Annotated in this window: 54 protein-coding genes and 1 pseudogene (1 of these 55 only partly in view); 29 read left to right on the top strand and 26 right to left on the bottom strand. The window is 61.7% G+C overall.

Features of this window, described 5'->3' with window-relative positions; translation table 11 throughout:
- Positions 1 to 62: 62 nt before the first annotated feature.
- Positions 63 to 2,984: an excinuclease ABC subunit UvrA gene (gene uvrA / locus AC1DOG_RS03705; protein ID WP_477926861.1), complete on the top strand. Its 2,922-nt coding sequence runs from the start codon at positions 63 to 65 to the stop codon at positions 2,982 to 2,984.
- Between the two features lie 7 nt (positions 2,985 to 2,991).
- Here uvrA and AC1DOG_RS03700 read toward each other — a convergent pair whose 3' ends face one another.
- Complete coding sequence (locus tag AC1DOG_RS03700) at positions 2,992 to 3,378, bottom strand: type II toxin-antitoxin system VapC family toxin (RefSeq protein WP_477926860.1); 387 nt, start codon at positions 3,376 to 3,378, stop codon at positions 2,992 to 2,994.
- Positions 3,375 to 3,632, bottom strand: a complete 258-nt coding sequence (locus tag AC1DOG_RS03695; protein ID WP_477926859.1) for a type II toxin-antitoxin system Phd/YefM family antitoxin — start codon at positions 3,630 to 3,632, stop codon at positions 3,375 to 3,377. The genes AC1DOG_RS03700 and AC1DOG_RS03695 overlap by 4 nt, the downstream gene beginning before the upstream one ends.
- 86 nt (positions 3,633 to 3,718) lie before the next feature.
- Here AC1DOG_RS03695 and AC1DOG_RS03690 point away from each other — a divergent pair, with 86 nt between their 5' ends.
- Complete coding sequence (locus AC1DOG_RS03690; protein ID WP_477926891.1) at positions 3,719 to 4,525, top strand: DUF72 domain-containing protein; 807 nt, start codon at positions 3,719 to 3,721, stop codon at positions 4,523 to 4,525.
- 32 nt (positions 4,526 to 4,557) lie between these two features.
- On the opposite strand, the gene AC1DOG_RS03685 is transcribed toward AC1DOG_RS03690, so the two are convergent.
- Positions 4,558 to 6,033, bottom strand: coding sequence for an NAD(P)H-hydrate dehydratase (locus tag AC1DOG_RS03685; protein WP_477926858.1), 1,476 nt, complete (start codon positions 6,031 to 6,033; stop codon positions 4,558 to 4,560).
- Positions 6,034 to 6,375: 342 nt separating this feature from the next.
- On the opposite strand from AC1DOG_RS03685, the gene AC1DOG_RS03680 reads away from it, so the two are divergent.
- The 3 genes from AC1DOG_RS03680 to hspQ all read left to right on the top strand — a co-directional run bounded on the left by AC1DOG_RS03680 (position 6,376) and on the right by hspQ (position 8,660).
- Entirely contained in the window at positions 6,376 to 6,714 is a 339-nt protein-coding gene (locus AC1DOG_RS03680) for a P-II family nitrogen regulator (protein ID WP_018900556.1), read from the top strand.
- A 56-nt stretch (positions 6,715 to 6,770) separates the two neighbouring features.
- Positions 6,771 to 8,180 carry a type I glutamate--ammonia ligase gene (gene glnA, locus AC1DOG_RS03675; RefSeq protein WP_018900557.1) on the top strand — a complete coding sequence of 470 codons (1,410 nt, stop codon included), beginning with the start codon at positions 6,771 to 6,773 and terminating at the stop codon, positions 8,178 to 8,180.
- 150 nt (positions 8,181 to 8,330) lie between these two features.
- Positions 8,331 to 8,660: a heat shock protein HspQ gene (gene hspQ / locus AC1DOG_RS03670; protein WP_018900558.1), complete on the top strand. Its 330-nt coding sequence runs from the start codon at positions 8,331 to 8,333 to the stop codon at positions 8,658 to 8,660.
- Between the two features lie 126 nt (positions 8,661 to 8,786).
- On the opposite strand, the gene AC1DOG_RS03665 is transcribed toward hspQ, so the two are convergent.
- On the bottom strand, positions 8,787 to 9,440 hold the full coding sequence (locus AC1DOG_RS03665) for an invasion associated locus B family protein (RefSeq protein WP_111563521.1): 654 nt from the start codon (positions 9,438 to 9,440) through the stop codon (positions 8,787 to 8,789).
- A gap of 268 nt (positions 9,441 to 9,708) precedes the next feature.
- Here AC1DOG_RS03665 and AC1DOG_RS03660 point away from each other — a divergent pair, with 268 nt between their 5' ends.
- A complete protein-coding gene (locus AC1DOG_RS03660; RefSeq protein ID WP_477926857.1) occupies positions 9,709 to 11,514 on the top strand; it encodes an extracellular solute-binding protein in 1,806 nt (601 codons plus the stop codon).
- Positions 11,515 to 11,616: 102 nt separating this feature from the next.
- The gene (locus tag AC1DOG_RS03655; RefSeq protein ID WP_477926856.1) at positions 11,617 to 12,288 is read left to right on the top strand and encodes a DsbA family oxidoreductase; all 672 of its coding nucleotides are present in this window, start codon (positions 11,617 to 11,619) and stop codon (positions 12,286 to 12,288) included.
- A gap of 70 nt (positions 12,289 to 12,358) precedes the next feature.
- On the opposite strand, the gene mfd is transcribed toward AC1DOG_RS03655, so the two are convergent.
- Both mfd and AC1DOG_RS03645 read right to left on the bottom strand, forming a co-directional pair.
- Positions 12,359 to 15,862: a transcription-repair coupling factor gene (mfd, locus tag AC1DOG_RS03650; protein ID WP_477926855.1), complete on the bottom strand. Its 3,504-nt coding sequence runs from the start codon at positions 15,860 to 15,862 to the stop codon at positions 12,359 to 12,361.
- Positions 15,862 to 16,176 carry an FAD assembly factor SdhE gene (locus AC1DOG_RS03645; protein WP_112980577.1) on the bottom strand — a complete coding sequence of 105 codons (315 nt, stop codon included), beginning with the start codon at positions 16,174 to 16,176 and terminating at the stop codon, positions 15,862 to 15,864. The genes mfd and AC1DOG_RS03645 overlap by 1 nt, the downstream gene beginning before the upstream one ends.
- Before the next feature lie 91 nt (positions 16,177 to 16,267).
- On the opposite strand from AC1DOG_RS03645, the gene recG reads away from it, so the two are divergent.
- The gene (recG, locus tag AC1DOG_RS03640) at positions 16,268 to 18,373 is read left to right on the top strand and encodes an ATP-dependent DNA helicase RecG (RefSeq protein WP_477926854.1); all 2,106 of its coding nucleotides are present in this window, start codon (positions 16,268 to 16,270) and stop codon (positions 18,371 to 18,373) included.
- Between the two features lie 70 nt (positions 18,374 to 18,443).
- On the opposite strand, the gene AC1DOG_RS03635 is transcribed toward recG, so the two are convergent.
- A complete protein-coding gene (locus tag AC1DOG_RS03635; protein WP_477926853.1) occupies positions 18,444 to 20,315 on the bottom strand; it encodes a L,D-transpeptidase family protein in 1,872 nt (623 codons plus the stop codon).
- Positions 20,316 to 20,718: 403 nt separating this feature from the next.
- Between AC1DOG_RS03635 and fumC the strand changes: the two genes are divergently transcribed.
- Positions 20,719 to 22,110, top strand: coding sequence for a class II fumarate hydratase (gene fumC / locus AC1DOG_RS03630; protein ID WP_477926852.1), 1,392 nt, complete (start codon positions 20,719 to 20,721; stop codon positions 22,108 to 22,110).
- A gap of 170 nt (positions 22,111 to 22,280) precedes the next feature.
- Entirely contained in the window at positions 22,281 to 23,888 is a 1,608-nt protein-coding gene (locus AC1DOG_RS03625) for a fumarate hydratase (protein WP_477926851.1), read from the top strand.
- A 4-nt stretch (positions 23,889 to 23,892) separates the two neighbouring features.
- Here the strand turns inward: AC1DOG_RS03625 and AC1DOG_RS03620 are convergent, their stop codons facing one another.
- A complete protein-coding gene (locus tag AC1DOG_RS03620) occupies positions 23,893 to 24,126 on the bottom strand; it encodes a hypothetical protein (protein ID WP_477926850.1) in 234 nt (77 codons plus the stop codon).
- 332 nt (positions 24,127 to 24,458) lie between these two features.
- Between AC1DOG_RS03620 and AC1DOG_RS03615 the strand changes: the two genes are divergently transcribed.
- Positions 24,459 to 25,526 carry a GGDEF domain-containing protein gene (locus AC1DOG_RS03615; RefSeq protein WP_018900569.1) on the top strand — a complete coding sequence of 356 codons (1,068 nt, stop codon included), beginning with the start codon at positions 24,459 to 24,461 and terminating at the stop codon, positions 25,524 to 25,526.
- Between the two features lie 31 nt (positions 25,527 to 25,557).
- Here the strand turns inward: AC1DOG_RS03615 and AC1DOG_RS03610 are convergent, their stop codons facing one another.
- Positions 25,558 to 26,169 carry a pyridoxamine 5'-phosphate oxidase family protein gene (locus AC1DOG_RS03610; RefSeq protein ID WP_113011230.1) on the bottom strand — a complete coding sequence of 204 codons (612 nt, stop codon included), beginning with the start codon at positions 26,167 to 26,169 and terminating at the stop codon, positions 25,558 to 25,560.
- A 99-nt stretch (positions 26,170 to 26,268) separates the two neighbouring features.
- Positions 26,269 to 26,643: a gamma-butyrobetaine hydroxylase family protein gene (locus tag AC1DOG_RS03605; RefSeq protein WP_113199950.1), complete on the bottom strand. Its 375-nt coding sequence runs from the start codon at positions 26,641 to 26,643 to the stop codon at positions 26,269 to 26,271.
- Between the two features lie 194 nt (positions 26,644 to 26,837).
- Here AC1DOG_RS03605 and moaA point away from each other — a divergent pair, with 194 nt between their 5' ends.
- The 4 genes from moaA (at position 26,838) to mobB (ending at position 30,044) form a co-directional block, all read left to right on the top strand.
- Positions 26,838 to 27,824 (top strand): GTP 3',8-cyclase MoaA, encoded by a 987-nt coding sequence (gene moaA, locus AC1DOG_RS03600; RefSeq protein ID WP_477926890.1) that lies wholly within the window; start codon positions 26,838 to 26,840, stop codon positions 27,822 to 27,824.
- A gap of 134 nt (positions 27,825 to 27,958) precedes the next feature.
- A complete protein-coding gene (locus AC1DOG_RS03595) occupies positions 27,959 to 28,867 on the top strand; it encodes a DMT family transporter (RefSeq protein WP_477926849.1) in 909 nt (302 codons plus the stop codon).
- The gene (gene mobA, locus AC1DOG_RS03590; RefSeq protein ID WP_477926848.1) at positions 28,867 to 29,526 is read left to right on the top strand and encodes a molybdenum cofactor guanylyltransferase MobA; all 660 of its coding nucleotides are present in this window, start codon (positions 28,867 to 28,869) and stop codon (positions 29,524 to 29,526) included. Before AC1DOG_RS03595 ends, mobA begins: the two co-directional genes overlap by 1 nt.
- Positions 29,523 to 30,044 carry a molybdopterin-guanine dinucleotide biosynthesis protein B gene (gene mobB, locus AC1DOG_RS03585; protein WP_477926847.1) on the top strand — a complete coding sequence of 174 codons (522 nt, stop codon included), beginning with the start codon at positions 29,523 to 29,525 and terminating at the stop codon, positions 30,042 to 30,044. The genes mobA and mobB overlap by 4 nt, the downstream gene beginning before the upstream one ends.
- A 70-nt stretch (positions 30,045 to 30,114) precedes the next feature.
- Here the strand turns inward: mobB and AC1DOG_RS03580 are convergent, their stop codons facing one another.
- Complete coding sequence (locus tag AC1DOG_RS03580) at positions 30,115 to 32,349, bottom strand: OmpA family protein (RefSeq protein WP_477926846.1); 2,235 nt, start codon at positions 32,347 to 32,349, stop codon at positions 30,115 to 30,117.
- Between the two features lie 318 nt (positions 32,350 to 32,667).
- Here AC1DOG_RS03580 and AC1DOG_RS03575 point away from each other — a divergent pair, with 318 nt between their 5' ends.
- From AC1DOG_RS03575 to AC1DOG_RS03550, 6 genes are all read left to right on the top strand, one after another.
- Entirely contained in the window at positions 32,668 to 33,444 is a 777-nt protein-coding gene (locus AC1DOG_RS03575) for a transporter substrate-binding domain-containing protein (protein WP_477926845.1), read from the top strand.
- Positions 33,445 to 33,552: 108 nt separating this feature from the next.
- Positions 33,553 to 34,356, top strand: coding sequence for an ABC transporter permease (locus tag AC1DOG_RS03570; RefSeq protein WP_112941662.1), 804 nt, complete (start codon positions 33,553 to 33,555; stop codon positions 34,354 to 34,356).
- The gene (locus AC1DOG_RS03565; RefSeq protein WP_477926844.1) at positions 34,353 to 35,183 is read left to right on the top strand and encodes an ABC transporter permease; all 831 of its coding nucleotides are present in this window, start codon (positions 34,353 to 34,355) and stop codon (positions 35,181 to 35,183) included. Before AC1DOG_RS03570 ends, AC1DOG_RS03565 begins: the two co-directional genes overlap by 4 nt.
- Positions 35,184 to 35,341: 158 nt before the next feature.
- Positions 35,342 to 35,608, top strand: coding sequence for an usg protein (locus AC1DOG_RS03560; RefSeq protein WP_018900581.1), 267 nt, complete (start codon positions 35,342 to 35,344; stop codon positions 35,606 to 35,608).
- An 82-nt stretch (positions 35,609 to 35,690) separates the two neighbouring features.
- Positions 35,691 to 36,506 (top strand): class I SAM-dependent methyltransferase, encoded by an 816-nt coding sequence (locus AC1DOG_RS03555; RefSeq protein ID WP_477926843.1) that lies wholly within the window; start codon positions 35,691 to 35,693, stop codon positions 36,504 to 36,506.
- 95 nt (positions 36,507 to 36,601) lie between these two features.
- Positions 36,602 to 37,288: a glutathione S-transferase family protein gene (locus AC1DOG_RS03550; RefSeq protein WP_477926842.1), complete on the top strand. Its 687-nt coding sequence runs from the start codon at positions 36,602 to 36,604 to the stop codon at positions 37,286 to 37,288.
- 17 nt (positions 37,289 to 37,305) lie between these two features.
- On the opposite strand, the gene AC1DOG_RS03545 is transcribed toward AC1DOG_RS03550, so the two are convergent.
- From AC1DOG_RS03545 to AC1DOG_RS03530, 4 genes are all read right to left on the bottom strand, one after another.
- Positions 37,306 to 38,124 carry an ATP-binding cassette domain-containing protein gene (locus tag AC1DOG_RS03545; RefSeq protein WP_477926841.1) on the bottom strand — a complete coding sequence of 273 codons (819 nt, stop codon included), beginning with the start codon at positions 38,122 to 38,124 and terminating at the stop codon, positions 37,306 to 37,308.
- Positions 38,125 to 38,134: 10 nt separating this feature from the next.
- Positions 38,135 to 38,983 carry an ABC transporter permease subunit gene (locus tag AC1DOG_RS03540; RefSeq protein ID WP_477926840.1) on the bottom strand — a complete coding sequence of 283 codons (849 nt, stop codon included), beginning with the start codon at positions 38,981 to 38,983 and terminating at the stop codon, positions 38,135 to 38,137.
- Positions 38,984 to 39,085: 102 nt separating this feature from the next.
- Positions 39,086 to 40,261 (bottom strand): FMNH2-dependent alkanesulfonate monooxygenase, encoded by a 1,176-nt coding sequence (gene ssuD / locus AC1DOG_RS03535; protein ID WP_113199939.1) that lies wholly within the window; start codon positions 40,259 to 40,261, stop codon positions 39,086 to 39,088.
- Positions 40,262 to 40,288: 27 nt separating this feature from the next.
- Entirely contained in the window at positions 40,289 to 41,251 is a 963-nt protein-coding gene (locus AC1DOG_RS03530; protein ID WP_477926839.1) for an aliphatic sulfonate ABC transporter substrate-binding protein, read from the bottom strand.
- A gap of 259 nt (positions 41,252 to 41,510) precedes the next feature.
- Here AC1DOG_RS03530 and AC1DOG_RS03525 point away from each other — a divergent pair, with 259 nt between their 5' ends.
- Together AC1DOG_RS03525 and AC1DOG_RS03520 are read left to right on the top strand one after the other, a co-directional pair.
- Positions 41,511 to 42,380: an NAD(P)-dependent oxidoreductase gene (locus AC1DOG_RS03525; protein WP_477926838.1), complete on the top strand. Its 870-nt coding sequence runs from the start codon at positions 41,511 to 41,513 to the stop codon at positions 42,378 to 42,380.
- A pseudogene (locus AC1DOG_RS03520) lies at positions 42,377 to 42,997 on the top strand (DNA alkylation repair protein); the annotation flags it as partial. The gene AC1DOG_RS03525 and the pseudogene AC1DOG_RS03520, both read left to right, overlap by 4 nt.
- 89 nt (positions 42,998 to 43,086) lie before the next feature.
- Here the strand turns inward: AC1DOG_RS03520 and AC1DOG_RS03515 are convergent.
- The 3 genes from AC1DOG_RS03515 to AC1DOG_RS03505 form a co-directional block, all read right to left on the bottom strand.
- Entirely contained in the window at positions 43,087 to 43,575 is a 489-nt protein-coding gene (locus tag AC1DOG_RS03515; RefSeq protein WP_477926837.1) for an Lrp/AsnC family transcriptional regulator, read from the bottom strand.
- Between the two features lie 66 nt (positions 43,576 to 43,641).
- Entirely contained in the window at positions 43,642 to 44,277 is a 636-nt protein-coding gene (locus AC1DOG_RS03510) for a uracil-DNA glycosylase family protein (protein ID WP_477926836.1), read from the bottom strand.
- Positions 44,271 to 44,810 (bottom strand): thermonuclease family protein, encoded by a 540-nt coding sequence (locus AC1DOG_RS03505; protein ID WP_477926835.1) that lies wholly within the window; start codon positions 44,808 to 44,810, stop codon positions 44,271 to 44,273. Before AC1DOG_RS03505 ends, AC1DOG_RS03510 begins: the two co-directional genes overlap by 7 nt.
- A gap of 105 nt (positions 44,811 to 44,915) precedes the next feature.
- Between AC1DOG_RS03505 and AC1DOG_RS03500 the strand changes: the two genes are divergently transcribed.
- Positions 44,916 to 46,451: a sensor histidine kinase gene (locus AC1DOG_RS03500; RefSeq protein ID WP_477926834.1), complete on the top strand. Its 1,536-nt coding sequence runs from the start codon at positions 44,916 to 44,918 to the stop codon at positions 46,449 to 46,451.
- A 3-nt stretch (positions 46,452 to 46,454) separates the two neighbouring features.
- Here the strand turns inward: AC1DOG_RS03500 and AC1DOG_RS03495 are convergent, their stop codons facing one another.
- The 3 genes from AC1DOG_RS03495 to cobT form a co-directional block, all read right to left on the bottom strand.
- Positions 46,455 to 47,516 carry a hypothetical protein gene (locus AC1DOG_RS03495; protein ID WP_477926833.1) on the bottom strand — a complete coding sequence of 354 codons (1,062 nt, stop codon included), beginning with the start codon at positions 47,514 to 47,516 and terminating at the stop codon, positions 46,455 to 46,457.
- A gap of 105 nt (positions 47,517 to 47,621) precedes the next feature.
- Positions 47,622 to 48,002, bottom strand: coding sequence for a diacylglycerol kinase (locus tag AC1DOG_RS03490; protein ID WP_018900596.1), 381 nt, complete (start codon positions 48,000 to 48,002; stop codon positions 47,622 to 47,624).
- A gap of 148 nt (positions 48,003 to 48,150) precedes the next feature.
- Positions 48,151 to 49,173, bottom strand: coding sequence for a nicotinate-nucleotide--dimethylbenzimidazole phosphoribosyltransferase (gene cobT / locus AC1DOG_RS03485; RefSeq protein ID WP_112941679.1), 1,023 nt, complete (start codon positions 49,171 to 49,173; stop codon positions 48,151 to 48,153).
- 138 nt (positions 49,174 to 49,311) lie between these two features.
- Between cobT and AC1DOG_RS03480 the strand changes: the two genes are divergently transcribed.
- Genes AC1DOG_RS03480 through AC1DOG_RS03470 form a run of 3 tightly spaced genes read left to right on the top strand, consistent with a single transcriptional unit; the run spans position 49,312 to position 51,021 of the window.
- Positions 49,312 to 50,094 (top strand): adenosylcobinamide-GDP ribazoletransferase, encoded by a 783-nt coding sequence (locus AC1DOG_RS03480; protein WP_477926832.1) that lies wholly within the window; start codon positions 49,312 to 49,314, stop codon positions 50,092 to 50,094.
- 19 nt (positions 50,095 to 50,113) lie between these two features.
- Complete coding sequence (locus tag AC1DOG_RS03475; RefSeq protein WP_113199929.1) at positions 50,114 to 50,323, top strand: DUF1289 domain-containing protein; 210 nt, start codon at positions 50,114 to 50,116, stop codon at positions 50,321 to 50,323.
- Entirely contained in the window at positions 50,320 to 51,021 is a 702-nt protein-coding gene (locus tag AC1DOG_RS03470; protein WP_018900600.1) for a TIGR02281 family clan AA aspartic protease, read from the top strand. Before AC1DOG_RS03475 ends, AC1DOG_RS03470 begins: the two co-directional genes overlap by 4 nt.
- Positions 51,022 to 51,031: 10 nt before the next feature.
- Here the strand turns inward: AC1DOG_RS03470 and AC1DOG_RS03465 are convergent, their stop codons facing one another.
- From AC1DOG_RS03465 to AC1DOG_RS03455, 3 genes are read right to left on the bottom strand one after another with little or no spacing between them, the layout of a single operon-like run.
- Positions 51,032 to 51,901: a HAMP domain-containing sensor histidine kinase gene (locus AC1DOG_RS03465; protein ID WP_477926831.1), complete on the bottom strand. Its 870-nt coding sequence runs from the start codon at positions 51,899 to 51,901 to the stop codon at positions 51,032 to 51,034.
- A gap of 26 nt (positions 51,902 to 51,927) precedes the next feature.
- The gene (locus tag AC1DOG_RS03460; protein WP_477926830.1) at positions 51,928 to 52,374 is read right to left on the bottom strand and encodes a hypothetical protein; all 447 of its coding nucleotides are present in this window, start codon (positions 52,372 to 52,374) and stop codon (positions 51,928 to 51,930) included.
- Positions 52,375 to 52,378: 4 nt separating this feature from the next.
- Positions 52,379 to 53,056 (bottom strand): winged helix-turn-helix domain-containing protein, encoded by a 678-nt coding sequence (locus AC1DOG_RS03455; RefSeq protein ID WP_112941684.1) that lies wholly within the window; start codon positions 53,054 to 53,056, stop codon positions 52,379 to 52,381.
- A 205-nt stretch (positions 53,057 to 53,261) separates the two neighbouring features.
- Between AC1DOG_RS03455 and AC1DOG_RS03450 the strand changes: the two genes are divergently transcribed.
- A complete protein-coding gene (locus AC1DOG_RS03450) occupies positions 53,262 to 53,528 on the top strand; it encodes a hypothetical protein (protein WP_047512316.1) in 267 nt (88 codons plus the stop codon).
- A 16-nt stretch (positions 53,529 to 53,544) separates the two neighbouring features.
- Positions 53,545 to 54,348 carry a COG4705 family protein gene (locus AC1DOG_RS03445; protein WP_477926829.1) on the top strand — a complete coding sequence of 268 codons (804 nt, stop codon included), beginning with the start codon at positions 53,545 to 53,547 and terminating at the stop codon, positions 54,346 to 54,348.
- Between the two features lie 7 nt (positions 54,349 to 54,355).
- Here the strand turns inward: AC1DOG_RS03445 and AC1DOG_RS03440 are convergent, their stop codons facing one another.
- Positions 54,356 to 55,117, bottom strand: a complete 762-nt coding sequence (locus AC1DOG_RS03440) for an ABC transporter permease (protein WP_018900601.1) — start codon at positions 55,115 to 55,117, stop codon at positions 54,356 to 54,358.
- On the bottom strand, positions 55,114 to 55,391 hold the 3' end of the coding sequence (locus AC1DOG_RS03435) for an ABC transporter ATP-binding protein (RefSeq protein WP_477926828.1). 649 nt of this gene lie beyond the right edge of the window; only the last 278 of its 927 coding nucleotides appear in the window; the start codon falls outside the window, past its right edge — the gene reads right to left on this strand; the stop codon is at positions 55,114 to 55,116. Before AC1DOG_RS03435 ends, AC1DOG_RS03440 begins: the two co-directional genes overlap by 4 nt.

Raw genomic sequence — 55,391 nt, 5'->3', positions numbered from 1 at the left:
CCTCGACTCGCCCGCCGGCATCACTAAATAAGGGGCTTGTTCCAGCACAGAAGCAGAAGACGATGAGCGAACTGAAGACGATTTCAATCCGTGGCGCGCGCGAGCACAATCTGAAGGGCATCGACCTCGATCTGCCGCGCAACAAGCTGATCGTCATGACCGGCCTGTCGGGATCGGGCAAATCCTCGCTCGCCTTCGACACCATCTATGCCGAAGGCCAGCGCCGCTACGTCGAGAGCCTGTCGGCCTATGCCCGCCAGTTCCTCGAGATGATGCAGAAGCCCGATGTCGACCAGATCGACGGCCTCTCGCCGGCGATCTCCATCGAGCAGAAGACGACCTCGCGTAACCCGCGCTCGACGGTTGGCACCGTCACCGAGATCTACGACTACATGCGCCTGCTCTTCGCGCGCGTCGGCGTTCCCTATTCGCCGGCCACCGGCCTGCCGATCGAGAGCCAGACCGTCAGCCAGATGGTCGACCGCATCCTCGCCTTCGAGGAAGGCACGCGTCTCTTCATCCTCGCGCCGCTCGTGCGCGGCCGCAAGGGCGAGTATAAGAAGGAACTCGCGGAGCTCATGAAGAAGGGCTTCCAGCGCGTCAAGATCGACGGCCAGTTCTATGAGATCGCCGATGCGCCCGCCCTCGACAAGAAATACAAGCACGACATCGATATCGTCGTCGACCGCGTCGTCGTGCGCTCCGATGTCTCGGCGCGTTTGGCCGACAGCCTTGAGACCTCGCTGAAGCTTGCCGACGGCCTCGCCATCGCCGAATTCGCCGACAAGCCATTGCCGGTGGAAGAAACCGCCGCCGGCGGCTCGGCCAACAAGTCGCTCAACGAAACACATGAGCGCGTGCTGTTTTCGGAAAAGTTCGCCTGCCCGGTCTCCGGCTTCACGATTTCGGAGATCGAGCCACGCCTCTTCTCCTTCAACAATCCGGCCGGCGCTTGCCCGACCTGCGACGGCCTCGGCGCCCAGCAGAAGATCGACGCCAACCTGATCGTGCCGGAGCCTGAGCGCACGCTGCGAGACGGCGCCATCGCCCCATGGGCCAAGTCGTCCTCGCCCTATTACAACCAGACGCTGGAAGCGCTCGGCAAGCATTTCGGCTTCAAGCTCGGCGCCCGCTGGAACGACCTCTCCGCCAAGGCACAGGACGTGATCCTCAACGGCACCGAGGAGAAGATCGAGTTTCACTACGTCGACGGCGCCCGCTCCTACACGACGCACAAGAATTTCGAAGGCATCATCACCAACCTCGAGCGCCGCTGGAAGGAAACCGACAGCGCCTGGGCGCGCGAGGAGATCGAGCGCTACATGTCGGCCGCCCCCTGCCCGTCCTGCAACGGCTTCCGCCTGAAGCCGGAAGCGCTGGCCGTGAAGGTCAACAAGCTGCACATCGGCCAGGTCACGGATATGTCGATCCGCATCGCCCGCGACTGGTTCGAAACGCTGCCCGACAGCTTCAACGCAAAACAGAATGAGATCGCCGTCCGCATCCTGAAAGAGATCAGGGACCGCCTGCGCTTCCTGAACGACGTCGGCCTCGAATATCTGAGCCTCTCGCGCAACTCCGGCACGCTCTCGGGTGGCGAAAGCCAGCGCATTCGCTTGGCCTCGCAGATCGGCTCCGGTCTCACCGGTGTTCTCTACGTGCTCGACGAGCCGTCGATCGGCCTGCACCAGCGTGACAATGCGCGCCTGCTCGAAACCCTGAAGCACCTGCGTGACATCGGCAACACCGTCATCGTCGTCGAGCACGACGAGGACGCCATCTTGCAGGCTGACGACGTTGTCGATATCGGCCCGGCCGCCGGCATTCATGGCGGTCAGGTCATCGCCCACGGCACGCCGCAGGATATCATGGCCAACCCGAAGTCACTGACCGGTAAATACCTGTCGGGGGAACTTGGCGTGACCGTGCCGGAAGAGCGCCGCAAGGTGAAGAAGGGCAAGGAAATCAAGGTCGTCGGCGCCCGCGGCAACAACCTGAAGAACGTCACGGCATCGATCCCGCTCGGCGTCTTCACGGCAGTCACGGGTGTCTCCGGCGGCGGCAAGTCCACATTCCTGATCGAGACGCTCTACAAGTCCGCCGCCCGCCGTGTCATGGGCGCGCGCGAAATCCCGGCGGATCACGACCGCATCGACGGCTTCGAGCATATCGACAAGGTCATCGACATCGACCAGTCGCCGATCGGCCGCACCCCGCGCTCCAACCCGGCCACCTATACCGGCGCCTTCACCCCGATCCGCGACTGGTTCGCCGGCCTGCCGGAAGCCAAGGCGCGCGGCTATCAACCGGGCCGCTTCTCCTTCAACGTCAAGGGCGGCCGCTGCGAGGCCTGCCAGGGCGACGGCGTCATCAAGATCGAGATGCACTTCCTGCCTGATGTCTACGTCACCTGCGACGTCTGCCACGGCAAGCGGTACAACCGTGAAACGCTCGACGTCACCTTCAAGCAGAAGTCGATCGCCGACGTGCTGGACATGACCGTCGAGGAAGGCGTCGAGTTCTTCGCCGCCGTCCCCGCCGTGCGCGACAAGCTGCAGGCGCTCTTCGACGTCGGCCTCGGCTACATCAAGGTCGGCCAGCAGGCGAATACGCTGTCGGGCGGCGAGGCCCAGCGCGTCAAGCTCGCCAAGGAACTCTCGAAGCGCTCGACCGGCCGCACGCTCTACATTCTCGACGAGCCGACGACCGGCCTGCACTTCCATGACGTGGCGAAGCTGCTCGAAATGCTGCACGAACTGGTCAACCAGGGCAACTCGGTGGTCGTCATCGAGCACAATCTCGAGGTCATCAAGACCGCCGACTGGGTCCTCGACTTCGGCCCCGAGGGCGGCGACGGCGGCGGCGAAATCGTGGCTTCAGGCACGCCCGAGGCGATCGTCAAGGAAAAGCGCTCCTATACCGGCCAGTTCCTCAAGGAACTGCTGGAACGGCGGCCGGTGAAGAAGGTGCAGGCGGCGGAGTGATCTGCCACTACCAGACGATGTCGATCCCGAATTCCCGGAAGGCGGGATCGACCGATATGAGCGAAAGGTTGTCGAGCTTGCATTGAGCGGCAAGCATGCGGTCGAAAGGATCTTTGTGAACACCGGCCATCTGACCGGCAAGAAAAGTATGAGCCATGGAAAGGGACAATTTGGCAAACCCGCCGTCGGCAAGAATGGAATCGAAGTTCTCGACAATGGGGCGACCAAAATCGAGCTTGCCGATGCGGACTTTGTTGGTGATCTCAAATCCGGTGGCGGAACTGATATAGCGTGTGGCGCTCGAGTCTTCGATTGCGGCCTTCGCTTTCGCACTGAGCTTCGGATTAGCGGTGAGCCACCATAGGAATGCGTGCGTATCCAGCAGAATATTCATTCGCCGTTATCGCCGGGAAATGAGTATTTTCCTTCCCACGCAGCCAGTTCGTCTTCTGACATAGGCTCGAGAAAGATATCGCTCGGAATTTTGTCGCGCAGGTGGGCGAAGCGGCCATAACCGCGAACCTGTTGCTTATCGGTCTCGACAGGCACCAGTTTCACCAGCGGCTTGTCGTCGCGTGCCAGAATAATCTCCTCGCCGGCTTCGACACGGCTGAGGAGTTCAGAGAGTTCGGTATTGGCCTTGGGCACGCTTACGATTGTCATCGGAATACCTTTCGATGATCGATAGAGAGATAATAGACAACGACTTCGCGAACTTCAACGAGGAGGAACTGATGACACAACCCGGCACCATTCGCGTCGGCATCGGCGGCTGGACGTTCGAGCCCTGGCGCAACCACTTCTTCCCGTCCACGCTGAAGCAGAAGGACGAATTGAATTATGCCAGCCGGCAGCTGAAGGTCATCGAGGTCAACGGCACCTATTACAGCTCGCAGAAGCCGGAAACCTTCGCCAAGTGGGCAGCCGATGTCCCTGAAGATTTCATCTTCTCGCTGAAGGCCAGCCGCTTCAGCACCAATCGCAAGATCCTCTCCGAAGCCGGTGAATCTGTCGAGCGCTTTCTTGGCCAGGGCATCGTCGAGCTTGGCCCGCATCTCGGCCCCATTCTCTGGCAGTTCGCGCCGACGAAGAAGTTCGAGCCGGAGGATTTCGAGGGCTTCCTGAAGCTCTTGCCGGACAAGCAGGATGGCCTGCCGCTGAAGCATGTGGTCGAGGTCCGTCACGACAGCTTCAAGGTGCCGGAGTTCGTGGCGCTGCTTGCGAAATACGGCGTCGCCCCTGTGGTCGCCGAACATTTCGATTATCCGATGGTGGCGGATGTCACCGCCGATTTCGTCTATACGCGCCTGCAGAAGGGCTCGGACGAGATCAGGACCTGCTATCCGCCGAAGGAGCTAAAGGACTGGGCCAAGCGACTGGAAACCTGGGCCGAAGGCAAGGTGCCGGATGATCTGCCGCTTATCGACGCCGACCGGAAGGTCAAGGTTAAGCCGCGCGACGTCTTCGCCTTCATGATCCACGAGGGCAAGGTCAACGCCCCCTTCGGGGCCATCGCGCTGCAGGAAGAGGTCGGCAAGTAGTCAGAACGCTAAGTAATTGGGTCGGCAAGTAATCAGAGTGGCAAGACGTGGCTGACGAGGTCTTCCGCCGTCAGCCCTTTGCCGGCCCGGTTGCCCGCTTCACCGTGCATGTAAACACCGGCGGCAGCCGCTTCGAAGGCCGGCAGCCCCTGCGCCATCAGAGCGCCGATGATCCCCGCCAGCACATCGCCGGATCCGGCGGTGGCGAGCCAGATCGGCGCGTTGGTATTGATGAGTGCCCGACTATCCGGTGAGGCGATCACGGTGTCGGGCCCCTTGTAGACGATGGCCGCATTGGCCCGTGCCGCGGCCGCCAGCGCCTTGTCGGCCTTGCCGAGATTGGCATCCGCAGCGATATCCGGAAACAATCGCGAAAACTCGCCCTCATGCGGCGTCAGAACCAACCGCGTCTCGCCCTCCGCGAACAGTGCGAACAGCGCCCCAGGATCGTCGCGGAACGATGTGATGCCATCGGCGTCGAGAACCAGGTGCCGACGGGACAGTGCCGCCACGAAACTCCGCGCCTTCTCACCCGACCCAAATCCCGGCCCGAGCACGAAGCTGCGCAACCGTTCGTCCTTCAGCCAATCCAGGAGTTCGGCGTCCCCATCGATGCCGTGCAGCATCACGGCCGTCAGATGCGTCGCATTCTCGTCCATGGCATCCGCAGGCGAGGCGATCGTCACCAGCCCAGCGCCGGCCTTCAATCCAGACATGGCCGACATTCGCGCCGCCCCCGTCTTGCCCTTTTCGCCCGAGAAGACGACGAGATGGCCGCGCTTGTACTTGTGCGTCTCATGCCCAGATGACGGCAGCCACCGCTGCCACTGTTCCGACCGGTTCTCCGCCAGCCTGCCCGACGCCTGCCCGCGCACGATCCGCGCGGGTATACCGATGTCGAGCACCTCGAGCACGCCCGATAGCTCTCGGCCAGGCATCAACAGATGGCCCGGCTTACGCGTCATGAAGGTGATCGTCCGCTCGGCGGCAAATGCGGCCCCCAGCACCATGCCCGTCCGGCCGTCGACGCCGGATGGCAGGTCGACAGCAAGCACCGGCAGGCGAGCTTCGTCGACACGCGCTATGACGGCACGGACAGCCTCGGGCACGGCCCGCGTCAACCCGGCCCCGAACAGGGCGTCAATCACCACGTCGCCCTCGGCAGGCTGATATCTATCGATCGGCTCACCCTCGCCGGACCAGCGAGCAAGCGCCCGCGCAGCGTCGCCCTTCAGCCGATCGGGATCCCCCAAGTGAAATACCGCGACCTCGACGCCGCTATCCCGCAGACACTGCGCCGCCACATATCCGTCGCCGCCATTGTTGCCGGGACCGCACAACACGACGGCCCTCCGCGCAGAGGGATAGTGCCGCAGAAAGGACGCCGCCACGCCGGCGCCCGCCTGCAGCATGAGCCCGAAACTGTCGATGCCGGAGGCAGCAGCGGCGGCATCGACGGCGGTCATTTCGGCGGGGGTAAGGAGAAGGTCGGCGAGCTGATTGTCCATTCGGCCATTCAAGCAGAATCCGCCTAAAAAACAACCGATTGGCGCAAAATCTGGAAGGTTATTATTTAGTCATTTGCATATATTTTAATCTGCACCACAAGCCACAAAGAAAGCATCAGGCATCGCGAATATTCCCAATTTCGGTCGAAATTTAAGCTTTTCGCTTGCAACCCGCGCCGTTTTTGACAAAAAAATCGTTGAAATTGCTGAAAATCATTCGACTTTCGGTCTCCAGCTGCCATTTCCACGAAGATTCCACTTTCCAACTGGCACGATAACTGCATTCTATCGGAGGGTGGGTATGAGCCTGCTATAACGGGAGAAGCGGAGAGTCATTTTCTCATGAAAAAGATCGAAGCGATCATTAAGCCCTTCAAGCTGGACGAAGTGAAGGAAGCCCTTCAGGAAGTTGGCCTGCAGGGGATCACAGTCACGGAAGCAAAGGGCTTCGGTCGCCAAAAAGGCCACACGGAACTGTACCGTGGCGCGGAGTATGTCGTCGATTTCCTGCCGAAGGTGAAGGTCGAAGTCGTCCTCGCCGACGAGAACGCGGAAGCCGTCATCGACGCGATCCGCAAGGCCGCGCAGACGGGCCGTATCGGCGACGGCAAGATTTTTGTATCCAATATCGAAGAAGTCATTCGTATCCGTACCGGCGAAACCGGTGTCGATGCGATCTGACCTGTTTGGTCCAGGCGAGGCAATCGTCTCGTCTTCTCAAATGAAGGAACCATTTTATGGCGACCGCAAGCGAAATCCTCAAGCAAATCAAGGATAACGACGTCAAGTTTGTTGACCTGCGCTTTACCGATCCCAAGGGCAAGCTGCAGCACGTCACGATGGACGTTGTTTGCGTCGATGAAGACATGTTCGCCGATGGCGTCATGTTCGACGGCTCCTCGATCGGCGGCTGGAAGGCGATCAACGAATCCGACATGGTGCTGATGCCCGACACGGAAACGGTCCACATGGACCCGTTCTTCGCGCAGTCCACCATGGTCATTCTCTGCGACATTCTCGATCCGGTCTCCGGCGAAGCCTATAACCGCGATCCGCGCGGCACCGCCAAGAAGGCTGAAGCCTATCTGAAGGCATCGGGCATCGGCGACACCGTCTTCGTCGGCCCCGAAGCCGAGTTCTTCATCTTCGACGACGTTCGCTACAAGGCCGACCCTTACAACACCGGCTTCAAGCTCGATTCGACCGAACTGCCGTCCAACGACGACACCGAATACGAGACCGGCAACCTCGGCCACCGTCCGCGCGTCAAGGGCGGCTATTTCCCGGTTCCGCCGATCGACAGCTGCCAGGACATGCGCTCCGAGATGCTGACGGTTCTCAGTGAAATGGGCGTCGTCGTCGAAAAGCACCACCACGAAGTGGCTGCTGCCCAGCACGAGCTCGGCATCAAGTTCGACACGCTCGTTCGCAACGCCGACAAGATGCAGATCTACAAGTACGTCGTGCACCAGGTCGCCAATGCCTATGGCAAGACGGCAACCTTCATGCCGAAGCCGATCTTCGGCGACAACGGCTCGGGCATGCACGTCCACATGTCGATCTGGAAGAGCGGCAAGCCGAGCTTCGCGGGCGATGAATATGCAGGCCTCTCCGAGAGCTGCCTGTACTTCATCGGCGGCATCATCAAGCACGCCAAGGCGCTGAACGCCTTCACCAACCCGTCGACGAACTCCTACAAGCGTCTCGTCCCGGGCTATGAAGCACCGGTTCTGCTCGCCTACTCGGCGCGCAACCGCTCGGCCTCCTGCCGTATTCCGTTTGGCAGCAACCCGAAGGCAAAGCGCGTCGAAGTCCGCTTCCCGGATCCGATGGCGAACCCCTACCTCGCCTTCGCCGCCATGCTGATGGCCGGCCTCGACGGCATCAAGAACAAGATCCATCCCGGCAAGGCCATGGACAAGGATCTCTACGACCTGCCGCCGAAGGAACTGAAGAAGATCCCGACGGTCTGCGGTTCGTTGCGCGAAGCGCTGGAAAGCCTGGACAAGGACCGCAAGTTCCTGACCGCCGGCGGCGTCTTTGATGATGACCAGATCGACTCGTTCATCGAGCTGAAGATGATTGAGGTCATGCGCTACGACATGACCCCGCATCCGGTCGAATACGACATGTACTACTCGGCGTAAGCCTCAGAAAGCCCCGGTTCGCCGGGGCTTTCGTCTATTCGATGTCACGGAAGCCTCGCGCGGATGTGACACTCATGTGACGAGTTCTCGCACAAATCTTGATTTGAGTGAGATCAATCACCAAATCAGGTGATGAAAGGAAGTCGTACCATGAAAGAAAGACTAGCTAAGTTCAGTATCGGCGAAGTGGTTCGGCACAAGGTATTTCCGTTTCGCGGCGTCATCTTCGATGTCGATCCGGAATTCGCGAATACGGAAGAATGGTGGAATTCTATTCCCGCCGACGTGCGCCCCAGCAAGGACCAGCCCTTCTACCACTTGCTCGCCGAAAACGAAGAAAATGAATACGTCGCCTACGTATCCGAACAGAACCTGATGAATGACGAAAGCGGCGAACCGCTTCGCAATGAACAGGTCTACCAGATTTTCGATATGGCGCCGACGGGGCAGTTCAAACCCAAGATGAGCTTCACCCACTAAGCCGCTGCATATCCATTTCAAACCCCGCTCCTCCCGGCGGGGTTTTTCTTTGGCCGGAACCCGGAATGTAGGCAACAAAAAACCCGGCTCGAAGCCGGGTTTCTCGACAATCCATGAGGATCGAAATTACTGGGCCTTGGCAGCCTTCTGGGCGTCTTCAAGCTTCTTGCGCGCTTCGTCAGCCTTCTTCTGCATGCTGTCCTGCAGGCTCTTCTGGCTTTCAGCGAGCTTGGAAGCGGAAACCGCTTCGCCGTCGAATGCGCCGGTGAAGCCTTCAAGCGAAATCTTGATCGGGTTCGGCGCACGGCGGAAGTTGATCGAGGTCAGAACCAGATCGGTGCCCTTCTTCAGGCTGGCGACCATGGCGTCCGTCAGCGGGATCTGCGCAACGCAGCGATCCGGCATGCACATCAGATAGTCGATCTTCTGCGGCTTGCCGCCGTCGATCTGCATGCCGATGCCCGGAGGGATCAGACGTGCCGGAGGAACGGAAACCTGCAGGCTCTTGTTGTTGACCTTGCCGGAAACGGTGATGAGGCCAACGCCCGTAACGAGCTGACCGCCGGTGGCCAGAACAACGTTCTGCACGACGCAGACGTCGTTGTCTTCCTGCTTGTTGCAGGTCTTGTACCAACCAAGGCGCGGTGCGCCAGCAGCCTGTGCGCCAGCGTCGGCAGACGCGTCCTGCGCATAAGAAGACACCGGAGCCACTGCGGCGCCAAGCATCACTGCCATTACGGACAGGGCTGCCCGTGTTTTCTTTTCAGACTTGAACATCATAACGAATTCCGTCTCCTGATATCCCGTTGGGACAGCCCATTTGCCGTCCTCACCAACAGGGTTGTTCGCATCTGACCTCTTAAAACAATGAGGCAAATGCATGACCCCCCGACTTCGGGGTCCCTGTTACATCGCGTTGCTGGAGATTTCCAGTGTTTCTTTGGCGTTTTGGGCGTCGCTGGAAAGAATTTGCCGTGGATGGTGAATTGGGCCGGCCGCATGGTAGTCTTCGCGCGAATCGCGCCGTTTTCCGGAAAGGATTTCGACTATGCTCCGGATCGTTCTCCCCGTCGTCTTCACCCTTGTTTGCGGGGTAGCCGCTGCCGAGCCCGTGCATGGCATTGCAATGCACGGCGCCCCTGCTCTGCCTCAAGATTTCAAGCACCTGCCCTACGTCAATCCCGACGTGAAGAAGGGCGGCAAGATCTCCTATGGCGTCGTCGGCACCTACGACAACCTGAACCCGTTCATCCTGAAGAGCATGCGCACCACGGCGCGCGGCATGTGGGACCCCGAATACGGCAATCTGGTCTATGAAACGCTGATGCTGCGCTCGCGCGACGAGCCCTTCACGCTCTATGGCCTCCTGGCGCAATCCGTCGAATGGGACGACGACAGGACCTATATCCAGTTCAACCTTAACCCAGACGCCAAATGGTCGGACGGCCAGCCGGTCACGCCCGATGATGTCATCTTCTCCTTCAATATCCTGAAGGAGAAGGGCCGCGTGCCGTTCAGCACGCGCCTCAATGCCGTCGACAAGATGGAGAAGGTCGGCGATCACAGCGTCCGCTTCACCTTCAACGACAAGGCCGACCGCGAATTCCCGCTGATTCTCGCCGGCTCGACGCCCATTCTCCCCAAGCACGCGATCGACGCGGAGAATTTCGACCGCTCGACGCTGAAGCCGCTGATTGGCTCCGGTCCCTACAAGATCAAGTCGCTGAAGCCGGGCGAAAGCATCACCTTCGAGCGCGACCCGAATTACTGGGGCAAAGATCTCCCGGCCAAGGTCGGCCTCGACAATTACGACCAGATCACCGTCCAGTATTTTCTGCAGGACACGACACTATTCGAATCGTTCAAGAAGGGCGATGTCGATATCTATCCGGATGGCAGCCCCGGCCATTGGGCGAGCGCCTATAATTTCCCGGCGGTCACATCGGGCAATGTCGTCAAGGATACGTTTCAGCCCAAGCTGCCTTCTGGCATGTTCGGCTTCGTCTTCAACACCCGCCGGCCGCTCTTCGATAACGTGAAGCTGCGCGAGGGCCTGTCGCTGATTTTCGATTTCGAATGGGCCAACAAGAACCTCTTCTCCAGCGCCTATATCAGGACGCAAAGCTATTGGGAGAACTCCGACCTCTCCAGCTTCGGCGTGCCCGCTGACGAGCGCGAACTGAAGCTGCTCGGCCCGATCAAGGATCGCATCGATCCCGCCATCCTCGATGGCACCTACAAGCTTCCCGTGACCGATGGCTCCGGCCGCGACCGCAATGTGCTGAAGCAGGCTGTCGCGCTTCTCAAGGAGGCCGGCTACACGATCAAGAACGGCAAGATGAGCGACGCCAATGGCCGCCCGCTCGCCTTCGAGATCATGACGCAGAACACCGACCAGGAAAAACTCGCGGTCTCCTACCAGCGCTCACTGCAACTGCTCGGCATCAACGCCTCGATCCGCACGGTCGATGATTCGCAGTATCAGAGCCGCACCAACACTTTCGACTACGATGTAATCGTCAAATCCTTCACCTCGTCGCTATCCCCAGGCATCGAGCAGGTTGGCCGCTGGTCGTCCGCCTCGCGGGATCGCGATGGCACCGACAATTTCGCAGGCGTCGCCGATCCCGATGTCGATACGCTGATCCAGCACATCCTCAATGCGCGTTCGGCCGAAGATTTCACCGCCGCCGTCCGCTCGCACGACCGACTGCTCCTGTCCGGCTATTACGTGTTGCCGCTCTATCACGTCGACAACCAGTGGGTCGCGCGCAGCAAGCGCATCGGCCACCCCGACCAGGTGCCGCTCTACGGCTACCAGCTGCCGGCTTGGTGGGATCAGAGCGTACAATAACAGGCGGTTCTCTTTTCCTGCCTGGTTGAACTGGCCGCCCGCAGCGACTAGATGGCTCCAAACGCCCATTTGGGGCCTAGCAAACCCGGGAAAGGAAAACCCATGGAACGCATAGTCATCGACGTCGTCTCGGATGTCGTCTGCCCCTGGTGCTATCTCGGCAAGGCCCGGCTGGAACTCGCGATCGCGGAAGTCCAGGACGAAGTCGGCGTCGACGTCAATTGGCGCCCCTATCGCCTCAACCCGGATTATCCCCCGGAAGGCGTCGACCAGAAGGCAGCGCTCGAAAAGAAGCTCGGCGGTGCCGAGCGTGTCGCCGAAGGGCACAAGATGCTGACCGAGCTCGGCCGCGAGGTCGGAATCAGTTTCAATTTCGACGCCATCAAGATCGGCCCGAACACGCTCGACACCCACCGCCTCATTCACTGGGCGATGATCGAGGATCGCGACAAGGCCGATAAGGTGGTCGATGGGCTGTTCAAGGCGAATTTCGAGCAGGGCCTGAATGTCGGCGATCACGCCGTGCTGCTCGACATCGCGGAAAAATCCGGCCTCGACCGCGCCGTGACCGCCTCACTGCTTGCCTCCGAAGCCGACAAGGGTCTCGTCGTCGAGGAAATCGAATCGGCGCAGAAGATGGGCGTCAACGGCGTCCCCTTCTTCATCTTCGACCAGCAATACGCCGTCAGCGGCGCCCAGACCCCTGATGTCATCGCCGGCGCGCTGCGCGATATCGCCAAGGCCAAGGCCGAAGCCCGCGCCGGGATGAACTGATCGACCGGTTTTTCGATATTGTTGCATGCAAATCGGGACGGAAAGCTGAGGCCTTCCGTCCCGATTTGCCTTAGCCCTTCGCCAGCTCCGCCAGCTGCGTCATGATCACTGCCGCTCCCTGCAGCCGCTTCTCCGGCGTCGGCAGGTCGCGGGTCAGGAACACGCTGTGGTCGGGACGGATCTTCGCCATCGAGCCCTGCTTGGCGATATAACCCACCAGATTGCCGGGGTTCGGGAATTCCTTGTTGCGGAATTGGATAACCACGCCCTTCGGCCCGGCATCCACCTTCTCGACATTGGCGATACGGCAGAGCGACTTGACGTAGACGATCTTCAGCAGATGCTGCACCTCGATCGGCATCGGCCCGAAGCGGTCGATCATCTCGGCGCCGAAGGCATCGATCTCCTTGAGCTCGGTGATCTCGCCGAGGCGCCGATAGAGCGCCATGCGCAGATGCAGATCCGGAACGTAGCCATCGGGGATCATCACCGACGTGCCCACCGAAATCTGCGGTGACCAGCCGGTATCCTGGATCTCGTCGACACCCTTCACCTCGGCCACCGCCTCTTCCAGCATCTGCTGGTAGAGCTCGAAGCCGACCTCCTTGATGTGGCCGGACTGCTCCTCGCCAAGCAGGTTGCCGGCGCCGCGAATATCAAGGTCGTGGCTCGCGAGCTGGAATCCGGCGCCGAGCGTATCAAGCGATTGCAGCACCTTCAGGCGGCGCTCCGCCGTCGCCGTCAGCACCTTGTTCACAGGCAGCGTGAACAGCGCGAAGGCGCGCACCTTGGAGCGACCGACGCGGCCACGCAGCTGATAGAGCTGCGCCAGACCGAACATGTCGGCGCGGTGCACGATCAGCGTATTGGCCGTCGGCACGTCGAGACCGGATTCGACGATCGTCGTCGATAGCAGCACGTCGTAACGGCCCTCGTAGAAGGCGTTCATGATGTCCTCGAGCTCGCCCGGCGGCATCTGGCCGTGGGCGATGGCGACCTTCAGCTCCGGCAAATCGGACTGCAGGAAGGCGTGAACCTCTTCGAGATCGGCCAGACGCGGGCAGACATAGAAGCTCTGGCCGCCGCGATAATGCTCTCGCATCAGCGTCTCGCGGATCACGAGCGAATCGAACGGCGAGATGAAGGTGCGCACCGCCATGCGGTCGACCGGCGGCGTGGTAATCAGCGACAACTCGCGAACACCGGTCATCGCCAGCTGCAGCGTGCGCGGGATCGGCGTGGCCGAGAGCGTCAGCACGTGAACGTCGCTCTTCAGCTCCTTCAGCCGCTCCTTGTGCTTGACGCCGAAATGCTGCTCTTCGTCGATGATCAAAAGGCCGAGATTGGCGAACTGGATGCCGGAGCCGAGCAGCGCATGTGTCCCGACGACGATATCGGTCTTGCCGTCCGCAATCTCCTTCTTCGTCAGCGCCAACTCCTTCGAGCCGACGAGGCGCGAGGCCTGCTGCACGCGCACCGGCAATCCGCGGAAACGCTCGGAGAAGGTCTTGAAGTGCTGGCGCGACAGAAGCGTCGTCGGAACCACGACCGCGACCTGAATGCCGTTCATCGCCGCCACGAAGGCTGCGCGCAGCGCAACTTCCGTCTTGCCGAAGCCGACGTCGCCGCAGACCAGGCGGTCCATCGGCCGCCCGGCGCCGAGATCGGAGCGCACCGCCTCGATGGCGTTGTCCTGGTCTTCCGTCTCGTCGTAAGGGAAGCGCGCGGCGAACTCGTCGTAGAGCCCCTCAGGCGTCGTCAGCACCGGCGCATGCCGCGTCAGCCGCTCGGCGGCGATGCGGATCAGGCCGTCTGCCATGTCGAGCAGGCGCTTCTTGAGCTTGGCCTTGCGCATTTGCCATGCGCCACCGCCGAGCTTGTCGAGCTGAGCCTCCGTCCCCTCGCCGCCATAGCGCGACAGGAGATCGATGTTTTCGACGGGAAGGAACAGCTTCGCCTCGTCGGCATATTGCAGCTCCAGACACGCATGCTGCGCGCCAGCCGCCTGAATGGTCCGGAGCCCGATGAACCGGCCGATGCCGTGCTCGGCGTGAACCACGACCGAACCTTCGTCGAGACCCGCAACCTCCGAGATGAAGTCGGCTGCGCGCTTACGGCGCTTGGAGCGGCGGACCATGCGGTCGCCGAGAATGTCCTGCTCGCCGATGACAATGAGATTGCCGACCTCGAAGCCCGTCTCCAGGCTGTAGACACCGGCGGCCGCCTCGCCCTGATCGAGCTTGTCGATCTCCTTCAGCGCCGCAATCGGCTTGACCCGCGCCAGCCCGTGCTCGGCGAGAACCTGTAGCAAGCGCTCCAGCGACCCTTCCGTCCAGGCGGTGATCAGCACCTTGGCGCCGCTCGCCCGCTTGTCGGCGATATGCTTGACGACGACGTCGAACACGTTGACGCGCTCGGCATTGCCGCCGCCTTCGGCGCTCGGCCGCGCCCAGCGTTCGCCCTGGCGGGCATCGAGATTGACGACGCGGCGCGCCTCGCCCTCATGCTCGTTGAACGGCGTGATCCGCATCGCGTCGAAGGCGTCGAGCGTTGCAGCAAACGTCTTGCCGTCAAGATAGAGCTGGCCGGGCACCACGGGCTTGTAGGGCGTGCCCTGCGACATGCCCTTCACCGGCTTGCCCGAGTTCAGGCGCGCATCGTAATAGTCGAAGACCAGCTTCGAGCGCTCCTCGGCAGCTTCCCGCACCGTATGGTCGGTGACAAGACGGAAGCCCTTGAGATAGTCGAACACCGTCTCCAGCCGATCATAGAACAGCGGCAGCCAGTGCTCCATGCCCGGATAGCGCCGCCCTTCCGAGATCGCGAGATACAGCGCGTCGTCGCGGGTGGCGGCACCGAAGGTCGAGAGATAATTCTTGCGGAAACGGCTGATCGTATCGGGCGTCAGCGTCACTTCGCTCATCGGGTTGAGGTCGAGCGAGCGCACCTGCCCTGTCGTGCGCTGGCTGGCCGGATCGAAGCTGCGGATGCTCTCAAGCGTATCGCCGAAGAAATCGAGCCGCACCGGCTCTTCCGAGCCCGGCACAAAGACATCGAGGATACCGCCGCGCACCGCATATTCGCCGACTTCGCGCACCGTGGCGACGCGGTCGAAGCCATTGCGCTCCAGCCTTCCAGCGACGTCGTCCATCCGCACCTGATTTCCCGGCCGTGCCGAAAACGTCAGGCTCTCGATCACATCCTGCGGCGCCACCTTCTGCAGCATGGCATTGACGGTCACCAGCACGATTGCCGCATGCGGCTTCTTGCGATGCGCGATCAGCCCGCCGAGTGCGGCGAGCCTGCGCGCGGAGGTGTCTGCGCTCGGTGACACGCGGTCGTAAGGCAGACAGTCCCAGGCGGGCAGCGTCAGAACGGGGATATCGGGCGCGACGAAACCGAGCATCTGCTCCAGATCGGCCATGCGCTGCCCGTCCGAGAGCACATAGGCAACCGGTTCACCGGCGCGCGCAAGCTCGGCCAGCAGCATCGGCTCCAATCCGGCCGGCACATTGCCTATCGTCAGCGGCACGTTGAGCGCCGTCAGCTTCTTCGCATCAAAACCGGGGATCATCATCCATTCCTGGGAAGGCTGTCGGCGGGGTATTCGAAATCGGGCTTGTAGGCGCACAGGCGCGTAAACATCGGTGTCTGGAAACGCTCGGGGATCGGCCAGGTTCCCATGATCCAGCGCACCAGATCATTATCTTCTTCCGCCATGATCGTCTCGAACTCGTCGAGCTCCTCATCCGAGAGGCCCGCGATCTCGCGCTCGGCGAACTGGCCGAACACCAGATCCATCTCGCGGATGCCGCGATGCCAGCAGCGGAACAGTATCCGGCGGCGGCGGGGATCGAGATCGGCGCTCGAGAGTGTGACACCTGTCATGGCATAGCTTCCTGTTGATGCGCCTCTATAGACCCTCGAAAGCTGCTTGTCAGCCTTGCCAAGCACGCATTGTTCATCGCATTTTGCCGGCATGCGCCCCGCCATTCTCGATCCGCTGTTCTCCTCCGTCTCCGGCCTGCCCGGCGTCGGCCCGAAGATCGCCGAACTGCTCGCCAAGCTCTTCGGCCGCGAGACGCCGGAGGATTGCCGTGTCGTCGATCTGCTCTTCCACGCGCCGCACTCGCTGATCGATCGGCGCAACCAGCCGGGCATCGCGCGCGCGCCGCAGGGCGCCATCGTGACCATCACCGGCCGCGTCGACCGCCACCAGCCGCCGCCGAACAAGAAGAGCAACGTCCCCTACCGCGTCTTCCTGCACGACGAGACCGGCGAGCTGACGCTCGTCTTCTTCCGCGGCCAGTCGACATGGCTGGAGAAACAGCTCCCCCTCGACGAAGAGGTCACCGTCAGCGGCAAGATCGACTGGTTCAACGGTCGCGCCTCGATGGTGCATCCCGACTACATCGTCAAAGCCAGCGAAGCGGAGAACCTGCCGCTGGTCGAGCCGATCTACCCGTTGACGGCGGGGCTTTCGCCGAAGACGCTGCGCAAGATCATCGAAGCCGCCCTACCGAAGACGCCTGAGTTCCCCGAATGGATCGATGCGGCGCTGGCCCAAAAGCAGGGCCTGCCCTCCACCGCCGATGCCTTCCACGGCCTGCATGAGCCGCGCGACCCCGCCGATATAGACCCGCAGGCGCCGGCCCGACGCCGCCTCGCCTATGACGAGTTCCTGGCCGGCCAGCTGTCACTGGCGCTGGTGCGTCAAAGGTTGCGCAAGGTCTCCGGCCAGCCGGTGCATGCGACGGGCCATCTCAGCCGCCAGATCCTCGAAGCCCTGCCATTTTCGCCGACCAGCAGCCAGACCGAGGCGATCGCGCAGATCCTGAAGGACATGGCCGGCGACGATCGCATGTTGCGCCTGTTGCAGGGCGACGTCGGCTCCGGCAAGACGCTGGTGGCGCTGATGGCGATGGCCGCGGTCATCGAAAGCGGCGGCCAGGCCGTGCTGATGGCACCGACCGAAATTCTCGCCCGCCAGCATCACGCGACCATCGCCAAATACACGGCCGCCGCCGGCATCCGCATCGAGGTGCTGACCGGCCGTACCAAGGGCAAGGAACGCGACGAAATCCTTGAGCGCATCGCTTCCGGCGAGGCCCARATCGTCATCGGCACCCACGCGCTGTTCCAGGATACCGTCAACTACAAGAACCTGATGCTGGCTGTTGTCGACGAGCAGCACCGCTTCGGTGTCCACCAGCGCCTGCGCCTGACCGCCAAGGGCATCACGCCCCATATGCTGGTCATGACAGCAACGCCGATCCCGCGCACGCTGGTGCTCGCCGCCTTCGGCGACATGGACGTCTCCAAGCTCACCGAAAAGCCCGCCGGCCGCAAGCCGATCCAGACGATCACCATCCCCACCGAGCGCATCGGCGATATCGTCGGACGCCTGAAGGCGGCGCTCGCCGACGGCAAGAAGGCCTACTGGATCTGCCCGCTGGTCGAGGAATCCGAAGAGAGCGACCTGATGTCCGTCGAGGAGCGCCACGCCACGCTCGTCTCAGCACTTGGCCCAGGCATCGGCCTGATCCATGGCCGTATGAGCGGTGCGGAAAAGGACGCGGTGATGATGGCGTTCAAGTCAGGCGAGATTCGCCTCTTGGTCGCGACCACGGTGGTGGAAGTCGGCGTCGACGTGCCGGATGCGACGATCATGGTCATCGAACATGCCGAGCGTTTCGGTCTGGCACAGCTTCACCAGCTGCGCGGCCGCGTCGGGCGCGGCGACGAGGCATCGACCTGCATTCTGCTCTATCGCGGCCCTCTCGGCGAAACCGGCCACGCGCGTCTCACGATCATGCGCGATACGGAAGATGGTTTCAGGATCGCCGAAGAGGATCTGAAGCTGCGCGGCGAAGGCGAACTGTTGGGAACGCGGCAGTCGGGAACCCCGGGGTTCAGGATTGCGAGCCTAGAGGCGCATGCCGATTTGCTGGAGATCGCCCGCAAGGATGCGGCTTATCTGATCGAGCGTGATCCTGACCTGACGTCCGAAAGGGGCAACGCCGTGCGCACCCTGCTCTATCTCTTCCGCCGCGACGAAGCGATCCGCTTCCTGCACGCCGGCTGATTGCCGATATCACCAGACATCGACAGCTTGAAAGGCGCCGCGCGACCGATGGGCCGCGCGGCGTCTGAAATCAGATCTGGGCGCCGCGTGCCTTGGTCGTGGCGTCGAAGGCCTTCTGGACGTAGGTGTCGCGGTCATAGACGTCGTTGAAATACTGAACGACGCCGTTCTTGTCCGGCCAAGCCGTGAAGTAGGCGATGTAGACGGGGAACTTCTGCGGCACCTGCACCGCATGGTTCTTGCCGGTCGCGATCTCCTGGCCGATCTTGTCGACCGTGGTGTTCAAGACGGCAGCCGCCATCGCGCGCGGATCGGCAAGACGGACGCAGCCATGGCTCAGCGCGCGCATGTCACGCTTGAAGAAGCTCTTCGACGGCGTGTCGTGCATGTAGATCGCATGCGCGTTCGGGAACAGGATCTTCAGTTCGCCAAGCGCATTGTCACCGCTCGGTGGCTGGCGCACGGAGACGTTCGCGGTTGAACCGTACCAGTCGACGCTGGAAGAAGGCACGGCGCGGCCGCCGACGGCGACTTCATAGCCCATGCGATCGAGATAGTTCGGGTCGGAGCGCAGCTTCGGCAACATCTCGTTGATGATGATCGACTGCGGCACGCCCCAGAACGGGTTGAATTCGACCGTCTGGATCTGGTCCTGGAAGAAGAACGTCTGGTGCGACGGCTGGCCGATCACCACGCGCATCGACAACTGTTCTTTGTTGTCGTTGTTGTAGTAGACCATGAAGGCCGGCTGGTTGATGAAGACGTAGCGCGGGCCGAGATCGGCCGGCAGCCAGCGGGCCTGTTCCATCGCCACGACAACCTTCTCGATCTTCGAGCTGTTGCTGTCGCCGCCAGTCATCGTGCGAACGGTCGCCTGGCCGACGATGCCGTCGGGCTTCAGGCCATGTTCCTTCTGGAAGGCTTCGACCAGCGTCACGATCTCCGGCGAGTAATCGACACCACCGGTGTAGGCAGCCAGCGTCGCCGCGTTCTCGCTCTTCAGCGCGGCCGAGCCGTGCTTGTCGATCGCCTTGACGATGTTGGGGATTTCCGAAGACGTTTCGCCGGGATGGAGAACGCCGCTCAGTTCGATCTTGATCGGCTGCTCGCCATTGCCTTCGCCCTTCAGCTTGGCAAGCTCGGCCTGCAGTGCTGAGAACTGCGGACCATTCGGCGTGCGGCTCGAGAGATAGGCGTCGACATCGGGGCTCATCCGCGCCAGCTTCAGCACCGGATCGAGATTGACCGTCTTGCGGGCGAAATCGTGATAGCCGGAAAGCTTGTTCGGGTCGACGCGGCCACGGATCGTATCCTGCACATAGGCCAGAACCTTGGCCGACAGCGCCAGCTCGAACTGCGTCAGCGCGCGGTCGCGCATCGCGGGATCAGGATTGGCCGGATCGACAGCGGGAACCTCGACGGCATAGTCGGCCGGGTCGAGCCCGACGGAGCCGGCATTGGCGAGGAAGGCCATCGCCGCCTTGGCGCGATCGTTGACCTCGGTGCCGGTCAGCCAGACCAGTTCGTTCTTGGTGTCGCCGTAGTAAGTCTCGAGCGCCTTGGCGACTTCGACAGGGGCGCGAACCTTGGCATCGATCAGATAACGACGCTGCACCGACGGCGTGGCATCGCTCGGCGTACCGACGGCTGCAACCGCGCCGGTGACGACGGGATCCGTGAACTTGCCGGTATCGACAAGCCGCATCGGATCCACCTTGTAGGTGTAGTAACGCGGTGCGGACACCTTCGGCAGCGGTGCGCTGGTATTGACCTGCGGCGGCAGCACTTCGGGAGCCGGATTGATGATGGTGCTCTGGGTGCGGGCACGATCACCTCGGATCATGTCCATCAGCGTATAGGCATGCGCGGGTGCGACACCCATAGCGGCCATGCCGCAGGAAAGTGCCAGTGCGGAAACCGCACCTTTCAAGAAGAATCTCATGCTTTTTCCAGTCCCAGTCTCATGCTGTCTTCGGTCATGGGCATCGCCCAGCTCAAACTCTTTACTCACCCGTCGCTGTCAGGTGACATGGCAGAAACGGGACGCCACCGCCAGCCTCGAAGAACTCACTCTTCCGTAACGTAGCAAACCCGCCGCCTCCCGCCAGTTCACACAAAATTATGAAATTATTGGTTAATTTTTTACTTTATTTTCGCCTGCTCACACAGTCCCCCAAAAGACGTTGTTAGATAAAAAATAAGACGTGGCCAAAAAACCACGTATAGCGCAGCCGCTAATATGACTTCGCGGCTCATATTTTTTGATCGCCGCTGTTTTCTTGGGTTGGCTTGAGACCTATAAGACGGCATCTCCGCAGCCGCTCACGCGAAAGAAAGGCATGGCCATGACTTCCACCCGTATCGAAACCGATACTTTCGGCGAGATTGAAGTACAAAGCGACAAGTATTGGGGCGCGCAGGCGCAGCGCTCGCTAGGCAATTTCAAGATCGGTTGGGAGAAGCAGCCGCTGTCGATCGTGCGCGCGCTGGGCATCGTCAAGCAGGCCGCCGCCCGCGCCAACATGGCGCTCGGCAAGCTGGAACCGGCAGTCGGCAACGCCATCATCGACGCCGCCCAGGAAGTCATCGACGGCAAGCTCAACGACCACTTCCCGCTGGTTGTCTGGCAGACCGGCTCCGGCACGCAGTCGAACATGAACGCCAACGAGGTGATCTCCAACCGCGCGATCGAAATGCTCGGCGGCGTCATGGGCTCGAAGAAGCCGGTGCATCCGAACGACCACGTCAATATGAGCCAGTCGTCGAACGACACCTACCCGACGGCCATGCACATCGCCTGCGTCGAGCAGATCGTCCACCACCTGCTGCCGGGCCTTAAGCATCTCCATGCCGCGCTCGACATGAAGGTCACCGAGTTCAGCCACATCATCAAGATCGGCCGCACGCATACGCAGGACGCGACGCCGCTGACGCTCGGCCAGGAATTCTCCGGCTATTCCGCGCAGGTCGCCTCCGCGATCGCCAATATCGAGCTGACGCTGCCCGCACTCTCCAAGCTCGCCCAGGGCGGCACGGCCGTCGGCACTGGCCTCAACGCCCCGATCGGATTCGCGGAGAAGGTCGCGGAAGAGATCTCAGCCATCACCGCCCTGCCCTTCGTCACCGCGCCGAACAAGTTCGAGGCGCTGGCCTCGCATGACTCGATGGTCTTCGCTCATGGCGCGATCAACGCGGCGGCGGCTGCCCTCTTCAAGATCGCCAACGACATCCGCTTCCTCGGCTCCGGCCCACGCGCCGGCCTCGGCGAGCTGTCGCTGCCGGAAAACGAGCCCGGCTCCTCGATCATGCCCGGCAAGGTCAACCCGACGCAGTCGGAAGCGCTGACGCAGGTCTGCGCCCACGTCTTCGGCAACAACGCAGCTCTGACCTTCGCCGGCAGCCAGGGCCACTTCGAGCTCAACGTCTACAATCCGATGATGGCCTATAACTTCTTGCAGTCGGTGCAGCTGCTCGGCGACGCCGCCGTCTCCTTCACCGACAATTGCGTCGTCGGCATCGAAGCCCGCGAGGACAATATCAAGAAGGGCGTCGAGAACTCCCTGATGCTGGTGACGGCGCTCAACGGCCGCCTCGGCTACGACATCTGCGCCAAGATCGCCAAGATCGCGCACAAGAACGGCACGACGCTGCGCGAGGAAGCCGTCGGCGGCGGTTACCTGACGAACGAGGAGTTCGATCAGTACGTTCGCCCGGAAACAATGATCGGCCCGAAGTAAGCGCCATCCCGGATCATCGATGAACCACCAGACACCGCCACGGCCTCCGTGGCGGTGTTTTTTCATGCATTCTTGAGCATTTCTCGAAGGTTTTAGAATGATTGCAATTGGCAAGATGCCCGCATAGACCGTCTGCGATTTCCATTCCGGCCCGCACGAAAGGTCATTCGATGGCTGACGATCTCTTCCCCCTCGGCAAAGACTCCACCCAGTACCGCAAGATCAGCAGCGACCACGTCTCTGTCGACAGCTTCAAGGGCCAGGATATCCTGACCGTCGAGCCCGAGGGCATCCGTCTGCTTGCCGAGACGGCCTTCGCCGACATCAACCACTTGCTGCGCCCCGGCCACCTGAAGCAGCTCGCTTCCATACTCGACGACCCCGAAGCCACCGATAACGACCGCTTCGTCGCGTACGATCTGTTGAAGAACGCCAACATCGCCGCCGGCGGCATCCTTCCCATGTGCCAGGACACCGGCACAGCGATCATCATGGGCAAGAAAGGCCGCCGCGTCTGGACCGAGGGCGAGGATTACTCGGCACTCGCCAAGGGCGTGATGGATGCCTACGAGAAGAAGAACCTGCGCTACTCGCAGCTGGCGCCGATCAAGATGTTCGAGGAGAAGAACACCAAGAACAACTTGCCGGCCCAGATCGACATCTACGAGGAAGGTACGGACGAATACAATTTCCTCTTCGTCGCCAAGGGCGGCGGATCGGCCAACAAGACCTTCCTCTACCAGGGCACGCCCTCGCTGCTCACGCACGACCGGATGATCGACTTCCTCAAGGAGAAGATCCTCACGCTGGGTACGGCAGCCTGTCCTCCCTACCATCTGGCGATCGTCATCGGCGGCACCTCGGCCGAGATGAACCTGAAGACAGTCAAGCTCGCCTCGACACGCTATCTCGACGATCTCCCGACCGAGGGTTCCGAAAGCGGCCACGCCTTCCGCGACGTCGAGATGGAAAAGGAAATCCACAAGCTGACGCAGCAGATGGGCGTCGGCGCGCAATTCGGCGGCAAGTATTTCTGTCATGACGTCCGCGTCATCCGCCTGCCGCGCCACGGCGCCTCGCTGCCGATCGGCCTCGGCGTCTCCTGTTCCGCCGACCGCCAGGCAAAGGGCAAGATCAACCGCGACGGCATCTTCGTCGAGCAGTTGGAAACGGACCCATCGAAGTATATGCCCGAGATCGACGAGGCAAAGCTGTCGGAATCGATGGTAAAGATCGACCTGAACCAGCCGATGGCCGATATACTTGCAGAACTCAGCAAGCATCCGGTGAAGACCCGCCTGTCGCTGACGGGCACCATCATCGTCGCCCGCGACCTCGCCCACTCCAAGATCCGCGAGCGGCTGGAAAAGGGCGAAGGCATGCCGGATTACATGAAGAACCACCCGGTCTACTACGCAGGCCCCGCCAAGACGCCCGCCGGCTACGCCTCAGGCTCCTTCGGCCCGACCACGGCCGGCCGCATGGACTCATATGTCGATCAGTTCCAGTCCTTCGGCGGCTCGATGATCATGCTCGCCAAGGGCAACCGCTCGCGCGCCGTGCGCGAGGCCTGCAAGGCCCATGGCGGCTTCTACCTCGGCTCCATCGGCGGCCCGGCTGCCCGTCTCGCGCAGGATTGCATCCGCAAGGTCGAGGTGCTGGAATATCCGGAACTCGGCATGGAAGCGGTGTGGAAGATCGAGGTCGAGGACTTCCCCGCCTTCATCGTCACCGACGACAAGGGCAACGACTTCTTCCAGGAATTCAACCTCGGCTGATCGTTCAGTGGGCCAGTCCGGTCACCTGATCGGCCTCCAATAGGCCTTTGCTTGTCGCGATGGTATCGCTCGCGACAAGCACATCTTCGGCATTGATGCTTGCCAGTATTTCCGAAGTAAATGCACCATGAAAGAAGCCTTGTTGCTGGATCAGGAAAAGAGATCCGGCAATAACAGCGGCAGCGAGCACGGCTGGAGGCGAGTTAAGGGACGTTTGCATGGCGTGTTGCTTTCTCATGGCGCTACGGTGCCTTGAAATGCAAGTTGCCACTTCCCTATCGTTCACAAAAGAGCCGATATCGGAAACCGATTGTCAATGGATCGTTGACAGCGATGATGCCTGGCGAATATTTCGCTCAGGTCATCTAAAGAAAGATACCCTCAAGACGCGTAGACACGCTCCGCTTCCGCTTGGATTTCGATATAAAAATCATATAGATAAGAACAAGTCGGCCAATTCGAATAAAATTCACATGTAATCTCTGGTATATCCAACCTTAATCATTTCAAAACAATTGTAGCTTAAGAAATAAGAGAAGACTTTTGAGATGTACCATAAGGAGTGGCCGGATGACGACGGCTGTGGCGCCAAAGACGCAGGTTCCCGATGTGGCGAGCCAGATCACTTTTGCGATGCGCTCCATGGGTGTTGCGCCCATTCCGCGAAACTATGAACTGTTCTACGAAGCCTACATCGGTTCCAACCCGGCGCTGACGCGCGATCTCGCGGCCCTTGGCAACCAGGCGACCCAGGAAGAGCTGGACGAACTCGGCGCGCAGCATTTCAGCCACGGCGCCGGCCGCGTCTTCGACGACGCCCACACCCGCATCGCCGCCGAACTCGAATCGGTCCTGCGCGTTCTGCGTCAGGAGCAGACCTCGCTCGAAAGCTACAACAGACTGCTTGGCGAGACCTATAACCGCATCACCTCCAAGAACACGTCCAGCGTCGACCTCATTCAGAATGCTTTGCATCTGCTGACCGAGGCGACCGGACACACCATGGCGCATGGTGAGCGCACGGTCGAAAACGTCGTGCAGCGCTCCAACGAAATGGATCAGGTCCGCAAGGAACTCGACGAGTACAAGCGCATCGCCAACACGGATTCGCTGACGCGCCTTTCCAACCGCCGCGCTTTCGACGACCGCCTCGCCGCCGTCTTCAACAATCCGGCCATGCGTCCGATCACGGCGCTTGTTCTCGCCGATATCGATAACTTCAAGAAGATCAATGATACCTATGGCCATCCCGTCGGCGACAAGATCCTCGCGACGGTCGCTTCGGTCATCCGCGCCAACGTGCGCCGCGATGTCTTCGTCGCCCGCACCGGTGGCGAGGAGTTCGCGCTGATCATCGAGGGCAACACGGCCGACGAAGTCATGGCCGTCGCCGAGCGCATTCGCCGCACACTCGAAGCCACGCCGTTCAAGAATTCCCGCACCCGCGTCAACTATGGACCGGTCACGGTATCGGTCGGCATCTGCATGGCATCGAGCGCCGAAGACGCGGGCGAGCTCTATCACAAGAGCGACGTCGCCCTTTACGGCGCCAAGAACGCAGGCCGCAACTGCAGCGTCCTCTTCGAAGACGGCATGCAGAAGGACTTCACCAAGAGCTGGCTGATCTACAAGGCCTGAGCCGCGACGAACCGCGGCCTTATATTGATCGCTACCACATCGTCTTGGCCGCGCGTGCGGCCCATTCGCGATCATAGGTCTCGTGATCGAACGCTTCCGTTGCCGCCTTCAACATAAGGCCTGGCGTCGGAAGGCCTTTCGGATCGACGAAATTGTCGGGATTCCACAGCTCGGAGCGGATCAGCGCCCGCGCGCACTGGAAATAGACCTCTTCGATCGTCACCACGATAACCGTGCGCGGATGCTTGCCGTCCATCTCGAAGGAGGTGAGCAGCGCCTCGTCGTTGGAAACGACACCGCGCCCGTTGATCCGCATCGTCGTATTCGACCCCGGGATGAGAAACATCAGCGCAAGCCTGGGATCGCGCACGATGTTCGACAGCGAATCGACACGGTTATTGCCGCGCCAATCCGGCATCTGCAGCACCTTGTCATCGATAACGCGCACGACGCCACCGAGGTCACCGCGCGGAGAACAGTCCAGCCCCTCCGGGCCGACGGTCGCCAGCGCAACGAATGGCGACGCCTCGATCATCTGCCGGTAGAGCGGCGTCAGGTGGTTCGTAACCTTTGCCACGGAAGCTTCCGACAAGCCGCCGCCGTAAATCTCAGCCAGTTCCTCGACGGTCTCGATGATTTTCATGGTCGTGCCATCGCCTTGTTTCACAACAATAATTAGCCGCCTAAGATGATGCGGGCATGACACGCGTCACCCTGGCTGCGGACAAGCCTGGGCGTCGTATCAACGCGGCTTTTCCGAAGTGTCGCGGGTCATGCCCTTCTCCCGCAGCTCGTTTTCGTAGGCAGCGAAAAGCTCTTCGCCACGCTCACCAAGCTCGTGCAGATAGGACCATGTGAATATGCCGGTGTCGTGCATGTCGTCGAAGCCGATCCTGACGGCATAATTGCCAGTCGGCGTCATCGAGATGATCGCAACGTTGCGCTTGCCGGGAACGGTGACCTTCTGGCCCGGCCCATGGCCCTGCACTTCCGCCGATGGCGACAGCACGCGCAGCATCTCGGCGCTGAGCGTGAAACTCTCACCATTATTGAAGGTGATGACCAGCTGCTGCCGGTCCTTCGTCACCTTCAGCTCTGTCGGCCAGATGTCGCTCATGATGGTGCTCCTCTTCGTTTCGAGGAGTAGGCAATGCGCCTCTTTGAGGCAAGTTCAATTTAGCGTATGGGTGCCGCCTCTTGCTTGACGTTGCGCTGCACAGTACGCACATTGAGTATGGATTGGAGACTGTAGTGAACAGCAAGGTTGGAACGATCGCCAACGCCGCGCCCCTCGTGGCCGACGCGAAACCGATGATCGACCCGTTTCAGCGGGCCGTCACCTATCTGCGCGTCTCGGTGACCGATCGCTGCGATTTTCGCTGCACCTATTGCATGGCAGAGAACATGAACTTCCTGCCGAAGAAGGATCTTCTGACGTTGGAGGAGCTGAACAGGCTCTGTTCCGCCTTCATCGCCAAGGGCGTCCGCAAGCTGAGACTGACCGGTGGCGAGCCGCTGGTGCGGAAGAACATCATGCATCTGGTGCGACAACTCGGCCAACAGATCGGCTCCGGTCTCGACGAGCTGACGCTGACCACCAACGGCTCGCAGCTCGCGCGCTATGCCGACGAGCTCTATGATTGCGGCGTTCGCCGCATCAACGTGTCGCTGGATACGCTCAATCCCGACAAGTTCCGCGAGATCACCCGCTGGGGCGACTTCCACAAGGTCATGGAAGGCATCGACGCCGCCCAGAAGGCGGGCCTGCACATCAAGCTCAACGCCGTCGCCCTCAAGGATTTCAACGACGTCGAGATGCCCGAGATGATCCGCTTCGCCCATGGTCGCGGCATGGATCTGACCGTGATCGAAACCATGCCGATGGGAGAGATCGAGGAGGACCGCACGGATCGCTATCTGCCGCTCTCCAAGCTGCGCGCCGATCTCGAAAAGCAGTTCACAATGAGCGAAATCGGCTACCGCACCGGTGGCCCCGCCCGCTATGTCACCGTCGAGGAAACCGGCGGCCGCATGGGCTTCATCACGCCGATGACCCATAATTTCTGCGAGAGCTGCAACCGCGTGCGCCTGACCTGCACCGGCACGCTCTACATGTGCCTCGGCCAGAACGACGCCGCCGATTTGCGCTCGGCCGTGCGCGCCACCGAAGACGACGGATTGCTCTTTGCGGCGATCGACGAGGCGATCTCCCGCAAGCCCAAGGGCCACGACTTCATCATCGACCGCACCCATAACCGCCCCGCCGTCAGCCGCCACATGAGCGTCACCGGCGGGTGACCAGCCGAGGCGCAGTCGATTGAGCGGCGTCATTGTGCACTGCGCAATCGAATTATGGCGGCTATGTCCAGCATTCGATTCCAATCGCCCCGCTCTCGCACTACAAGAGCGCGGGGTGGAATCGGAATCTCTTTATGCCGCGGTCAAGCAATACTCAGGGTGCGATCTACATGACGATCGCGATGGCCTTCTTTTCCGCGGGCGATGCGCTGTCGAAATCGGTCATATCGGAAATGAACGCGGGCCAGATCATGTGCATGCGCGGCGTCATCACCAGCGCGCTGGTCTATCTGATTGCGCGCCACATGGGCGCATTGCGTTCCTGGCGCATCCTGCTGCAGCCCATGGTCGCCACCCGCGTCATCTGCGAAATTCTGGCCGCTGCAACCTATATCACCGCGCTCGGCATGATGCCGCTTGCCAATGCATCCGCCATTCTGCAATCGCTGCCTCTGGTGGTCACCTTCGGCGCGGTGCTGTTCTTCGGCGAACCCGTCGGCTGGCGGCGGATGCTGGCCATCTTCACCGGCCTGATCGGCGTGCTGATCATCGTCCGTCCCGATGCCGATGGTTTTACGGCGGCAGCACTCCTTTGCATCGCGAGCGTGCTCGTCACCGCCGGCCGCGACCTTGCCACCCGCAAGATCGATCCCGAAATCCCCTCGCTGATGATCACGGTCATCACCGCGATGGCGGTTACCGTATTCGGTGCGCTGCTCACGCCCGTCCTCGGCGGCTGGAAACCTGTCACGACCACGTCCTTCTCGCATATTGCCGTGGCTGCGATCACGGTGCTGGTCGGCTACCAGTGCATCATCGCCGCGATGCGCACCGGCGAAATCTCCTTCGTCGCGCCGCTGCGTTACACCAGCCTCATCTTCTCGGCGCTGCTCGGCTGGCTCTTCTTCTTCGAAGTTCCAGACAGCTGGACCGTGATCGGCGCCGCGATCGTCATCGCCTCCGGGCTCTATACCTTCTACCGTGAGGCCAAGCGGCGCGGCGCGCCGGTCGCACAGGAATCCGAACCGAGAGTACCGGTCTGATGGCCAAGCCCCCGATCCTCAACTCAGCGAGCGGCTTCACGCTCGACCGATCCAACATTCCAGGCGTCGTGCTTGCCGGTGGACGCTCCTCGCGCATGGGCCGCGACAAGGCAGGCGTCACGCTGTCGGGCCGCACGCTGCTCGATCGCGTCATCGAGCAGCTGTCGCCGCAGGTCCTCTCCGTCGCGGTCAATGCCGACGCCGCGCCTGATTGCTGCAACCGCCCCTTTATTCCCGATATCGTCCCCGGCAAGGCCGGCCCGATGGCCGGCATCCACGCCGCCATGGCGCATGCCGCAAGCCTGCCGGCCGTCACGCATGTCGCGACCGTGTCCGTCGACAGCCCGTTCTTCCCGCACGATCTCGTCGACTGGCTGGCAGCCGCCATCGACACGCCCACGCGAATCACCATCGCCACCTCCGAGGGCCGCAGCCATCCCGTCTTCGGCCTGTGGCCGGTGGCGCTTGCCGACGACCTCGAAAGCTGGATCGCAACCGACGAGAAGCGCCGCGTTCGCGACTTCCTGTTACGGCATGACGTTACGGAAGTTGCCTTCCCGCTGCGCCCGACGCGGGCAAGCCTGCTTGACCCGTTCTTCAACGTCAACACGCCCGATGACCTCGCCGAGGCAGAGCGCTGGATGAAGGTGCTGACATGACCGAGCGGCCAAGGATCTTCGGCATTTCCGGCTGGAAGAACTCCGGCAAGACAGGGCTTGCGGTTCGTCTCGTCGAAGAGTTCACCCGCCGCGGCTACCGGATTTCGACGATCAAGCATGCCCACCATGACTTCGACATCGACAAGGTCGGCGCCGATAGCTACCGCCACCGCCAGGCGGGCGCCCATGAAGTGACGATCGTCTCCGGCACGCGCTACGCCATCATGCACGAGCTGCGCGGCGCAGCCGAACCGAGTTTCGAGGAAATCCTCGCCCGTATCGCCCCCTGTGATCTCGTCCTCATCGAGGGCTACAAGCGCGAGCCGATCCCGAAGATCGAGGCCCGCCGGCTGGAATCGGCAAACCGCGAACCGCTGGCGTCAGGCGATCCCCATATCGTCGCCATCGCCGCCGATCATCCGGTCGCCGACACCGCCCTGCCCGTCTTCGACCTCGACGACACGCTTGCCATTGCCGATTTCATCACGGCAACCGTCGCTCTCCCGCCCCTGAAATAAGCACCGTCGGAAACAAGAAAGGCCGCCGATCGCCCGGCGGCCTTTCCATTGTCGATACTGCCGTGCGCTCTTAGTTGCGCGAGGCCACCGGCCGCACCAGCGCCGTCACGCGGCGAATGGTGACGCGGCGATTTTCCTGCTCCGGTCCCTGCGTGTTGACCTTTAGGTAACGCTCGCCATAGCCCTGCGTCGCCAGGTTTTCCGGCGGGATGCCGTAAACGTCGGTCATCACGTTGGCGACCGATTCCGCGCGCTGGTCCGACAGGATCAGGTTGCTCTGGTCGGAGCCGACAGCATCCGTGTGGCCTTCGATCAGGAAGGTTTCGGTCGGGTCCTTCTTCAGCACCTCGTTGATCGCGTCGGCCACCTTGCGCAGGCTGCGCGCCTGGCTCATCGGGATCTCGGCGCTACCGGTCGCGAACGTTACCGTATCCAAGTCGATACGGCGAACCTTGTCGCGGATACGGGCCGAATACTTCACTTCGTTCAGCGAATAGACACGCTCGACCGGTTCGACAGGCGGCTCGCGCAGGAAGTCGTAATAGTCGCGATTGTCGTCGCTGCTGGTGTCCATGATGTAGTCCTGCAGCGGAATGCGCAGGCGCATCGGCGGCAGATCCGCACCCGGATCCTCGAAGTAATCGCGGTCGGGATTGTCGTAGAGATCAGGCGTGTAATAGAGCACGTGCTCTCGGCCGCGATTGTCGATGCGCGAACGCTGGATGATATCGCCGTAGCGGTTGCGCACGGTCACGATCTGGTAGCCGTCGCGATCGATCGTCTCGCGATACCGGTCACGCGGCAGCTGCTCGTAGATCGGACGCTCGCCGTCGCGCAGGAACCGGCGGTCGTCATCGCCACGAACATAGGTCTGGTTGTTGAACTGGATGATGACGCGGTTGTCGTCACCGCGCTGACCGAAATTCGCGCCATCGGGACGAGCGAATTGCGGGCGCTGGTCCAGACGCTGGCCCTGCTCGGCGGTGATCGCTTCGATCTTGATAGGCGCGGGCTTTGCGGCACCCGGCGCCGCCAACTGCGCATCGGCATCCGACTTGGGCACGCGCACCTGCTGCTCCTGGCCGCGCTGCTTGTCGCGGTCACGGCGCGACTGCACGCCGCCTGAACGATCCGCATCCTTGTCGCTGTCGAGAACGGCCGCACCGTTCTGCACCGGCAGAACCACGGTCTCCGTGCTCTTGCTCGGATCAGCCGCGATTTCCTTGCGGCGCTCGAGTTCCTGCGGTGTCACCTTTTCAGGAGCCGGAATCGGCTGCTCGGTCTGGGCAACGGGTGGCTGACCTGCCGGCGGCTGGCCGGCCTGATCGGCGGGCTGACCGGCTGGTGCGCCCGGCTGGCCCGGAGCAACCTGTTCGCCCTGCTGCTGTGCGGGTGCTTCGCCGGGCTTGGCCTGACCGGGCGCCACCTCGGGCTGCGCTTCGGCCGGCTGCTGAGCCGGAACGGGCGCCTTGCCCGCGGGTGCTTCCTGCGGCTTGGCAGCGTTGTCAGGCGCGGGCTGCTCGGTTGCGGGCGCGGTCTCGGTGGCCGGCTTTTGAGCAGGCTCGGCCTGCGGTGCTTCGGCCGTTGGCTTCTTGTGTGGCTTTGCAGGCTGTTCGCTGCCATCGGCGGCGGCCGGCTTGCCGTTCTTGCGTGGCGGCTTTGCCTGCTCAGGCTGGGCCTGCTCGGCCTGCGGCTGTTCCGCCTGCGGGGCGGCCTGCTCGGCGGGCTGCTGCTGCGGCGCGGCTTCTTCCTGCTGCGGCTGCTGGTCGCGCTTCTTGCGGCGCGGCTGTTCGGCCGGCTGCTCGGCGCTCGGTGCTACCTGCTCCTGCTGCTGTTCGGCGGCGGGCTGCTTCTGGCGGCGCGGCTTTTCAGCGGGCGCTTCCTGCTGGGCGGGCTCGGCTGCCTGCGGTTCAGCGGCTGGCTGTTCTGCTGCCGGCTGGCGCTTTCTCGGCTTCTCGGCAGGCGCTTCGGCCTGCGGCGCTGGTTCGGCCGCAGCCGGTGGAGCCTCGGCCGGTGCTTCCTGCTTGGGTGCCGGCGGCGGTTCTGCCTGCGGTTCAGCGGCCTTCGGCGCTTCGGCTGGTGCCTGCTGCTGCTGTTCCTGTTCCTGCTGCTGGCGCTTCTTCAGCAACTCCTCTTCCGAGGTCGCATCCTGCGCCACCTCGAAGCTGCCCGCAACGGCCCGATGGCCTGCTCCGACCTCTTCGACGCTCGGCGCTGCCGCAAACACGTGCGCCGGAGGCAGCACAAGCGACAGGGACAGAAGCGGAAAGGCCGCGCTGGCAAACAATCTGGATTTCATTCCCATAAGGTTTCCTCGTTCCTTGTTTATTCTTCGCGTTCGCAACGACGTCTCTTTTCGGCACGCAAACAAGCCTTGCTAAACTGAGCACGCCAGGATTCGTTCCATGGTCTTAAGAATTGCCGCATTAACCCGGTATGAATATGACGGTCTGCAAACGTTCAGCTTCGCCATAGTTGCGATGCACAACAACGCGGTGAAAGCAGTTGCAATCCGCGTAAAAAAGGTTTGATTATCGCGGCAAGGCGTTGCAAAGCAGCGTCCTGCTTCATGCCACCAAAAAAACAAAGGGATGGCATGCGGTAACCAACAGAGAGGACTCACATGCATATCTCCACCCGTTTTCTCGCCGCCGCCTCGATCGCCGCGATGTCTCTTTTCGCGGGCTCGGCCATGGCCGATGGCGAGAAGTATGTCATCGGTACGGACTCGACCTACCCGCCCTTCGAATATGTTGACGCAAGCGGCCAGTTCCTCGGCTTCGACATGGACATCGCCCGTGCGCTCTGCACCCAGATGAAGGCAGACTGCACTATCGTCAGCAGCGATTGGGACGGCATCATCCCCGGCCTCAACGCCAAGAAGTTCGACATGATCATCTCGTCGATGTCGATCACGCCGGAGCGTTCGAAGCTCGTCGACTTCACCAACAAGTACTACAACACTCCGCCGGCAGTCGCCGTGCCGAAGGACTCCACCGTCACCGACGTGGAAGGCCTGAAGGGCAAGACGATCGGCGCGCAGACCTCGACCACGCACGCCAACTACGCGGAAAAGCACCTGCCGGACACCGAGTTGAAGCTCTACCCGACGGCTGACGAGTACAAGCTCGACATCTCCAACGGCCGCGTCGATGCCGTCATCGACGACGTCGTCGTTCTGTCGCAGTGGGTCAAGTCGGATGCAGGCGCATGCTGCAAGATCCTCACGACCCTGCCGGTCGACAAGGAAATCAACGGCGTTGGCGCTGGTATCGCAGTTCGCCAGGGCGATCCGCTCCGCGAAAAGCTGAACGCCGCGATCGTGGCGATCCGTGCCGACGGCACCTACAAGAAGATCCAGGACAAGTATTTCGATTTCGACGTCTACGGCGCCGAATAAGCTGTAGTCCTGAAATAAATGCGATGGCGGGAGGCTTGCCCTTCCGCCATTTTTGTTTGACAAAGAGTGCAATATCAAGGCGGCAAAAGCCGCGAGGGGAAACTTGGCATGGGCGGATTGTCCTCCGCACTGGGTTCGCTCTGGACCTGGATTGGATATGTGTTTGACCCGCTATGCGGACCCGTCGGCATTTTCACATGGCTCGGCCAATCGACGATTCTGGCCTGTGGCGACACCGGCTGGGGCGATGAGATCGCCGCCGGCCTGAAGGTCACGGTCGCCGTCGCCCTCGTGACGCTGCCGATCGGCCTGTTGATCGGTTTCATGGTGGCGCTTGGCCAGCAATCGGAAGAAAAGGCGGTACGCCTTGCCGCCGGCATCTACACCACCATCTTCCGCGGCCTGCCCGAACTGCTGACGCTGTTCATCATCTATTACGGCATGCAGATCCTGCTCCAGTCGCTGCTCGCCTGGGTCGGTTATGACGGCCGCGTCGAGATCAACGCCTTCGTATCCGGCGTCATCGCTCTGTCCGTCGTGTTCTCGTCCTATTGTTCTGAAGTGCTCCTGTCGGCCTTCCGCGCCATCCCCAAGGGCCAATACGAAGCCGGCGACGCGCTTGGCCTGCATCGCGGCCGCACGATGGTGCTGATCATCCTGCCGCAGCTGGTGCGCATCGCCCTTCCCGGCCTCGTCAATCTCTGGATGATCCTGCTCAAGGACACGTCCTACGTCTCGATCATCGGCCTCGCCGACGTGCTGCGCCAGACGGGCGTGGCGGTGAAGGTCACCAAGGAGGCGTTTCTGTTTTACACGCTGGCCTGCGGCATCTATCTCGGGCTAGCCATCATTTCCTCGTTCGGCCTGCGCTACATCGAACGTTGGGCGAAGCGCTCGGAGATTAGCCGATGAGCCACGCAGAGGTCCTGATCCCCCCGCAGCCGGCCCCGAAAAACCTCGCCAAGCCGCTGACACTCGCCCGCGTCATGGGCTGCCTCGTGGTTGGCCTGTGGATCATTCTTGCCATCGCCCTGATCGGCATGATCATCGAGGGCTGGGATGTCGAGAAATTCACGCGCTACGGCCCGCGCTATCTGCACGGATTGATGACCACGATCGTGCTGGTTGCCGTCTCCGTCGTCTGCGGCGCCGTCCTCTCCGTTCCGCTCGCCTTCGCCCGCATGTCGAAGAACAAGGTCATCAACGGCCTCGCCTTCTGCTACGTCTACGTCTTCCGCGGCACGCCGCTGCTCGCCCAGCTCTTCTTGATCTATTACGGCCTCGGCCAGTTTAGACCGCAGCTGGAAGCCGTGGGCCTCTGGTGGTTCTTCCGCGACGCCTGGTATTGCGGCCTGTTCTCCATGACCATCAACACCGCCGCCTATCAGGCCGAAATTCTGCGCGGCGCCATCGAGAGCGTACCGCGCGGCCAGCATGAAGCAGCCTCCTCGCTCGGCATCCACAAGATCATCGCCTTCCGCAAGATCGTGCTCCCGCAAGCGCTGATCGTCGCGCTGCGCCCCTATGGCAACGAGATCATTCTCCTGATCAAGGGATCGGCCGTCGTCGCCATCATCACCGTGCTCGATCTGATGGGCGAGACGCGCTACGCCTTCTCGCGCACCTTCGACTACCAGACCTATCTGTGGGCGGCGATCTTCTATCTCGCCATGGTCGAAAGCCTGAGGCATCTGTGGAACTGGATCGAGCGCCGCCTCACCCGCCACCTGAAACGATAGGTACCTTGGCAGCACTCTCGATAGAGAGCTGCCAAGCTATTGAAAATAAATAATGATATCCATTTTCTTGTAGCCTTTCGGCAAGCTTCGCGTAACCATGTCATGTTCTCATTTAAACGGACGCTAATAAGCGCCGAATGGGAACAGCGAGGCATCAAATGCACAAGGACATGGAAAGACAGCTTCAGGGTTACGGCCTAACGACGGCCCAGATCCTCTACCGCATGCCGGATCATCACGCGATCCTGCAGACCTACATCTGGCAGGATTACGATCTTGCGCCCGACTTTCCCGAAATGCGCGGCTTCCTGAAGTTCTGGCAGGAGACGCTGGACGGACCGCTGCACTCGGTGCGCTACATTCACCGCAAGCTGATCTCGGCCACGGAATGGCGCGCGCTGAAAGGTGAGTTCATCATCAACTGAGCTGCCGCCATCAACGTCACCATTGCAAAACCGGGCCGCTCGCCTTAGAGGCAGGGCAACAAACGAACGATGGTGAGCAGACATGGCCCAGAAGATCGACGAAGAGGCACTCGCGGAAGCCTATAACCGCGCCCTTTCCCTGGAAAAGGCCGGCGATGTCGATGCCGCCGTGAAGGCCTATGAGGAAGTCCTGGCGATCGACCCCGACGATCACGGTGGTGCCGCCGTCCGCATCGCCGCCATGGGTCGTGGCGAGACTCCCGCCAAGGCGCCAGACGCCTATGTCGAGACGCTCTTTGACCAGCACGCAGAAGTCTTCGAGGACGTTCTCGTCGAGCAGCTCGGCTATCACGTCCCTGTGCTGGTGCGCCAGCGCCTACAGGCGCTGAACCTCGGCCCCTTCAAGCGCCTGCTCGATCTCGGCTGCGGAACGGGTCTCACCGGAGGCACGCTGCGTGATCTCTGCGAGGAGATGACCGGCATCGACCTGTCGGAAAACATGGTCGAGATCGCCCATGAGAAAGATCTTTACGAGACGCTGTTCGTCGCCGAGGTCGAGGACTTTCTCGACGACAATGACGAAGACCCCTTCGACATCATCACCGCCACCGACGTCCTGCCCTATCTGGGCGGTCTCGAACCGCTGTTCTTCGGCGCCGCCGAGAACCTGACACCGGGCGGCCTCTTCATCTTCTCCTCGGAAACCCTGCCGGAGGAGAAACTCGCCGGCCGCGCCTACATGGTCGGCCCGCACCAGCGCTTCGCGCATTCCGAGGCCTATGTCCGCGAACGCCTCGACGCCACCGGCTTCGAGCTGATCGAGATCACCAACATCAACGTCCGCATGGAAGAAGGCCAGCCGACGCCGGGACATTTGGTGATCGCGAAGCTGCGCTAAAGCGCCCGCAGACGGATAATCGCTTGCCGCTTACATGACGACATGCTGATATCGCGCCATTCGACATCCCGCAATGGCGCGAAGGATCCGTTCTCATGACACTCATCCTGCATCAGCATCCGCTTGCCTCCTTCTGCCACAAGGTGCTGATCGCGTTTTACGAAAGCGGCACGCCGTTCGAGCGCGTGCTCGTCAATCTCGGCGACGAAGCCTCGCGCACGGCTTTTCTGGCACTCTCGCCGCTCGGCAAAATGCCGGCGCTCGAGGATAAAAGCCGCGGGCGCACCGTTTTCGAGACCTCCATCATCATCGAATACCTCGACCGCTATCATCCCGGCAGCGCGCGGCTGATCCCAGAGGATTTCGACGCGGCGCTGGATGTGCGTTTATGGGACCGGTTCTTCGATCATTACATTCAAGAGCCGATGCAACAGATCGTCAGCGAGCGCATGCGCGCCGATGGAAGTGAGGCTAGGGCGGAAGAAGCACGTCAGGCGCTGAAGCGTGCCTATGCGGTGATCGAGCGCAAGCTTGCGATCGACGGCTGGATCACGGGAGAGAGCTTCACCATGGCCGATTGCGCCGCCGCACCCGGCCTGTTCTACGCCGAGACGCTGGTGCCCTACGGCAGCGACTTGCCCAAGCTGGCAGCCTACCACGCGCGCCTGATGGAGCGCCGGTCAGTTGCCAGGGTGCTCGAGGAAGCCATGCCCTATTTCAAGTATTATCCCTACAAGGAAAACCTGCCCGCCCGTTTCAAGCCAAGCGACAGCGAAGCCTGAAACGCACCCGTCACCGATCAGTGACCGCCATCTGTTCCGAGAATGGCCGATAGCAGCCGCCCCTCGAGTTCCGCCAAATCAGCATTGCCGTGACGGCGCGGATGCGGATAGGGAATGGCGAGGTCGAGCGATACCCTGCCCTCGTCGAGCACAATCACCCGGTCCGCCAGATGCACGGCCTCGCTGACATCATGCGTCACCAGCACGGCGGTAAAGCCAAGCTCGCGCCAGACCCGCGCCAAGAGCTCCTGCATGCTGATCCTGGTCAGCGCATCGAGCGCGCCGAGCGGCTCGTCCAGCGCCAAGACACCCGGACGGCTCACCAGTGCGCGGGCAAGTGCCACGCGCTGCCGCTGTCCGCCAGAAAGCCGCGCCGGCCACTCGCCGGCCTTCTCCGCCAGCTGCACTTCCGAAAGCACCGCCTCGACCTCCCGCGCCGCCACCCGCCGGTCGACCTTGTCGCCAAGCCCGACCGCGACGTTGTCGGCAACATCAAGCCATGGCAGCAGCCTCGGCTCCTGGAAGACGATACGCGCATTGGCCTCGCCGCCATCAGGCGTATCGAAGGTCAGCTCTCCCGACGTCAGCTCGTCCAGGCCCATGAGAGTGCGCAAAAGCGTGCTCTTGCCGCAGCCACTCTTGCCGATCACGGCGACGAACTGCCCGGCCGGGATGTGCAGGTTGATCCCCCTGAGCACCCTGTTGGCGCCAAAGCTCTTCTCCAACCCTTTCAGGGTGATCGCGGCGGCACCGCTGCGCGCGGGCCTATGCGCGTCGTGCGTATATTCCGGAGCGTCGGCGGCGCCCTGGAAGCGCTCATGTGCGATAAGGGTCATGGCCTCACTCCTACTTCTGATAGACCGGGTTCCACCTGAGCGCCCGGCGCTCGAGCGAACGGGCCACGACGTCGGCGAGCTTGCCGAGTACCGCGTAGATGACCAGCGCCAGCACGACGACATCGGTCATCATGAATTCGCGGGCATTGTTGGCCATGTGGCCAATCCCTGACGACGCGGCGATCGATTCCGAGACGATCAGCGTCAGCCACATGATGCCAAGCGCATAGCGCAGCCCGACGAAGATCGACGGAAGTGCGCCGGGAAAGACCACCTTTCGAAACAGCGTCCAGTTGCTCATCCCATAGACCCGGCCCATTTCGATCAGATCGCGATCGACATTGCGCACGCCGTGATAGGTGTTGAGATAGACGGGAAACAGCACGCCGAGCGAGGTCAGGAACAGCTTCGATTCCTCGCCGATCCCGAACCACAGGATGACGAGCGGGATCATCGCCAGGTGCGGGATGGTGCGCAGCATCTGCAGGGTCGTATCGGTCAGCTGTTCGGAAAGCTTCGAGACGCCATTGGCGATCCCCAGCAGAAAGCCGATCGCCCCGCCAACGACGAGCCCGGCAAAGGCGCGGCCAGCGCTGACGAGAATATCATGCGGCAACTGCCCTGAGAGCGTCGTCGACCAGAAGGCCACGGCGACGTCGGCCGGCGACGGCATGATGCGCGACGAGATCCAACCTAAAGAACAGCCAAGCTGCCATGCCGCGATGATGGCAAGCGGCACCAGATAGGGCAGCAACCGATCGCGCCCCGGTACCGGCAGCCGGAAAGCTGGCTTCGGAGCCGTCCTGCCCGCTGTCCGCTCCGTCAGCGCGCGGCCGATCGGCGTATCGAATGTCGACATCGAGTTCTTCCTCGCCTCTGTGTCGCCACGGCCTCAAGCCCGCTGGCAGACATGCATCCGTTGAAGCGCTGCCCGCGCGTGGCCGGCAGCGCATCCGTTCGATCAGGATCCGGAGACCACCTTGAGATTGCCGCCATGGCTGCCACCAGCGAAGACCTGGCGTTTGCCGAAGTCGCTGTCGAAACCGTGGCGCTGCTCCTTGCGGGTGATGCCGAGTTCCGGAAACAGCAGTTCGGCGACGCGATAGGCCTCTTCCAGATGCGGGTAGCCGGAGCCGATCACCGTATCGATGCCGACATCCTGATATTCGCGCAGCCGGGCGGCCACCGTCTTAGGCGAGCCGACCAGAGCCGTGCCTGCGCCGGCGCGCACCAGCCCGACACCCGCCCAGAGGTTGGGCGACACTTCGAGCTTGTCGCGGCGGCCACCATGCAGCGCCGCCATGCGCTTCTGGCCGACGGAATCGGACTCGTTGACGAAGCGCTGCTGCGCCTCCTGGATCGTCTCGTCGTCGAGCTTGGAGATCAGCCGGTCGGCCGCGGCCCAGGCCTCCTCGTCGGTTTCGCGCACGATGAAATGCAAGCGGATGCCGAAGCTGACCTCGCGGCCCTTCTCTGCAGCGGCGGCACGCACCTTCTGAACCTTCTCTGCCACCTGCGCCGGCGGCTCGCCCCATGTCAGGTACTTGTCGACGCGCCCGACCGAGAAATCGATACCGGCATCCGAGGAGCCACCGAAATAGAGCGGAGGGCGCGGGTTCTGCACGGAGGGGAAACCGAGGCGCGCATTGGTCGCCTTGATGTACTTGCCGTCATAGCTGGCGACACCCTTCTCCAGCAGTTCCTCGAACACCGTGAAGAACTCGTCGGCATGGGCGTAGCGTTCGTCGTGCGCCAGCGTGATGCCATCGCCGGCAAGCTCGCCCGGACTGCCGCCCACGACGATATTGAGCAGCAGACGACCGTTCGAGATGCGGTCGAGCGTCGTCGTCAACCGCGCGTAATAGGCGGGCGATGCCGTGCCGGGGCGGATGGCGACGAGGAACTGCAGCTTTTCCGTCTTGGTCGCAAGTGCCGCCGCCGTCACGAAAGATTCCTCGCAGGAGACCCCGGTGGGAAGAAGCACGCCGGAATAGCCGAGACGATCGGCGGCTTGAGCGATCTGCGTGAGATAGTCGAACTCCGGCGCGCGGTTCAGATCGTTGGAGCCGAGATAGGCGCCGTCGCCCGATGTCGGGATGAACCAGAGAAAATTGATGGGATCGTGCTTATTGCTCATGGAAATGATCCTTGTATGGAAGACGGCTTAGCTTGCGGGATGCCAGATGGCATTGCTGACGGTGAGCTGCTTCGGCACGATGCCGAGATTGTAGAACTCGTCGGCCAGCGCCTGCTGGTATGCGGCCGCGTCGTCGCTGATCGTCGACACACCGCCGAGATCGGCGCCCGCCCGTGTCAGCGTCACGCGGGTGATATCGACGGGAACGCCTGTTATCTCCGAGAGCTCCTTGATCGTATCGTCGAGCTTGCCCTGCGCGGACCGGCCGACCTTGGCGAGTTCATCGATCACATCGCTGACGACCTGACCGTTCGCATCGGTGAAACCGGCATTGGCAAGGAAGTAGCTGTAGGACGGCACGATCCCCTCGGCGGTGGACAGGATGCGCGTCTGCGGGTCGGCCTCGACAATGGCGAGATAGGGATCCCAGATAGACCATGCGTCGATGCTGCCGTTCTTGAAGGCAGCGGCCGCGTCCGGCGGCGACAGGTCGATAGGCTCGACGTCGTCAATCTTAAGGCCGGCCTTGCGCAGGATCTTGACGGTCACGTTATGGGCGCTCGATCCACGCTTGAAGGCGACCTTCTTGCCCTTCAGGTCCTCGACCGTCTTGATATCGGAATCCTTGCGCACGACGATCGCCGAGCCGGCGGCGCTGCCGCGATAGGTGCCGACATAATAGAGCTGGCCGCCGGCCGCCTGCGCGAATAGCGGCGGCACATCGCCCGTTGCCCCGAAATCGAGCGCGCCGGCCCCCAGCGCTTCCAGCAGTGGCGGCCCCGAGGTGAATTCGGACCAGCTGACGGTGATGCCCTTGTCGGCAAGCCGCTTTTCCAGCGCGCCGCTGCGCTTGGCGAGCGCCAGCACGCCATTCTTCTGCCAGCCGATGCGAAACTCGGTGGCGGCGGCGCGCGCCGGCCGGATGGCAGGCAGTATGGCGGTTGCTGCAGCGGCCCCAAGAAGACCCAGTGTCTGTCGACGAGAAATCATAGCCGTCCCCTTTCGATCAGCGTGTTCGGATCCGATCTCCGAAGCCGCTGTGTTTGCGATGGGGAAATTCTGCTGAAATCTATAAATTAGATCGACAATTATGTTTGTGATTTTAGGCCCGCTCGAAATTATCCTGACCCGATTTCGGGCCTTGAGCGGAATTTTGTTCCAAGCCGAACGCCTCGCATCATTTCGGCGGCTTTTCGCCCCGGCCTATTTGGGCTACTCCTCAAGCACGCATTCATGAAAGGATAGGTACATGGCAAAAGTCGCATTCATCGGTCTCGGCGTCATGGGTTTTCCCATGGCAGGTCATCTGAAGGTGAAAGGCGGCCATGATGTCACTGTCTATAACCGCACCGCCGCCAAGTCGGCCGCCTGGGCCGAGAAATTCGGCGGCAAGTCGGCCCCGACGCCGGCCGAAGCCGCACGCGACGCCGATTTCGTCTTCACTTGCGTCGGCAATGACGACGATCTCCGCTCGGTGACTTCAGGCAGGGACGGCGCTCTGCAGACGATGAAGGCAGGCGCGATCCTGATCGACAACACCACCGCCAGCGCCGATGTCGCCCGCGAACTCTACGCCGCCGCCAAGGAAAAGGGCGTGGGCTTCATCGACGCTCCCGTGTCGGGTGGACAGGCCGGCGCAGAGAATGGCGTTTTGACTGTCATGTGCGGTGCCGAGGACGCCGTCTATGAGAAGGCCAAGCCCGTGATCGACGCATTCGCCCGCATGGTCGGGCTGATGGGCGCGCCGGGTGCCGGCCAGCTCACCAAGATGATCAACCAGATCTGCATCGCCGGCATTGTCCAGGGCCTCGCCGAGGGCATCCATTTCGGCAAGCGCGCCGGTCTCGATATCGAGAAGGTCGTCGACGTCATTTCCAAGGGTGCGGCCGGCTCCTGGCAGATGGAAAACCGCCACAAGACCATGAACGAAGGCAAGTACGACTTCGGCTTCGCCATCGACTGGATGCGCAAGGATCTCGGCATCGTTCTCGACGAAGCCCGCAACAACGGCGCCAAGCTGCCCCTCACCGCCCTCGTCGATCAGTTCTACGGCGACGTCCAGGCCATGGGCGGCAATCGTTGGGACACGTCCTCGCTGCTCGCCCGCCTCGAAAAATGATCGCCCCCTCCTCCAGCGCAGCGGAACTGATCGCGCATCTGCGCACGTTGCGCTCGGAGGAAGCGATATCAGGAATGCGCCGTTTCGGCATCGTGACCGATACGGCGCTTGGCATCTCCAACCCGGCCATGCAGGCGATCGCCCGCAGGGTGAAGAAAGACCACGCGCGGGCGTTGGAACTTTGGAAAAGCGATATCAGGGAAGCGCGCCTGCTCGCGCTTTACACGGCCGACCCGAAGCAGTTGACGGAGACCCAGTCCCGAAAATGGGCCTATGACTTCCGCTCCTGGGAGATCGTCGATACCGCAGCCGACCTCTTCATCAAGGCAAGGCTGCTCTCGCTAATCCCGGATATGGCGGCGGATGATCGCGAATTCGTCCGCCGCACCGCCTTTGCGATGATCGCCAGCGCCGCCGTTCACATGAAGACGGAGCCGGACGAAACGCTGATCGCCCTTCTGCCGCTCATCGAACGCCACGCCACCGATCCACGCAACTTCGTGCGCAAGGCCGTCAACTGGGCGCTCCGCAACATCGGCAAGCGCAACCAGCATTGCCACGCCCTTGCGTTGACGCTGGCGGAACGGCTGGCCACCGACGCGGACAAGACCTCCCGATGAATCGGCAAGGATGCGGCAAGGGAACTGACGAGCGAGAAAATTCTCGCCCGCGTTCAGAAGAAGGGCTCAGTCCTCTAGGGCTGAACTCAGTCCTCGTTAGACTTCGATGTGTCGAGGAGCATGTAGTCTAGCGGCAGCTGCGTCGAATACTTGATCTGCTCCATCGCGAAAGCCGACGAGACGTCGCGGATTTCGATCTTGGCGATCATCCGCTTGTAGAAGGCGTCATAGGCCGCGATATCGGGCACCACGACGCGCAGCAGGTAATCCACGTCGCCGCTCATCCGGTAGAACTCGACGACCTCAGGGAAGTCCGCCACCACTTCCGAAAACCGCCGCAGCCATTCGATCGAATGCGTCGCGGTGCGGATGGAAACGAAAACCGTGACCTTGGTGTTGACCTTCTCGGGATCGAGGATGGCAACACGACGCTTGATAACGCCGTCTTCTTCCATTTTCTGGATACGGCGCCAGCAAGGGGTCGTGGAAAGACCGACCTTCTTTGCGAGATCGGCAACCGCCAATGTGGAATCTTCCTGCAAAAGGCGCAGAATCTTGCGGTCTAGACGGTCCATTTACCCCACCCCTACGAATTATTTTCTATGTATAGCGCGATTCCGGCCAGTTGAAAGAAATTTGTTTCAGTTCACAAGCATTGTGATGCGTGCCCTCAAGGCCGGCAGCAATTCCTCTTCGAACCATGGGTTGCGCCTGATCCAGCCCGTGTTGCGCCAACTTGGATGCGGGAGCGGCAGGATGGCCGGCGATCGATTGGCAAACAGGATCTCCCGCCATGCCTGCACGGTCTCGGTCACGCTGCCGCGTCGTTCGTTGCCCAGATGCCAGGCCTGCGCATATTGCCCGATCACCAGCACCAGTTCGATCTGCGGCATGGCCGCGATCACGCGCGAGCGCCAGCGCGGCGCGCACTCCCGCCGAGGCGGCAGATCGCTGCCCTTGGCGTCATAACCCGGAAAACAGAAACCCATCGGCACGATGGCGAAGCGGTCGCGATCGTAGAATGTGTCGCGATCGACCTGCAGCCATTCGCGCAGCCGGTCGCCCGATGCATCGTTGAAGGGAATGCCGCTCTCATGCACCTTCAGCCCCGGCGCCTGTCCCGCGATCAGTATCCTCGCCTTGGTCGAAATCACCGCCACCGGCCGCGGCTCATGCGGCAGCCGATGCTCTGGCCCGCGCAGCGGCGCGTCACGACAGATCCGGCAGGCCGCGATCGCCTCGCGCATCTCCTCCAGCCCATCAGCCTCCCCTACCATCCGAAAAACCCTCTGACGCCGCCCGCGCGTTCGGTATCCTGCCTGTGATCGCGGAAGTCACGCGGCCTTTCGAAAGCACCTGCCCAAAGACCGACCTTCTCCGAGCGCGCCTCAGCCTCCTCGTCACCATAAGCGCCATAGGAAACCGCCATGCCCCGCCGCACCATCATAGCGTTGATATCCACACCGCCCGCATGACACACGACGAGCAGCCGCTGAAAACGATCCCTCTCGGTTCCCACGCAGCGCGCATCATCGACGGCGATAAGGCTCTGCAGCAGCCGCTTGGCCTCCTGCCCGCACGGCCACCGCGCCCCACCACGATCGCAGGTCTGCGCAAGCTCGGGCGCATCTATCCCCTTCAACCGCATCCTCTCGTCACCGATCGCAAGGCTGTCGCCGTCGGCGACGTGGAAGCGGCCGGAGTGGGAAATCTCGGGGATATCGTTCAGCTTGGCCGCGATCAGCCAGATGAACGCAAGCAGCGCAAAGGCCGTCACACCGTCACGAACGGTTCTGAAACCCCGCGTCACGGTTTCGCCTCCTTCAAAAACAAACCCTTGGGAAAATTGGCAAACAACTTCTTAATATTTGAGCCCTAGTGTGCAAGCATCCGCAGATCAAGCGTCACGTGTATAATGAGTAACGGCGTAAGCACATCGACAGATAAGAATATCGTCGACAAATCACGGAGTCACCGCAACAAGCCCGTCGCAAAGGCTGTGCGGGTGACGCGTGAGCGCCTGCAATCGAGCCATGCGCCAAGCGGCGCCTTCGATCGCGATGTGCTGAACCTCTATATCAATGCAGTGCTTCAGGGCGCCTCGATCATCCCGCTGTTCGTGATCATCATCGCGATCCTCGGCATCTATTTCACCGGCGACACCCAGATCGTGCTCTGGGCCATACTCACGCTGACGGCCCATGCCGCCAACGTGTTTCTCGCGCGCCGCGCCCGCAAGCGCGAGATGACGGCGATCCGCACCCGCAAATGGCGCCGCCTGCTGCTGCTCGGCCAGTTCCTGATCGGCTGCTGCTGGGCCTATTTCGCCATTCAGGACTGCGCCGCCTGCGAGCCGGCCAACCTCGTACTCTACAAGGGCGCAACGCTTCTGATCGCGCTGTCGCTGACGGCCATGTGGAACTACATGCTGACGCTGTGCGTGCTGGTGACCTTCTCGCCGGTCGTCTTCGCACTCGTCGCCAAATCCGGCATTTCCCGCGAGCTCCTTGAGATCAGCCTGACCGCGACGCTGACCACGACGGTCATCTTCTTTCACTATATCAGCGACCGCCTCTTCCGGCAGAACCTGCGCATCCTCTCCTACCAGGTGGAAAAAGACGACCTGATCGCAGAACTCGAAGTCGCCAAGTCCATGTCGGACGAAGCCCGCCGCCGGGCCGAGGAAGCAAACCTCGCCAAGTCCCGCTTCCTCGCTTCCATGTCGCACGAGCTCAGAACGCCGCTTAACGCCATCCTCGGCTTCTCCGAGGTCATGTCGGCGGAAGTCATGGGACCGCTGAACAACCCGACCTACAAGGAATATACGAGCGACATCCACCGCTCGGGTCAGCACCTGTTGAACCTGATCAACGAAATCCTCGACCTCTCCCGCATCGAGGCCGGAAAGTACGAGCTCAGCGAAGAAGCGATCTCGCTGCTGGACATCTCCGAAGACTGCATCGGCATGGTGCAGCTGCGCGCCCGCGGCAAGAACATCACCATTTCGCAGCAATTCGAGCTCGAACTACCGGCAGTCTGGGCCGACGAGAAATCGATGCGTCAGGTGATCCTTAATCTCCTGTCCAACGCCGTGAAATTCACCCCACAGGGCGGCGAGATCATGGTCAAGGTCGGCTGGACGGCCGGCGGCGGCCAGTACATCTCGATCAAGGACAATGGACCGGGCATCCCCGAAGACGAAATCCCGGTCGTCCTTTCCGCCTTCGGCCAGGGCTCCATCGCCATCAAGAGCGCCGAACAGGGCACCGGCCTCGGCCTGCCGATCGTTCAGGCGATCCTCGCCAAGCACGACGGCCAGTTCATTCTGAAATCCAAGCTGCGCGAAGGCACCGAAGTCATCGCCATCCTGCCGGCACGACGCGTGCTGCAATCGGTTCCGGCCGTCGAGGATGCCCAGGCGGTCTCCCGCAAGCGCCGCAGCTTCGCTTGATAGCTACTTCACGATTTGCAGAAAATCGCTGTCCACCTCAAAATCTTGTAGATCGTTGTTCGCGCTCACAGGATTGGTTAGAGCCATAAGTCGCGATTTATAATTGTAATTCAATTGCACTGCCTTGCGGCAGGCGCCGAGCACCGCGATACGGGCCTGATGAAGCTCGGGGGCCGGCGCACCCGAAAGCAACAGCGCATGGTGCTTCTGGCCATAGGCCGCGGCCATAAGGTACCAGTACTGCGCTATTCCCCCGGCGGGGGTGCCCGCAAGCGTATTGCCAATGTCGATGGCCTTGCGATAGCCATCGTCCTCGTAGAGCAGGTTCAATATGACTTCCAAGCTATCGTCTATCGATATTTCCGACGCCGTCGACGTGTACTTCATCGCTGGATTCTTTCTCGCTTCCGCCAAATTTGCTGCTGCCTCTCGGACCTTTGGCGCGCCATCCTCGAGTGGAAGGCCGCCGAGCGAAAGAACTCTCTCAGCATATTGGAAAAGCGGCGAAAGATAGATGCGAGTGTATAGATAGAAGAAGATGAACCCGGTCACCAATCCGGACATAAGCAGGAAAGGTGCGACAGCCGGCAACGTTGATGCGCCATTGCCGGCAACGGTCATTCTTTCGTTCAGAAAATCGCTGAAGCTTAATAGGCGGTCGTCCAACGACCCGATTTGAGTCAGACCCACGCCAACCAGCATCGTTGTCAGCCACTCGGAGACGCGTTCCAGGTTGGTATTCGAACTCAAGAGCCGCTCGCTTCTCACCACGCCTTTCAAATCAGAATCAACAGGAGCGCCTGTCGCTGCGGCCGCATTGTCTTTCGTCATTATCCGGGGCACAGAGAAAAGAAATCCGAAGAATGCACCGCTTGATACGCTGGCAAGCACAATGATCCCGCCGACCCCCGTGGCGGCAGCCCCGCCACTTCTCTGAGAGAGCAGCACGAAGAGAAGGACCATTACGATCGAAGCAACCGCTCCGACAAGCAGCCAGAAAGCATGCTGGCTTCTGCTAATCGCCTCTTGGCGCCAGCCGAACCTTAGAGTCCGAAAATTGATCATTGCGGTCCTCCACCTCCGAGAATGGAGATGGTAACCACAAAGCAAAAACATCTTCAAGATGCAATTTATGACAACGCAACCATTGGGAGTACTTGGTTGCAGCCTTCAGCCAAACATCAAATGCTTGCCGATGGTAAACAGCATGAAGATGCCGCAAGCCGTCAGCATGCAGAGAACGGCGAATGAGCCGAGATCCTTGGCATGCTTGCCGACGCTTGAGATCTCCGGCGAGATACGGTCGATGACTTCCTCGATCGCGGTGTTGAGCGCCTCGATGGCGAAGACGATCAGGAACAGGACGACTGCGATCATCAGCTCGACAAGCGTCGCGCCCACCGCCAAAAGCAGGATCAGTGCGACGGCGGCGAAGAGTAGCTCCTGCCGGAACGCGGCCTCCTTGATCAGTCGCTTGAAGCCGCCGAGCGAGTAGCTGGCAGCAGCAAAGAAGTGGCTGATGCCGGTGAGTTTGGTCACGGCAGGTTTCATCAGGCGTCCTCGTCGTCAGGTAGATGGCGGCAATGCCTGCCGCTTCATATCAGAAAAATGCGAATAGCGTGTACACGCTCGCCTCGCAAGGCATCTGTCATAAACCTGTCACGAACCTGAACGCAGCCCCTGAACCCGGGCGATGAGTTCAATGTTCGTGCTGGTTTGTCACGCCTGCCTGCGCGAAGGTCGCCATGCCGGAGTGGCATGCCGCTGCCGCCTTGACGATACCGGCGGCCAGCGCTGCCCCCGTACCCTCGCCGAGCCGCATGCCGAGCGCCAGAAGCGGCGTCTTGCCGAGCATCTCGATCGCCTTCAGATGGCCCGGCTCGCCGGAGACGTGACCGATCAGGCAGTGATCGAGCGCCGAAGGGTTGGCGGCCTGCAGGATGGCGGCGGCGGCCGTTGCCACGTAGCCGTCGATCAGCACCGGGATGCGCTCGACGCGCGCAGCAAGGATCGCGCCCGCCATCGCTGCGATCTCGCGGCCGCCGAGGCGGCGCATGATCTCCAAGGGATCGTCGAGATGATCGCTGTGCAGCGCCACTGCCTTCTCGACGGCGGCAACCTTGCGCTCGAACATGTCGCCTTCCGAACCGGTGCCGGGGCCGACCCAGTCGCGGGCATTGCCGCCGTAGAGCGCGTAGTTGATCGACGCGGCGATCGTCGTGTTGCCGATGCCCATTTCGCCGATGCAGAGCAGATCGGTGCCGCCGGCGATCGCTTCCATGCCGAACGCCATGGTGGCCGCGCAATCGCGCTCGGAAAGCGCCGGCTCCTCGGTGATGTCGCCAGTCGGGTAATCGAGCGCTAGGTCGAACACCTTCAGCCCGAGATCATAGGCCACGCAAATCTGGTTGATCGCAGCACCACCGGCCGCGAAGTTCTCGACCATCTGCTGCGTCACTGTCGGCGGAAACGGCGTGATGCCCTGCTTCACGACACCGTGGTTGCCGGCAAAGATTGCCACCAGCGGCCGGTTGACGGCGGGCGTGCGGCCCGTCCAGGCGGCGAGCCAGAAAGCGATCTCCTCAAGGCGGCCGAGCGAGCCCGGCGGCTTGGTCAGTTGGGCATCGCGCTCGCGGGCAGCGACAAGCGCCCGTGGATCCGGCCCCGGCAGATCGCGCAGAAGTGTCCGGAAATCGTCGAACGGCAGGCCTGAAACGCTCATGGATGCGGCTTCCTTGTCTCGTCTGTAAACTTGTCTTATGGCTGCAAATCAGCTTCTTTCGCGGCCACTCTTAAATCCAGCCGCGAAGCGGAACAACTCTAAAAAGCGCCAGACATCATCCCCGGGAGCGGACGCGCCATGAACATCGCAACCTATGTGGCGGATATCGCGCGTGCCGTCGCATTCCTGAGCCGTATTCCGATGCCTAGCGCGGCCTTTGCGGGGTACGACGGAAAACTCGGTCGCGTCGCGCGCGCCTTCCCGGTCGCCGGCATCATCATCGGGCTGCTGCCCGCAATCGTCCTGTTGGTCATGCTCGGCCTGCACGCCGACCGGCTGATGTCGGCGCTGGTGGCGCTGGCGGTACAGGCGATCGTCTCCGGCGCGCTGCACGAGGATGGCCTTGCCGATTGCGCCGACGGCATCGGTGGCGGCCGCGATCGCGCCCAGCGGCTGTCGATCATGAAGGACAGCCGCATCGGCACCTATGGCGCCATCGCGCTGATCCTCTCCTTCGCCATTCGCGCCGCCGCCATCGCCGCGATCGCGCGCGGCGTCGTGCCATTCGCGGCAGCCCTCGCCCTGCCCGCTATCGGCTGCATCAGCCGCGGCGCGCTCGTTTGGCACTGGCACCGCCTGCCGCCGGCCAAGGCGGATGGCGTGGCCGCAGCCGTTGGCCAGCCCAGTGAAGGCGTCATGCAGATGGCGGTCGTCTCGGCCTGCGCGCTGGCGGCACTGCTGATTTGGCCGAGCCTCGGCCTTCTTCCGCTCATCTGCGCCCTGCTCGCATGCGGCCTGAGCGCTATGATCTTCACCCGAGTGGCCCGCGTGACTCTCTCCGGCCATACCGGCGATACGCTGGGCGCCACCGCTCAAATTTCCGAGATGGCGGCATTGTGTGCTCTTGCCATGGCTTTGTGAAACAACGATATCATTTGTCATGATAAGCCCGTGCATCAACATCTGCTCCATTGATTCATCCAGCGGCTTTTGCGCGGGTTGTGGTCGAACGATCGAGGAGATTGCCGGCTGGGCGGCGTTTTCGGATGAAAAAAGGGACGCGGTCATGCGCCTGCTGCCCGCCAGGATGAAAGCGATACCGCCCTCGGCCTCGCGCGAGACGATGGCAAGCACGGAGCTCACCGCATGAATAGGCTGACGATTGGACTTGGCGGTCTCGGCATCGGCCTTCTCATCTTGCTCTTCAACCACGACAGCCCCAAGATTCTCGGCGTAAGAACCGACGATTTCGGCCGCATGCTCTATCTTCTCCCCATCGCGCTTATGCTGGCCGCGGGCATCTGGGGACGGCGCATCAGCGTCGGCGAGACCATGCGCCACATGATGATCTGGCTGGTGCTGATTCTCGGCCTCGCAACCGTCTATCTCTACCGCTACGACGCGCTCAGCGTCGGCAACCGCCTGCTGGCAGGCCTCATTCCCGGCCGCGCCGTGGTCGTGACCACCAGCGAGGGCGGCAAGGAAGTCATCCTGCACAAGCTGCTGAATGGTCATTTCGAGGCCGATGTCGAGATCAACGGCCAGACCATCACGATGCTTGTCGATACCGGCGCCAGCATGATCGCGCTATCGCGCGAAGACGCCGAGCGCGTCGGCATCATCCCCGACAACCTCACCTATTCGATGAGCGTGATGACCGCCAACGGCCGCGCCCAGGCAGCCCCCGTCACGCTGTCTGAAGTGGCGATCGGCCCGATCGTGCGCAACAACGTCGCCGGCAGCGTCGCCGAGGACGGGCGGCTCGACCAGAGCCTGCTCGGCATGAGCTTCCTCGAGACCTTGGGTTCGCTGCAGATGCAGACCGACGAACTGAGGATGCGCGACTAGAGGCAACTGCCTAGCGCAGGGCGGGAAAACGAACCAGGACACGCGTTCCGGGCTGGTTGTCCTCCAGGATCACCTCGGCCGAATGCAGGTCGGCAACTGCCTTGACGAGGCTCAACCCCAAACCGCTGCCCGCCGACGTCCGACTCTTGTCGAGCCTGTAAAGCCGGCGAAACACCTTCGTGTGCTCCGCGGTCGGAATACCGACGCCGTTGTCCGCCACACCGGCAACTAGCAGATTGTCGCGGCGTGCCAGCGAAAGTTCGATGAGCGTTTCTGTTCCACTGTGGTTGATGGCGTTCTCGATCAGGTTGACGAACATCTGGACCAGCAGTTCGCGATCCCCCATCACCTGCATGCCGGCACCATCGACGGAGACAAAACGCAACGTCTGACCGGCATCGACAGCCACATCGCGGTATATCTCCGTAACCGATGACATGACGTCGGTCAGATCGACCGATTGGAAACGCGCCCGCCGGGCACCGGCCTCGATCTGGGAAATCCTCAGCAGCGCTTCGAAAGTAGCGTTGATCTGATCGCTCTCCATGCAGGCGTCCGCGATCTGCTGCCCGACCGGCTCGCCGCGATCGGTTCGCTCCGCAGCGTCCTCAAGCGTCATCTTCAACCTGTTGAGCGGGGTCTTGAGCTCGTGCGCGATATCGGCACTCACCTGCCGCATACCCTCCACCAACCCCGACAGCCGATCGAGCGCACGATTGATCTTCTCGGACACCAGATCGATATCATCGCCATTCCCACGCAAGGGAATGCGCGTTGCAAGCTCGCCGTTCGACACATCGATCATGGTGCGCGCCACCGCATCGAGGCGCCGCTGGGCTCTGGTCGCCAGGAAAGCGCCGCCACCAACCGCGATCAGCACGATGACGCCGGCAGCCCACCCAAGGCTTACCAGCAGGATTTCGCCAAGCCTCTCCTTCTCCGCGAAACTGCGGCCACCACCAGCCGGTTGCCGCCGACGAGACCGCTGCGCACGCGATAGGAATGTCCGTCAGGCAACCCCAGGGCTTGCGCACCGACGCTCGACAACCCTTCGCTCATCACGGGAAGCGCCAGATTGCCGGCCAACCGCGTGCCATTGGGATCGCTCAGCAAGAACACGCCCTGATCCGGCGAGCGCAGGCTCGAGTAGGTGTTCACCGCCGCGATCAGGTCCTCGACATCGTTCTGCGCATAGGTCGAAGCGATCGCGCTGTAGATCTCGTTGACGGTATCATCGAGCTGGCGTTCGAGACCGCTGTTCAGCATGTGATAGGTGATCGCGCCGGCAACCAGGAAGGCGGCGACGAAAAGTACGCCGAAGGTCATCGCCAGGCGAAAGGGTGTGCTGCGCAAGAAATTAACGCGGCGCATGCAGACTGTAGCCCGTATTGCGCACCGTATGCAGCAGCTGCACCGGAAACGGCCGGTCGATCTTTGCCCTCAGGCGGCTGATATGCGTCTCGACCACGCTCGTCTTCGGATCGAAGTGGAAGTCCCATACGCGCTCAAGCAACATGGTGCGCGTCACGACACGCCCCTCGCCGCGCATCAGCACTTCAAGCAGCGTAAACTCACGCGGCTGCAGGTCGATGATCTGCCCTGCCCGTGTCACCTGGCGGCGCAGGAGATCGAGCTCCAGATCCGCCACACGCAGCACCGTCTTCTGCTCCTGCAGACGCGGCCGTCGCGCCAGCGCGTTCGCGCGTGCCAGAAGTTCCGAGAAGGCAAACGGCTTGACTAGATAGTCATCCCCACCCGCCTCAAGCCCATCCACACGATCGTCGACCCCGCCGACAGCGGTCAGAAATAGCGTCGGCGTGCTGATCCGCGCGGCCCGCAAAGCCTTTACAAGAGATAGTCCGTCAAGCCCCGGCAGCATGCGGTCGACGATGACGACATCATAGGCTTCGCGCGTAGCCTGAAACAGCCCGTCGCGCCCGTCATGAACGACATCGCAAGAATGGCCAGCCTGGATAAATCCTCTCGCCACGTAATCGGCCGCCCGCCGGTCGTCTTCGACCACCAATACCCACATGCCTGAAGTCCGATGCTTCCGCCTACAATTCGGCATCGCCAAGCTAACCGTTTCCGGCGGGAATGCCATCGCGCTTTGCAAACCTTACGAAAACGTATGGTGCCGGCGAGGCCAGCGTATGGCGGTACCCCTAGTGTCTGTTTGCGGATCGGCGAGCAAAGCCGCGCCCCGCTCAACACGGTCAATCAATAGAAGGACACGCATCATGAAGACCATCGCCGCAGCAGGCATCCTGAACGCCCTCGTCGCACTCGGCTTCGTTCTCGTCTCGATGCCCGCGCATGCAGCACCGGCACCTTGCGAGGACATGCTGAAGGACATGCGCGCCACGAAGGCAACAGCGAAGCTCGCGGATGCCGACGCAAAGAAGGTGAACGACCTGGAGACCAAGGCCGTCGAACGTTGCAACGCCGACGACGACGCGCGCTCCGACAAGTTTCTAGCCGAAGCCATGAAGATCATGGGCAAGTAAGAAGCGAGGCATCGTGATGACAAACGCCATTCGAGCGGGCCGCGAGCCCGCCAACCGCGTCCCGAACGTGACGGTCGATTTCTGGCTGATCAAGCTGATGGCCGTCACCATGGGCGAGACGGCCGCCGATTATCTTGCCGTCAATCTGGGGCTCGGCCTGACAGCGACCTCCGTGATCATGGCGGCCATCCTCGCGGTCGCCATCGCCATCCAGTTTTCAATGAAGCGATACGTCCCATCGGCCTATTGGGCCGCCGTCGTGCTGATCAGCATTGTCGGAACCCTGGTCACCGACAATCTGGTCGACAACTTCGGCGTCCCGCTTGATGTCACCACCATCAGCTTTTCGATCGCGCTGTTTCTGACCTTCCTCGGCTGGTACGCGCTCGAACGCACGCTCTCCATCCACACCATCTTCACGACACGGCGTGAAGCACTCTACTGGCTGGCGATCCTGTTCACCTTCGCGCTCGGCACAGCCGCCGGCGATCTCGTCGCCGAACGGATGGAACTCGGCTATCTCAGCACAGCCTTGCTGTTCGCTGGCGTGATCGCGGCTATAGCACTCGCCTACTATCGCGGCGGCATGAACGCCATTCTCGCCTTCTGGCTCGCCTATATCGTCACGCGTCCGCTTGGCGCATCGCTGGGCGACCTGCTGTCACAGCCGGTCGAGTATGGTGGCCTCGGCTTTGGGACGATCTATACGAGCCTTCTCTTCCTCGGCGCGATCGTGGTCATCGTGACGTACATGACGCTGAGTGCCCGGCCGGAACGCGACGAGGATTCCCCGCCGCGCGAGGCCATCGATCGGCGATGACGCCGCATCAGTTGCGCAGCTTGTAGCCGGTCCGGAACATCCAGCCGAGCGTTCCCAGGCAGATCGCCAGGAACAGCGAGATCATACCGAGGCTGATCAGCGGATTGACGTCGGCGATGCCGTAGAAGCTCCAGCGGAAACCGCTGACCAAATAGAGCACCGGATTGAAATGGCTGACCGCCTGCCAGAAGGGCGGCAGCATGTTGATCGAATAGAAGCTGCCACCAAGGAAGGTCAGCGGCGGCACGACCAGCATCGGGATCAGGTTCAGCTGCTCGAAATTGTTTGCCCACAGACCGATCATGAAGCCGAACAGGCTGAAGGTCACGGCGGTCAGCACGAAGAACAGCGCCATCATGAAGGGGTGCTCGATCCTGACCTCGACGAAGAAATTCGCCGTCAGAAGAATGATCACCCCGATCATCAGCCCCTTGGTCGCGGCAGCCCCGACATAGCCGAGCAAGATCTCGGCCATCGCCACCGGCGCTGACAGCACTTCGTAGATCGTGCCGGTGAACTTCGGGAAATAGATGCCGAAGGAGCCGTTGCCGATGCACTGCCCGAGCAGCGTCAGCATGATCAGGCCCGGCGTGATGAACGCTCCATAGGAGATCCCCTCGACTTCCTGAATGCGCGACCCGACGGCCGCACCGAAGACGATGAAGTAGAGCGATGTCGAGATGACGGGCGAAACCACGCTCTGCAGCAAGGTGCGGCGGGTGCGGGCCATTTCGAAGAAATAGATGGATTTGACGGCTTCGAAGTTCATTTTGCGCCTCCCACGAGCGCCACGAAGATGTCTTCGAGCGAACTCTGCTGCGTCGACAGGTCTTTGAAATGGATGTTGTGTTCGGCAAGCCGCGTCAGCAGCGCGGCGATGCTCTCCTGGTCGTTCTCGGCGTCGAACTCATAGGTCAGCCGGTTGCCGCCGGCGGTGAGCGCAAGCCCGTTGCCGGCGAAGCTCGCGGGCAGCTCTTCGAGCGGCTCGGTCAGCTCCAGGATCAGCTGCTTGCGGCCGAGCTTGGCCATCAGCGCCGTCTTGT

It is taken from the genome of Rhizobium sp. 01N48 (assembly GCF_056399145.1).
Note: the sequence above shows the minus strand (reverse complement) of the source record. Positions and strands in the feature narration are given on the sequence as shown.

Excerpts from the sequence above, each read along its gene's own strand:
- AC1DOG_RS03660 (WP_477926857.1), top strand. The coding sequence starts at position 9,709 with ATGCTCCGGATCGTTCTCCCCGTCGTCTTCACCCTTGTTTGCGGGGTA.
- mobB (WP_477926847.1), top strand. The coding sequence starts at position 29,523 with ATGACCGAGCGGCCAAGGATCTTCGGCATTTCCGGCTGGAAGAACTCC.
- AC1DOG_RS03500 (WP_477926834.1), top strand. The coding sequence starts at position 44,916 with ATGAGTAACGGCGTAAGCACATCGACAGATAAGAATATCGTCGACAAA.
- AC1DOG_RS03540 (WP_477926840.1), bottom strand. The coding sequence starts at position 38,983 with ATGTCGACATTCGATACGCCGATCGGCCGCGCGCTGACGGAGCGGACA.
- AC1DOG_RS03685 (WP_477926858.1), bottom strand. The coding sequence starts at position 6,033 with ATGGACAATCAGCTCGCCGACCTTCTCCTTACCCCCGCCGAAATGACC.
- AC1DOG_RS03690 (WP_477926891.1), top strand. The coding sequence starts at position 3,719 with ATGACACAACCCGGCACCATTCGCGTCGGCATCGGCGGCTGGACGTTC.
- AC1DOG_RS03575 (WP_477926845.1), top strand. The coding sequence starts at position 32,668 with ATGCATATCTCCACCCGTTTTCTCGCCGCCGCCTCGATCGCCGCGATG.
- AC1DOG_RS03620 (WP_477926850.1), bottom strand. The coding sequence starts at position 24,126 with ATGAGAAAGCAACACGCCATGCAAACGTCCCTTAACTCGCCTCCAGCC.
- AC1DOG_RS03490 (WP_018900596.1), bottom strand. The coding sequence starts at position 48,002 with ATGAAACCTGCCGTGACCAAACTCACCGGCATCAGCCACTTCTTTGCT.
- mfd (WP_477926855.1), bottom strand. The coding sequence starts at position 15,862 with ATGATCCCCGGTTTTGATGCGAAGAAGCTGACGGCGCTCAACGTGCCG.
- ssuD (WP_113199939.1), bottom strand. The coding sequence starts at position 40,261 with ATGAGCAATAAGCACGATCCCATCAATTTTCTCTGGTTCATCCCGACA.
- AC1DOG_RS03495 (WP_477926833.1), bottom strand. The coding sequence starts at position 47,516 with ATGATCAATTTTCGGACTCTAAGGTTCGGCTGGCGCCAAGAGGCGATT.
- AC1DOG_RS03655 (WP_477926856.1), top strand. The coding sequence starts at position 11,617 with ATGGAACGCATAGTCATCGACGTCGTCTCGGATGTCGTCTGCCCCTGG.
- AC1DOG_RS03625 (WP_477926851.1), top strand. The coding sequence starts at position 22,281 with ATGGCTGACGATCTCTTCCCCCTCGGCAAAGACTCCACCCAGTACCGC.
- AC1DOG_RS03450 (WP_047512316.1), top strand. The coding sequence starts at position 53,262 with ATGAAGACCATCGCCGCAGCAGGCATCCTGAACGCCCTCGTCGCACTC.
- hspQ (WP_018900558.1), top strand. The coding sequence starts at position 8,331 with ATGAAAGAAAGACTAGCTAAGTTCAGTATCGGCGAAGTGGTTCGGCAC.
- AC1DOG_RS03525 (WP_477926838.1), top strand. The coding sequence starts at position 41,511 with ATGGCAAAAGTCGCATTCATCGGTCTCGGCGTCATGGGTTTTCCCATG.
- AC1DOG_RS03580 (WP_477926846.1), bottom strand. The coding sequence starts at position 32,349 with ATGGGAATGAAATCCAGATTGTTTGCCAGCGCGGCCTTTCCGCTTCTG.
- AC1DOG_RS03515 (WP_477926837.1), bottom strand. The coding sequence starts at position 43,575 with ATGGACCGTCTAGACCGCAAGATTCTGCGCCTTTTGCAGGAAGATTCC.
- AC1DOG_RS03480 (WP_477926832.1), top strand. The coding sequence starts at position 49,312 with ATGAACATCGCAACCTATGTGGCGGATATCGCGCGTGCCGTCGCATTC.
- glnA (WP_018900557.1), top strand. The coding sequence starts at position 6,771 with ATGGCGACCGCAAGCGAAATCCTCAAGCAAATCAAGGATAACGACGTC.
- AC1DOG_RS03545 (WP_477926841.1), bottom strand. The coding sequence starts at position 38,124 with ATGACCCTTATCGCACATGAGCGCTTCCAGGGCGCCGCCGACGCTCCG.
- AC1DOG_RS03440 (WP_018900601.1), bottom strand. The coding sequence starts at position 55,117 with ATGAACTTCGAAGCCGTCAAATCCATCTATTTCTTCGAAATGGCCCGC.
- AC1DOG_RS03700 (WP_477926860.1), bottom strand. The coding sequence starts at position 3,378 with ATGAATATTCTGCTGGATACGCACGCATTCCTATGGTGGCTCACCGCT.
- AC1DOG_RS03530 (WP_477926839.1), bottom strand. The coding sequence starts at position 41,251 with ATGATTTCTCGTCGACAGACACTGGGTCTTCTTGGGGCCGCTGCAGCA.
- uvrA (WP_477926861.1), top strand. The coding sequence starts at position 63 with ATGAGCGAACTGAAGACGATTTCAATCCGTGGCGCGCGCGAGCACAAT.
- AC1DOG_RS03565 (WP_477926844.1), top strand. The coding sequence starts at position 34,353 with ATGAGCCACGCAGAGGTCCTGATCCCCCCGCAGCCGGCCCCGAAAAAC.
- AC1DOG_RS03445 (WP_477926829.1), top strand. The coding sequence starts at position 53,545 with ATGACAAACGCCATTCGAGCGGGCCGCGAGCCCGCCAACCGCGTCCCG.
- moaA (WP_477926890.1), top strand. The coding sequence starts at position 26,838 with ATGATCGACCCGTTTCAGCGGGCCGTCACCTATCTGCGCGTCTCGGTG.
- AC1DOG_RS03645 (WP_112980577.1), bottom strand. The coding sequence starts at position 16,176 with ATGACAGGTGTCACACTCTCGAGCGCCGATCTCGATCCCCGCCGCCGC.
- AC1DOG_RS03680 (WP_018900556.1), top strand. The coding sequence starts at position 6,376 with ATGAAAAAGATCGAAGCGATCATTAAGCCCTTCAAGCTGGACGAAGTG.
- cobT (WP_112941679.1), bottom strand. The coding sequence starts at position 49,173 with ATGAGCGTTTCAGGCCTGCCGTTCGACGATTTCCGGACACTTCTGCGC.
- AC1DOG_RS03665 (WP_111563521.1), bottom strand. The coding sequence starts at position 9,440 with ATGATGTTCAAGTCTGAAAAGAAAACACGGGCAGCCCTGTCCGTAATG.
- AC1DOG_RS03510 (WP_477926836.1), bottom strand. The coding sequence starts at position 44,277 with ATGGTAGGGGAGGCTGATGGGCTGGAGGAGATGCGCGAGGCGATCGCG.
- AC1DOG_RS03455 (WP_112941684.1), bottom strand. The coding sequence starts at position 53,056 with ATGTGGGTATTGGTGGTCGAAGACGACCGGCGGGCGGCCGATTACGTG.
- AC1DOG_RS03595 (WP_477926849.1), top strand. The coding sequence starts at position 27,959 with ATGCCGCGGTCAAGCAATACTCAGGGTGCGATCTACATGACGATCGCG.
- AC1DOG_RS03475 (WP_113199929.1), top strand. The coding sequence starts at position 50,114 with ATGATAAGCCCGTGCATCAACATCTGCTCCATTGATTCATCCAGCGGC.
- AC1DOG_RS03605 (WP_113199950.1), bottom strand. The coding sequence starts at position 26,643 with ATGAGCGACATCTGGCCGACAGAGCTGAAGGTGACGAAGGACCGGCAG.
- AC1DOG_RS03635 (WP_477926853.1), bottom strand. The coding sequence starts at position 20,315 with ATGAGATTCTTCTTGAAAGGTGCGGTTTCCGCACTGGCACTTTCCTGC.
- AC1DOG_RS03555 (WP_477926843.1), top strand. The coding sequence starts at position 35,691 with ATGGCCCAGAAGATCGACGAAGAGGCACTCGCGGAAGCCTATAACCGC.
- fumC (WP_477926852.1), top strand. The coding sequence starts at position 20,719 with ATGACTTCCACCCGTATCGAAACCGATACTTTCGGCGAGATTGAAGTA.
- AC1DOG_RS03615 (WP_018900569.1), top strand. The coding sequence starts at position 24,459 with ATGACGACGGCTGTGGCGCCAAAGACGCAGGTTCCCGATGTGGCGAGC.
- AC1DOG_RS03610 (WP_113011230.1), bottom strand. The coding sequence starts at position 26,169 with ATGAAAATCATCGAGACCGTCGAGGAACTGGCTGAGATTTACGGCGGC.
- AC1DOG_RS03570 (WP_112941662.1), top strand. The coding sequence starts at position 33,553 with ATGGGCGGATTGTCCTCCGCACTGGGTTCGCTCTGGACCTGGATTGGA.
- mobA (WP_477926848.1), top strand. The coding sequence starts at position 28,867 with ATGGCCAAGCCCCCGATCCTCAACTCAGCGAGCGGCTTCACGCTCGAC.
- AC1DOG_RS03470 (WP_018900600.1), top strand. The coding sequence starts at position 50,320 with ATGAATAGGCTGACGATTGGACTTGGCGGTCTCGGCATCGGCCTTCTC.
- AC1DOG_RS03560 (WP_018900581.1), top strand. The coding sequence starts at position 35,342 with ATGCACAAGGACATGGAAAGACAGCTTCAGGGTTACGGCCTAACGACG.
- AC1DOG_RS03550 (WP_477926842.1), top strand. The coding sequence starts at position 36,602 with ATGACACTCATCCTGCATCAGCATCCGCTTGCCTCCTTCTGCCACAAG.